The 56651-nt window shown below is 68.0% G+C and carries 54 protein-coding genes, 1 tRNA gene and 2 pseudogenes (2 of these 57 running past the window's edge); 23 read left to right on the plus strand and 34 right to left on the minus strand.

The window, feature by feature from the left end; genetic code table 11:
• Both sigI and ACFXKA_RS25535 read left to right on the plus strand, forming a co-directional pair.
• Positions 1-83: the final stretch of an RNA polymerase sigma factor SigI gene (gene sigI, locus ACFXKA_RS25530; RefSeq protein ID WP_379429189.1), read on the plus strand. The gene continues 784 nt to the left of window position 1, outside the view; the window shows 83 of its 867 coding nt (coding positions 785-867); its start codon lies beyond the left edge, outside the window; it ends in the stop codon at positions 81-83.
• 35 nt (positions 84-118) lie between these two features.
• Positions 119-988, plus strand: coding sequence for a hypothetical protein (locus ACFXKA_RS25535; protein ID WP_379429190.1), 870 nt, complete (start codon positions 119-121; stop codon positions 986-988).
• Between the two features lie 27 nt (positions 989-1015).
• Here the strand turns inward: ACFXKA_RS25535 and bla are convergent, their stop codons facing one another.
• Positions 1016-1930 (minus strand): class A beta-lactamase, encoded by a 915-nt coding sequence (gene bla / locus ACFXKA_RS25540; protein ID WP_379429191.1) that lies wholly within the window; start codon positions 1928-1930, stop codon positions 1016-1018.
• A 75-nt stretch (positions 1931-2005) separates the two neighbouring features.
• A complete protein-coding gene (locus ACFXKA_RS25545; RefSeq protein WP_379429192.1) occupies positions 2006-3784 on the minus strand; it encodes a penicillin-binding transpeptidase domain-containing protein in 1779 nt (592 codons plus the stop codon).
• 154 nt (positions 3785-3938) lie between these two features.
• Here ACFXKA_RS25545 and ACFXKA_RS25550 point away from each other — a divergent pair, with 154 nt between their 5' ends.
• Positions 3939-4844, plus strand: coding sequence for a serine hydrolase (locus ACFXKA_RS25550; RefSeq protein WP_379429193.1), 906 nt, complete (start codon positions 3939-3941; stop codon positions 4842-4844).
• Here the strand turns inward: ACFXKA_RS25550 and ACFXKA_RS25555 are convergent.
• From ACFXKA_RS25555 to ACFXKA_RS25595, 9 genes are all read right to left on the minus strand, one after another.
• A complete protein-coding gene (locus tag ACFXKA_RS25555) occupies positions 4793-5746 on the minus strand; it encodes a LysR family transcriptional regulator (protein WP_379429194.1) in 954 nt (317 codons plus the stop codon). The genes ACFXKA_RS25550 and ACFXKA_RS25555 overlap by 52 nt on opposite strands.
• 33 nt (positions 5747-5779) lie before the next feature.
• Entirely contained in the window at positions 5780-6631 is an 852-nt protein-coding gene (locus tag ACFXKA_RS25560; RefSeq protein ID WP_379429250.1) for a thioesterase family protein, read from the minus strand.
• Between the two features lie 141 nt (positions 6632-6772).
• The gene (locus tag ACFXKA_RS25565; RefSeq protein WP_354834347.1) at positions 6773-7255 is read right to left on the minus strand and encodes an adenosine-specific kinase; all 483 of its coding nucleotides are present in this window, start codon (positions 7253-7255) and stop codon (positions 6773-6775) included.
• Between the two features lie 110 nt (positions 7256-7365).
• Complete coding sequence (locus ACFXKA_RS25570) at positions 7366-8886, minus strand: amino acid permease (RefSeq protein WP_379429195.1); 1521 nt, start codon at positions 8884-8886, stop codon at positions 7366-7368.
• A 34-nt stretch (positions 8887-8920) separates the two neighbouring features.
• Positions 8921-9991, minus strand: coding sequence for a Glu/Leu/Phe/Val dehydrogenase (locus ACFXKA_RS25575; RefSeq protein ID WP_379429251.1), 1071 nt, complete (start codon positions 9989-9991; stop codon positions 8921-8923).
• Between the two features lie 176 nt (positions 9992-10167).
• Positions 10168-13662 carry an indolepyruvate ferredoxin oxidoreductase family protein gene (locus ACFXKA_RS25580; RefSeq protein ID WP_379429196.1) on the minus strand — a complete coding sequence of 1165 codons (3495 nt, stop codon included), beginning with the start codon at positions 13660-13662 and terminating at the stop codon, positions 10168-10170.
• Between the two features lie 214 nt (positions 13663-13876).
• Entirely contained in the window at positions 13877-14359 is a 483-nt protein-coding gene (locus tag ACFXKA_RS25585) for an Lrp/AsnC family transcriptional regulator (protein WP_354834356.1), read from the minus strand.
• A gap of 71 nt (positions 14360-14430) precedes the next feature.
• Positions 14431-15297 carry a metallophosphoesterase family protein gene (locus tag ACFXKA_RS25590; RefSeq protein WP_379429197.1) on the minus strand — a complete coding sequence of 289 codons (867 nt, stop codon included), beginning with the start codon at positions 15295-15297 and terminating at the stop codon, positions 14431-14433.
• A 4-nt stretch (positions 15298-15301) separates the two neighbouring features.
• The gene (locus ACFXKA_RS25595) at positions 15302-16672 is read right to left on the minus strand and encodes an MFS transporter (RefSeq protein WP_379429198.1); all 1371 of its coding nucleotides are present in this window, start codon (positions 16670-16672) and stop codon (positions 15302-15304) included.
• 141 nt (positions 16673-16813) lie between these two features.
• Here ACFXKA_RS25595 and ACFXKA_RS25600 point away from each other — a divergent pair, with 141 nt between their 5' ends.
• From ACFXKA_RS25600 to ACFXKA_RS25625, 6 genes and pseudogenes are all read left to right on the plus strand, one after another.
• Positions 16814-17845: a LacI family DNA-binding transcriptional regulator gene (locus ACFXKA_RS25600; protein WP_379429199.1), complete on the plus strand. Its 1032-nt coding sequence runs from the start codon at positions 16814-16816 to the stop codon at positions 17843-17845.
• Between the two features lie 71 nt (positions 17846-17916).
• Positions 17917-17961, plus strand: a pseudogene (locus ACFXKA_RS25605) (4Fe-4S binding protein); the annotation flags it as partial.
• Positions 17962-18001: 40 nt separating this feature from the next.
• Positions 18002-18157, plus strand: coding sequence for a hypothetical protein (locus tag ACFXKA_RS25610; protein ID WP_379429257.1), 156 nt, complete (start codon positions 18002-18004; stop codon positions 18155-18157).
• A gap of 122 nt (positions 18158-18279) precedes the next feature.
• Positions 18280-18864: an LppP/LprE family lipoprotein gene (locus ACFXKA_RS25615; RefSeq protein ID WP_379429200.1), complete on the plus strand. Its 585-nt coding sequence runs from the start codon at positions 18280-18282 to the stop codon at positions 18862-18864.
• Between the two features lie 29 nt (positions 18865-18893).
• Positions 18894-20309, plus strand: a complete 1416-nt coding sequence (locus ACFXKA_RS25620) for a glycoside hydrolase family 27 protein (RefSeq protein ID WP_379429201.1) — start codon at positions 18894-18896, stop codon at positions 20307-20309.
• A gap of 34 nt (positions 20310-20343) precedes the next feature.
• Positions 20344-21312 carry an SDR family NAD(P)-dependent oxidoreductase gene (locus ACFXKA_RS25625; protein ID WP_379429202.1) on the plus strand — a complete coding sequence of 323 codons (969 nt, stop codon included), beginning with the start codon at positions 20344-20346 and terminating at the stop codon, positions 21310-21312.
• A 13-nt stretch (positions 21313-21325) separates the two neighbouring features.
• On the opposite strand, the gene ACFXKA_RS25630 is transcribed toward ACFXKA_RS25625, so the two are convergent.
• From ACFXKA_RS25630 to ACFXKA_RS25640, 3 genes are all read right to left on the minus strand, one after another.
• Entirely contained in the window at positions 21326-22306 is a 981-nt protein-coding gene (locus tag ACFXKA_RS25630) for an SGNH/GDSL hydrolase family protein (RefSeq protein WP_379429203.1), read from the minus strand.
• Between the two features lie 61 nt (positions 22307-22367).
• Entirely contained in the window at positions 22368-23924 is a 1557-nt protein-coding gene (locus ACFXKA_RS25635) for an ArnT family glycosyltransferase (protein WP_379429204.1), read from the minus strand.
• A 58-nt stretch (positions 23925-23982) separates the two neighbouring features.
• Positions 23983-24951, minus strand: a complete 969-nt coding sequence (locus tag ACFXKA_RS25640; RefSeq protein ID WP_379429205.1) for an SGNH/GDSL hydrolase family protein — start codon at positions 24949-24951, stop codon at positions 23983-23985.
• A gap of 553 nt (positions 24952-25504) precedes the next feature.
• Here ACFXKA_RS25640 and ACFXKA_RS25645 point away from each other — a divergent pair.
• The 4 genes from ACFXKA_RS25645 to ACFXKA_RS25660 all read left to right on the plus strand — a co-directional run bounded on the left by ACFXKA_RS25645 (position 25505) and on the right by ACFXKA_RS25660 (position 29094).
• A complete protein-coding gene (locus ACFXKA_RS25645) occupies positions 25505-25882 on the plus strand; it encodes an undecaprenyl-diphosphate phosphatase (RefSeq protein WP_379429252.1) in 378 nt (125 codons plus the stop codon).
• A gap of 213 nt (positions 25883-26095) precedes the next feature.
• Positions 26096-26731, plus strand: coding sequence for a TetR/AcrR family transcriptional regulator (locus ACFXKA_RS25650; protein ID WP_354834387.1), 636 nt, complete (start codon positions 26096-26098; stop codon positions 26729-26731).
• 87 nt (positions 26732-26818) lie between these two features.
• A complete protein-coding gene (locus tag ACFXKA_RS25655) occupies positions 26819-27952 on the plus strand; it encodes a phosphotransferase family protein (protein ID WP_379429206.1) in 1134 nt (377 codons plus the stop codon).
• Between the two features lie 56 nt (positions 27953-28008).
• Entirely contained in the window at positions 28009-29094 is a 1086-nt protein-coding gene (locus ACFXKA_RS25660; RefSeq protein ID WP_379429253.1) for a TIGR03857 family LLM class F420-dependent oxidoreductase, read from the plus strand.
• Between the two features lie 41 nt (positions 29095-29135).
• Here ACFXKA_RS25660 and ACFXKA_RS25665 read toward each other — a convergent pair whose 3' ends face one another.
• From ACFXKA_RS25665 to orn, 5 genes are all read right to left on the minus strand, one after another.
• Positions 29136-29411, minus strand: coding sequence for a hypothetical protein (locus ACFXKA_RS25665; protein ID WP_379429207.1), 276 nt, complete (start codon positions 29409-29411; stop codon positions 29136-29138).
• Positions 29412-29450: 39 nt separating this feature from the next.
• Positions 29451-29693, minus strand: a complete 243-nt coding sequence (locus ACFXKA_RS25670) for a hypothetical protein (RefSeq protein ID WP_379429208.1) — start codon at positions 29691-29693, stop codon at positions 29451-29453.
• 3 nt (positions 29694-29696) lie between these two features.
• Positions 29697-30167, minus strand: coding sequence for an excisionase family DNA-binding protein (locus tag ACFXKA_RS25675; protein WP_354834393.1), 471 nt, complete (start codon positions 30165-30167; stop codon positions 29697-29699).
• 268 nt (positions 30168-30435) lie between these two features.
• Positions 30436-30511 (minus strand) — tRNA-His (locus ACFXKA_RS25680).
• Between the two features lie 66 nt (positions 30512-30577).
• Positions 30578-31201 carry an oligoribonuclease gene (gene orn, locus ACFXKA_RS25685; protein ID WP_379429209.1) on the minus strand — a complete coding sequence of 208 codons (624 nt, stop codon included), beginning with the start codon at positions 31199-31201 and terminating at the stop codon, positions 30578-30580.
• 190 nt (positions 31202-31391) lie between these two features.
• On the opposite strand from orn, the gene ACFXKA_RS25690 reads away from it, so the two are divergent.
• Positions 31392-33128 carry a helicase HerA-like domain-containing protein gene (locus ACFXKA_RS25690; protein ID WP_379429210.1) on the plus strand — a complete coding sequence of 579 codons (1737 nt, stop codon included), beginning with the start codon at positions 31392-31394 and terminating at the stop codon, positions 33126-33128.
• A gap of 6 nt (positions 33129-33134) precedes the next feature.
• Here ACFXKA_RS25690 and lysA read toward each other — a convergent pair whose 3' ends face one another.
• From lysA to ACFXKA_RS25720, 6 genes are all read right to left on the minus strand, one after another.
• Complete coding sequence (gene lysA, locus ACFXKA_RS25695) at positions 33135-34481, minus strand: diaminopimelate decarboxylase (RefSeq protein WP_354834402.1); 1347 nt, start codon at positions 34479-34481, stop codon at positions 33135-33137.
• Between the two features lie 132 nt (positions 34482-34613).
• Positions 34614-35408, minus strand: coding sequence for a mycolate reductase (cmrA, locus tag ACFXKA_RS25700; protein ID WP_354834405.1), 795 nt, complete (start codon positions 35406-35408; stop codon positions 34614-34616).
• 145 nt (positions 35409-35553) lie between these two features.
• The gene (locus ACFXKA_RS25705; RefSeq protein ID WP_379429211.1) at positions 35554-35976 is read right to left on the minus strand and encodes a DUF4189 domain-containing protein; all 423 of its coding nucleotides are present in this window, start codon (positions 35974-35976) and stop codon (positions 35554-35556) included.
• 131 nt (positions 35977-36107) lie between these two features.
• Positions 36108-36698 carry a VOC family protein gene (locus ACFXKA_RS25710; protein ID WP_379429212.1) on the minus strand — a complete coding sequence of 197 codons (591 nt, stop codon included), beginning with the start codon at positions 36696-36698 and terminating at the stop codon, positions 36108-36110.
• The gene (locus ACFXKA_RS25715) at positions 36698-38725 is read right to left on the minus strand and encodes an FAD-dependent oxidoreductase (protein WP_379429213.1); all 2028 of its coding nucleotides are present in this window, start codon (positions 38723-38725) and stop codon (positions 36698-36700) included. The genes ACFXKA_RS25710 and ACFXKA_RS25715 overlap by 1 nt, the downstream gene beginning before the upstream one ends.
• Positions 38722-39300 carry a PadR family transcriptional regulator gene (locus tag ACFXKA_RS25720; RefSeq protein ID WP_379429214.1) on the minus strand — a complete coding sequence of 193 codons (579 nt, stop codon included), beginning with the start codon at positions 39298-39300 and terminating at the stop codon, positions 38722-38724. Before ACFXKA_RS25720 ends, ACFXKA_RS25715 begins: the two co-directional genes overlap by 4 nt.
• Before the next feature lie 166 nt (positions 39301-39466).
• Here ACFXKA_RS25720 and ACFXKA_RS25725 point away from each other — a divergent pair, with 166 nt between their 5' ends.
• Together ACFXKA_RS25725 and ACFXKA_RS25730 are read left to right on the plus strand one after the other, a co-directional pair.
• A complete protein-coding gene (locus tag ACFXKA_RS25725) occupies positions 39467-40432 on the plus strand; it encodes a hypothetical protein (RefSeq protein WP_379429215.1) in 966 nt (321 codons plus the stop codon).
• 429 nt (positions 40433-40861) lie between these two features.
• Positions 40862-41065, plus strand: a complete 204-nt coding sequence (locus tag ACFXKA_RS25730; protein WP_040813159.1) for a cold-shock protein — start codon at positions 40862-40864, stop codon at positions 41063-41065.
• Between the two features lie 104 nt (positions 41066-41169).
• On the opposite strand, the gene ACFXKA_RS25735 is transcribed toward ACFXKA_RS25730, so the two are convergent.
• Positions 41170-42594: an MFS transporter gene (locus tag ACFXKA_RS25735; protein WP_379429216.1), complete on the minus strand. Its 1425-nt coding sequence runs from the start codon at positions 42592-42594 to the stop codon at positions 41170-41172.
• 102 nt (positions 42595-42696) lie between these two features.
• Between ACFXKA_RS25735 and ACFXKA_RS25740 the strand changes: the two genes are divergently transcribed.
• Positions 42697-43662 carry a helix-turn-helix transcriptional regulator gene (locus tag ACFXKA_RS25740; protein ID WP_379429217.1) on the plus strand — a complete coding sequence of 322 codons (966 nt, stop codon included), beginning with the start codon at positions 42697-42699 and terminating at the stop codon, positions 43660-43662.
• Positions 43663-43903: 241 nt separating this feature from the next.
• A complete protein-coding gene (locus tag ACFXKA_RS25745) occupies positions 43904-45238 on the plus strand; it encodes an MFS transporter (RefSeq protein WP_379429218.1) in 1335 nt (444 codons plus the stop codon).
• Between the two features lie 44 nt (positions 45239-45282).
• Here ACFXKA_RS25745 and ACFXKA_RS25750 read toward each other — a convergent pair whose 3' ends face one another.
• A complete protein-coding gene (locus tag ACFXKA_RS25750) occupies positions 45283-45894 on the minus strand; it encodes a TetR family transcriptional regulator (protein WP_379429219.1) in 612 nt (203 codons plus the stop codon).
• 220 nt (positions 45895-46114) lie between these two features.
• Between ACFXKA_RS25750 and ACFXKA_RS25755 the strand changes: the two genes are divergently transcribed.
• The 3 genes and pseudogenes from ACFXKA_RS25755 to ACFXKA_RS25765 all read left to right on the plus strand — a co-directional run.
• Entirely contained in the window at positions 46115-47305 is a 1191-nt protein-coding gene (locus ACFXKA_RS25755) for a ferredoxin reductase (RefSeq protein WP_379429220.1), read from the plus strand.
• A gap of 30 nt (positions 47306-47335) precedes the next feature.
• Complete coding sequence (locus ACFXKA_RS25760) at positions 47336-48484, plus strand: fatty acid desaturase family protein (protein ID WP_379429221.1); 1149 nt, start codon at positions 47336-47338, stop codon at positions 48482-48484.
• A pseudogene (locus ACFXKA_RS25765) lies at positions 48485-48712 on the plus strand (hypothetical protein); the annotation flags it as partial. It abuts the gene before it with no gap.
• Positions 48713-48841: 129 nt separating this feature from the next.
• Here the strand turns inward: ACFXKA_RS25765 and ACFXKA_RS25770 are convergent.
• Positions 48842-49468: a DUF4254 domain-containing protein gene (locus ACFXKA_RS25770; protein ID WP_379429222.1), complete on the minus strand. Its 627-nt coding sequence runs from the start codon at positions 49466-49468 to the stop codon at positions 48842-48844.
• Between the two features lie 462 nt (positions 49469-49930).
• Between ACFXKA_RS25770 and ACFXKA_RS25775 the strand changes: the two genes are divergently transcribed.
• Positions 49931-50251 carry a hypothetical protein gene (locus ACFXKA_RS25775; protein WP_354834445.1) on the plus strand — a complete coding sequence of 107 codons (321 nt, stop codon included), beginning with the start codon at positions 49931-49933 and terminating at the stop codon, positions 50249-50251.
• Between the two features lie 340 nt (positions 50252-50591).
• On the opposite strand, the gene ACFXKA_RS25780 is transcribed toward ACFXKA_RS25775, so the two are convergent.
• The 4 genes from ACFXKA_RS25780 to ACFXKA_RS25795 are packed head-to-tail and all read right to left on the minus strand — an operon-like array spanning position 50592 to position 54547.
• Complete coding sequence (locus ACFXKA_RS25780) at positions 50592-51152, minus strand: ATP/GTP-binding protein (protein WP_354835302.1); 561 nt, start codon at positions 51150-51152, stop codon at positions 50592-50594.
• A gap of 16 nt (positions 51153-51168) precedes the next feature.
• Positions 51169-51606 carry a DUF742 domain-containing protein gene (locus ACFXKA_RS25785; protein WP_354834447.1) on the minus strand — a complete coding sequence of 146 codons (438 nt, stop codon included), beginning with the start codon at positions 51604-51606 and terminating at the stop codon, positions 51169-51171.
• Positions 51603-52031, minus strand: a complete 429-nt coding sequence (locus tag ACFXKA_RS25790; protein WP_354834451.1) for a roadblock/LC7 domain-containing protein — start codon at positions 52029-52031, stop codon at positions 51603-51605. Before ACFXKA_RS25790 ends, ACFXKA_RS25785 begins: the two co-directional genes overlap by 4 nt.
• A gap of 11 nt (positions 52032-52042) precedes the next feature.
• Positions 52043-54547, minus strand: a complete 2505-nt coding sequence (locus ACFXKA_RS25795; protein WP_379429223.1) for a nitrate- and nitrite sensing domain-containing protein — start codon at positions 54545-54547, stop codon at positions 52043-52045.
• 330 nt (positions 54548-54877) lie between these two features.
• On the opposite strand from ACFXKA_RS25795, the gene ACFXKA_RS25800 reads away from it, so the two are divergent.
• Positions 54878-55519, plus strand: a complete 642-nt coding sequence (locus ACFXKA_RS25800; protein ID WP_379429224.1) for a DUF4389 domain-containing protein — start codon at positions 54878-54880, stop codon at positions 55517-55519.
• On the opposite strand, the gene ACFXKA_RS25805 is transcribed toward ACFXKA_RS25800, so the two are convergent.
• A complete protein-coding gene (locus tag ACFXKA_RS25805; protein ID WP_379429254.1) occupies positions 55483-56364 on the minus strand; it encodes an ATP-binding cassette domain-containing protein in 882 nt (293 codons plus the stop codon). The genes ACFXKA_RS25800 and ACFXKA_RS25805 overlap by 37 nt on opposite strands.
• Before the next feature lie 104 nt (positions 56365-56468).
• Positions 56469-56651, minus strand: the final stretch of a protein-coding gene (locus ACFXKA_RS25810; RefSeq protein ID WP_379429225.1) for an ABC transporter permease. 633 nt of this gene lie beyond the right edge of the window; 183 of the gene's 816 nt are visible here — the last part of the coding sequence; its start codon lies off the right edge, out of view — the gene reads right to left on this strand; it ends in the stop codon at positions 56469-56471.

A 56651-nucleotide genomic window follows, 5' to 3' on the forward strand; every position in this document is an offset into this window, starting at 1 on the left:
GGGATCGGGAGCTGTTCGGTGTGCTGGTGCTGACCATCGCGGGCGATCGGATCGTGAGCGTCGAGGCGACGGTGGACGTGTGAGGTAACTTTCCCGGCGTCCGTCCCGTCTTGAATGCATGACTCACAACAGGATTCGTGCCCGGCATGGAAAATTCGCGGTAGCGGCGCTGCTCGGGATGATGCTGTCCTGGAGCGCGCCGGCCGCCCACGCGGATCGGGCGGACGGCGCGGACCGGTATCTCGGCGTCTGGAACTACGATCAGCCCGACCGCGCGAATGCCACCGATATCGCTACGGTCGGCCAGTACGGCATCAACCCGCTGACCTTTCCTCAGGTCGGGACCGTGGAGTTCGCCCGGGGCACGGACGGCGACATCACCGGCCACACCGATCAGGGCTGTACCTGGCATTTCCGGGTGAACGGTGACGCCCTGGATCTGGCCGGCGCCGATCAGTACTGCTTCAACAACGTGATCGGCTCCGGCTACAACATCTACTACTGGCACGTCACCATCCGCGATGGCCACGAGCAGGAGGTGGTCCGCGCCAACAGCTATCTCCCGTACGGCACTTTCGATTTCGAGCTCGCCAACGGCAAGCGGACCCGCGCCGACGCCGCCGACCCGGGCGACGCGGCCCGCTTGTTCACCGGCTCCTGGGCGTACGACCCCACGAATCCCGCTTACCTGAATAACCTCACCTCGCCGGGGTACAAGCCCAAAACCGGTGTGGTGCACATCGATTCGAGCGACGGACAGCTGATCGCCCATACCGGAGACGGCTGTTCCTGGACCCTGGACGGCCATGGCAATACCGCCGAACTCGCACCCGCGGATCAGACCTGCCGAACGCCCGGCGGCACCGTCGTCATGTCGTTCTGGTCGATGGCCAGCGACGGCACCCACCTGATCTCCGTCATGAACAGCACCGACCCGGAGAACGGCGAGTACTTCGTCGGCAGCGGCAGCTCGACGCGACAGCCCTGACCCGCCCGACTCCGTCCGGCCCGCGGGCTAGCGGACGGCGGCGACGGCTTCCTTGGCGAGGGAGGCGACCAGCGGATTGTCCACTGCGGCAGCCTGATCCGGCTTGGTGGTCAGCACCAGGATCACCAGTGGCGCGGCGCCGCCCGCGGGCCAGGTGACTGCGATGTCGTTGGCGGTGCCGTAGTCGCCGCTGCCGGTCTTGTCGGCGGTCTTCCAGTCTGCCGGGAGCGCGGCGCGAATGCGGGCATCGCCGGTGGTGTTGGCGAGCAGCCACGCGGTCAGCTGTGTCCGTTCGGGTTCGGCCAGGGCGTCGCCGAGTACCAGTTTGCGGTAGTCGTCGGCCAGGGCGGCCGGGGTGCTGGTGTCGCGTTCGTCGCCGGGGATATTGGTGTTGAGCTCGGTTTCCCAGCGATCCATGCGGGTGGTCTGGTCGCCGATCGAGCGCAGGAAGGCGGTGACGGCAGGCGGCCCGCCGAGCAGCTCGAGGATCTGATTGCCCGCAGTGTTGTCACTGTGGGTGATGGCGGCGTGGCAGAGTTCGGCCACGGTCATGCCGGTATCGACGCGGGTGCTGGTGATCGGCGAGTTCGCCACCAGCTTGTCGGGGGTGAAATGGATGACCTGGTCGAAGAATCCGCTGCTGAGCGGATGCGCGTGCAGCAATGCGCCGCAGGCCAGCGGTTTGAAGGTGGAGTCGAAGGCGAACCGTTCGTCCTGCCGATAGCCGATGGTCTTGCCGGTGCCGGTATCGATGGCGACCACGCCCGCCCGGGCCCCGTGCTGCTGTTCGAGCGCGCGCAGCGCCGCGGTGTCGGTGACCGCGCCGGCGGTGGTGGTCGGTCCGCTCACCGCCGCTCCGGTTTTCGAGTCGCTGCCGCAGCCGCCGGCCAGCGGGGCCAGGAGCAGGAGCGAAACCAGTGCACCGTATTTCAGGGTCGACAAAACAAGCCTCTCAATCATTTTCGAGTGCTGAAGGGGTATTCGGCTCGCGCCGTGTGAAATTGGAAATGAAGGAAATCAGTGCGGGGCGCGCAGCATGCGGCCCGCGGCCTGCACGGCCGGCTCGGAACTGCCCGCATCGCTGATGAAGACGGCGAAAGCCAGATCGCCGTCGATGCCGACGAACCAGCCGTGCGCGTGCTTGTCGTCGATGTACTCGGCGGTGCCGGTCTTGCCGAGCAGACCGGGAATATCACGCAGTTCCGTGGCGGTGCCGCCCGTAATCGTTTCCCGCATCATGGATTTCACCTGATCGGCGATCCCCGGCGGCAGCGCGGGCGACTGCCTGTCGGGCTTACCGGGCCGGCCCTGGACGACGGTCGGCGGTCGGACCGTGCCCTGCGCCAGCGCGCCGGCCAGCAGCGCCATGCCGAACGGCGAGGCGGTCACCTTGCCCTGCCCGATGCCCTCCTCCACGCGCAGCGCGGGCGTGTCGGCGATGGGCACCTTGCCGGTGACGGTGGTCAGTCCGGGCGTCACATAGTCGATGCCGAGCCCGAGCTGGGCGGCGGCATTGGCCAGCCCGTCCGGTGCGAGCTGGACCGCCAGCCGGCCCATGGTGGTGTTGCAGGACTTGGCGAAGGCGGTGTGCAGCGGCACCTGGCCGAGGTCGAAGTTGTTGTCATTGGGGATCTCCCGGCCCTCGATGTTCTCCTTGCCGGGGCAGGCGACCATGGAGTCGGGAGTGACCTGGCCGGCCTGCAGCGCGGCGGAGACGGTGACCGTCTTGAAGGTCGAGCCCGGCGGGTACAGCCCGGTCAGCCCGATCGGGCCCTGCGCGTCACCGGCCGCGTTCTGTGCCATGGCCAGCACGTTTCCGGTCGACGGTTGCACCGCGACAATGGCCGCCGGTGTGGTGATCGGGGCCAGTGCGGCCTCGGCGGCCCGCTGCAAACCGATATCGAGGGTGGTGTGAATATCGGTGACCGGCTTGGGATCCGGGCCGCCCACTCGCTGCGTGCCGTCGCTGCCCTGGGCGCGCACGGCCCAGCCGGCGGCGGCGTCGGCCTGCTGCTGCCACAGGTCGGAGAGTCCCGAGAAGGTCGGGGAGGACAGGGCCTTGTCGACGGACAGCAGCCGGGTCTGCTGGGCGGTGGTCACATTCGCGAGGTTCGTGAGGGCGGCTTGGACGGTGGCGTAATCGGATTCGCGCAGGGTGACCGCCGTGATCGGTTTGCCCTGGGCCGCGGCCAGATCCGATTGCAGGCTGGCGACCGTGACATCCGGTGCGACCGGTTGCAGGGCCGCCGCGACGGCCGCCGGGTCGGCTCCGGGCGCGACGTTGACCAGCGTCACCACCTGCTGGGTGAGCAGATCACCGCCGGCGCTGTCGAGGACCTTGGCGGGGTCGGGGTAGACGAGGCTGTAGGACAGCGGGCCGACATCGAGGCCGGGCGCGACGGTCGCGGGATCCCAGTGGATTTTCCAGTCGCCGCCGGACTGCGTGGCCCGGCCCGAGGTGATGTACGTCCACTCGTTCTTGCCGTCCTTGCCCAGCTTCCAGGTAGCGGCCAGCGTGAAGGTGCCGCCCTCGTCGGTCTTCTCGACCTTGCTCGCCGCGAAATGCACCTGCTCGCCCAGGCTCTCGTAGAGCGGGCCGAGCGTGGCGGAGGCCTTGGCCGGGTCGCTGGTGGCGTTGGCGGCCGCCGGTACGTCGTCGCGGTTCAGGGCGTCCGCGAAGCCGTCGACCGTCTTGGACAGCCCGGACGTGGCATCCGATCCGGAGCATGCCGTCGCCGTGACCAGCATGGCCGCGGCGCAGACACCGGTGAGGGCCTTCCTGCTGAACTCTGCCATGACAGCCACCCCAACATGGATCACCGGTGGCTGTCCAAGACCAACACGGATGAGAACCGATATAGCAATCGATATCGTCGCAGCGTGCGGGGTGTCGAACGGCTGCGTCACGGGCGGTTGACGGACCGATCGGGGCACCGGGAATGCTGGGGGAGTGGACGAGATCTTCCGGACGGCCGGTGTCGAGGGCCGGGTGCATGCCCGCTGTTTCGACTGTGACGGCGAATTCGGCTGGGCCGCCGACGAACCGGTGGTGTTGTCCTCGGTGGTGAAGGTGCCGCTGGTGCTGGAGTTCGCGCGGCAGGTGGCGGCGGGGCAGCTCGATCCGGCCGATCGGGTGCGGGCCACGGCGGCGGACCGGCTGGGCGGGGTCGGCACCGCGGGCTGTCACGACGATGTCGAATTCAGCCTGCGCGACGCCGCCTACTTCGCGCTCACCGTGAGCGACAATACCGCCGCCGACCTGCTGTTCGATCGGGTCGGCGTGGAGAACGTGCGGTCGCTGGCGCGGGAGCTCGGGCTCACCGGCACCCGGATCATGGGCTCGCTGCGCGACATCCTCTACAGCATGGCCGAGGACATCGGGGCGCGTGACCTGCACGAATTCGCCCGGCGCTACCCGGAATCCAGCGCGGCGGAGGTGTTCGGCTCGCGTGCGGTGGATCCGCTGCGCACCACGGCCGGGACCGCGCGGGATATGACCCGGCTGCTCTGGCTCATCGGCGAGGATCGCGCGGGTTCGCCCGAGGCGTGCCGGTTCGTGCGGGATCTGATGCGGCAGCAGGTGTACGGGCATCGGCTGCCGTCGGCGTTTCCGCCGGGCACCGACATCTGGTCCAAGACCGGGACGCTGCCCGGGATCCGCAATGAGATCGGGGTGGTCGGGTATCCGGATGGAAGCCGGTACGCGATCGCGGTTTTCACCGTGTCACACAGCCTGGCCGGGCGGCAGCCCGCGGTGGATCGGGCGATCGGCGCGGCGGCGCGGCTGGCCGTCGAGCGCATCGATCACGGCCGGCCCGCGACCACGTCCCACGGCCGGCGCTGCGGCGTGTCTTGAATCGGGGCCGGCCGGGACGCGCCGTCACCCTGCACGACCGTGACGATGAGGTCGGCGAGTTCCCGGACCAGCGGGTGCGGGGCGGCGGTCGGCCAGGTCAGGGCGAGCCGCCAGCTCAGGGTGCCCTCGGGCAGCGGCCGCCACACCACGCGTGGCTCCTTCTGCGCCACCAGGCCCTGGTCGAAGGCGACGCCGCGGCCGGAAAGCACCATGCCGAGCACGAATTCGGGATTGCGGGCGTGCTGCACCGAGGTGGGGCGGAAACCGTGCTCCCAGCAGGTGCGCAGGGTGGCGTCGTAGAGGCCGGGCGCGGCGGCGCGCGGGAAGATCACCAGTCCGTGCCCGGCCAGATCAACCAGGGTGAGGGCGGCTCGCGCGGCGAGCGGGGAATCGCGCGGCAGCACCACGCCCAGCGGGGTCTCCACCGCCGGGCCCGATTCCAGGCCGACGACATCCACCGGGTATTGGAGCAGCCCCGCGTCCAGTTGCCGATCGGCCAGTAGCCGCACCTGCTCGGCGGTGGTCAGCTCCTGCAGGTCCACCCGCACCTGGCGGCTCTCGAACGCGGTGAGGATGGCGGCCAGCACGCGGCCCGCCAGTTCGGGCGGCACGCCCACCCGCAGTGCGTCGATCTCACCCCGATGCGCCTTGCCGACCAGGGATTTCGCCCGCTCCCAGCGCGCGATCAGGTCCCGCGCCTCCACCAGCAGGATCTGCCCCGCCTCGGTGAGCTCCACCCGCCGGCTGTCGCGCTCCAGCAGCCGGGCCCCGATATCGCTCTCCAGCTTGCGGATTCGCTGGCTCAGCGCCGGCTGGGCGATCCGCAGCCGCTCGGCCGCCCGGCCGAAGTGCAACTCCTCGGCCACGGCGATGAAGTAGCGCAACTGACGCAGCGGATCCATCCCACCGACGATATCGGTTTCCTTATCGCCGGGTCAGGCCCGGGCGCGCACCTCGAGGATCTGCAGGCACCGCCCGATCGGCCCGCGCTCGTCGTGCAGCACGGTCGAGCACATCCCGACCCCGTCCGGCCCGATCGACGTCTGCACCGCCAGCCCGATCCACTCGCCCTCCGGCAGCCGGAACAGGTCGATCGTCAGGTCGGTGTTCAGGAACGTCCACTGATGCGGATCCAGCTGCGCCCCAATACCATTGGCCACATCCGCCACCGAGAACACCCGCACCAGCGGTGAGATCTCCTCCCCTTCGACCACCTCGACCAGGGGCCGCACCCACACCCGCCGGGTGACGTCGTCACTCTCCACCGCCCGGATGTCCACCGACTTCACGTACCCGACATCCCACCCGTCCGGCACGCCCCACCCGATCTCGGACGCCTCCGGCACCGCCGGCAGCGGCGCGTCGGCCGTATGCACCACCGACGTACTGTCCGACGTGGCAATCCGCCACGCCGAAGCCTTCGCCACCGCGCGCCGGCTCCCATCCGCCTGCGTCGCCACCAACTCCGCCCCCACCAACTCGACCCGCCTCCCCGGCCGCTCCACCCACGCCCGCACCTCGACGTCCCCCACCGGCACCGGCCCCAAAATCTCCATGGTCAACCGGGCCACCCGCGCCCCCGCCCGAGGCGCACACCGCTCGACCGCCCGAGCCAGCAATGCCGAAGGCGGCGCCCCATGCTGCATGGAAGCCGCCCACACACTCACCGTCGACCCAGTAGCCCCAAACCGCTCGAACCCCTCGTCCCCCACCCCCTGTGCGACGTAATAAGCCTTGGTCCCCGCCTCCTCCAACTCCGCCCGCTCCACCGCTGTCACGTCATGCATCTGCGTCACCCAGCCAACGTATCAGCCCACGTCCAACCCACTAGACGCTGTACGACAAACACTTGATTCCGCTGCGCGGTGAACGCAGCGCGGGCGCAATTGGAACGCGAGGGCGGCGGTCGATTCCCGAGGTCGTGGGGGTCAGAGTTTGTAGCCGATGGCGCGGAGGAGGTGGTGGCGGTCGGTGCGGTCGGTCTCGGTTTCGATCCCTAGGGGTGGTGCACCGTCGACGACGCCGATGATGCCGCGGCCGAGGGAGGTTTCGGCTATGAGGACTTCGACGGGGTTGGCGGTGGCGCAGAAGATGGTGCAGAGCTCGGGGATGTGGCGGATCGCGTTGAGGACGTTCACGGGGTAGCCGTCGCGGAGGAAGACGATGAAGGAGTGGCCGGCGGCCAGGGCTGTCGCGTTCTTGGTGGCGAGGTCGACGAGGTCGTCGTCGTTTCCGGACCACCGGATCAGGCGGGGGCCGGAGGCTTCGCAGAAGGCCAGCCCGAAGCGGAGTTGCGGGCCGGTGCCGACGAGGGCTTCGTGCATGTCCTCGACGGTCTTGATGAAGTGGGATTGCCCGATGATGACATTGAGCTCATCGGGATTCTCGATGGGCACCGCTGTCAGTTCCATCGGGCTATCGTCCCTCGTCACGCGGCCGGGGAACAAGATCAGGGAGCTGTCGGGGTGGGAATTCGGGCGAATTCCCACGGTGACAGCTCCCTGAACTTGTTCGGGCTGGGTCAGGGGACCGGGTCGGGTTCGGCGGCGGGGATCGCCTCGGCGGCAGGGATGGATTCGGGGACCTTTTGCTTGCCGAGGATCGAGTGGCGGCGGCTGTAGGTGAAGTAGATGACGACGCCGAGGACCATCCAGATGACGAAGCGGAGCCAGGTTTCGATGGAGAGGTTCAGCATCAGCCAGAGGCACGCCAGGGCGGCGAGAATGGGGATGACTGGGACGAGCGGTACTCGGAAACCGCGCTTCAGGTCGGGGCGGGTGCGGCGGAGGATCGGGACGCCGAGGGAGACGAGGACGAAGGCCACGAGGGTGCCGATATTGACCATTTCCTCGAGGGTGCCGAAGTCGACGAAACCGGCCAGGAGGGCGCAGACGACGCCGACGATGACGGTCAGGCGGACGGGGGTGCCGTGCTTGCCGGTGTGGGCGAGGCTGCGGGGGAGCAGGCCGTCGCGGGCCATGGCGAACAGGACGCGGGTCTGGCCGAGGAACATGACCATGACGACCGTGGAGAGGCCCGCGAGCGCGCCGATGGAGATGATGTTCTTCACCCAGGTCGCACCGTGCAGGGCGAAAGCGGTTGCCAGGGTGGCGTTTCCGCTCGCGAGCTCGGTGTAGGGGACCATGCCGGTGAGGATCAGCGAGACGGCGACGTAGAGCACTGTCACGATGGCCAGCGAGCCGAAGATGCCGCGCGGGACATCACGCTGCGGGTTGCGGGTCTCCTCGGCGGTGGTGGCGACCACGTCGAAGCCGACGAAGGCGAAGAACACCAGCGAGGCCGCGGCCAGCAGGCCGTACCAGCCGAAACTCGTTCCGCCGGAACCGGTCAGGAAGGAGAACAGCGACTGGTGCACGCCACCGGCCTGAGCGGAGGGCTGCGACGGCGGGATGTAGGGGCTGAGGTTGGACGCCTTGAAGTAGGTGGCGCCGACCACCAGCACGAGCGCGATCACGGCAAGCTTGATGGCCACCGCCACGGCCGAGACCCGCGAGGACAGTTTGGTGCCGGTGGCCAGCAGCACGCCGACGATGGCGATGATGACCACCGCGCCCCAGTCGAACGAGACGGATCCGACGTGCGCGACCGGATTCACCAGGCCGCCGAGCACCTCGCCGAGATACTGCGACCACCCCTTGGCGACCACCGAAACGGCAAGGGCGAACTCGAGAATGAGGTCCCACCCGATGATCCAGGCGATGATCTCGCCGAAAGTGGCGTACGCGAACGTGTACGCACTGCCCGCCACCGGCACGGTCGAGGCGAATTCGGCGTAGCACAACGCCGTCAGCCCGCAGGCGATGGCCGCGAACACGAAGGCCAGCGAGACCGAGGGTCCCGCGACCGTGCCCGCGGTCCGGGCGGTGAGCGTGAAAATGCCCGCCCCGATGACCACCGCGACACCGAAGATGGTGAGATCCCTCGCCGTCAGATCCTTGCGTAGCTTGGAATCCGGTTCATCGGTATCCCGGATCGACTGCTCGACCGATTTGGTGCGGAACACTCCGCTCGCGAACGCCACTTGTCGTCTCCTCTCTGAAACTACGGTGCGGCGATCAGAGGGCCCGCGGGATGGCGTCGAGACGCCGCTCCGCGAACCTGTTGGCCGCCGCTCCGGTGCCGATTCCCTCGGCCTTGGATTCCGCGATGATGTCGCGGCAGCGGTCGAAGATGCCCCTCACCGCATCTTCGACCTCGGCCGGCGCTGCCTGGCGCAGCTCACCGGCCACCTGAACGAGCCCACCGCCATTGGCCACGAAATCCGGGACCCAGGTGATGCCTCGCTCGTTCAGGGCGTATTCCACTGCGGGCGTGGCCAACTGGTTGTTGGCGGCGCCGCAGACGAGTTTCGCCTCGATGGCCTCGGCGCTGGACGCGGTGAGCGTGCCGCCGAGGGCGCAGGGGGCGTAGACGTCGACCGGAGCGGTGGATACGTTGCTCAACAGTCGGACCGACGGATTGTCCTTCGAAATGCGTTCCAGCGCCGCCTCGTTCACGTCGGTCGCGCAGACCTCCGCACCGTCGGCGAGCAGCAGCTGGATGAGTTCGCGGCCGACCTTGCCGACACCCTCGACGCCGACGGTGCGACCCGCCAGTGTGGGTGCGCCCCATACGGATTCGGCGCCGGCGCGCATGGCGTTGAACACGCCGAGCGCGGTGAGCCGGGCACTGTCGCCGGAACCGCCCGCCGCGATGCTGCGGCCGGTGACATGGCTGGTGTAGCGGCCGATGGAGTCCAGATCATCGGTGTTGGTGCCCACATCGCCCGCGGTGATGTAGCGCCCGCCGAGGGATTCGACGAACCGCGCGTAGGCCGCGAACAGCTCCTCGCTCTTGTCGAGGGCCGGATCGCCGATGATGACGGCCTTGCCGCCGCCCAGGTTCAGCCCGGCGGCCGCCGCCTTGTAGGTCATGCCCCACGACAGTCGCAGCACATCGTCCAGTGCCGCCGCCTCCGAGGCGTAGGGGTACATCCGGGTGCCGCCGAGCGCCGGGCCCAGCGTGGTCGAGTGAATCGCGATGATCGCCTTGAGTCCGCTCTTGTCGTCCTCGCAGAACACCACCTGCTCGTGGCGCCGGGCGCTCAACTCGTGCGAGCGGCCGAAAACCCCTGCGTCGGTGTGCATTGCGGTCACAATCGATTCCTTTCGTGGACGCCGCTTGTGGCGGCTGGGTGGTGGCCGCGTGGTGGGCGGCCGGGTGTCGTGCCCGGATTCCGGGCACAGGTCACCGCGGTACGGCGGCGGGAACGATGCCGCCGTACCGCGTCGGGGATGGAGTTGGGAAGGGTGAGCGGCCCGGGTCAGCCGTCGAGGCCGAGCTCGCGCAGGCGGGCGCGGTAGAGCTCGACATTGCCGAGCTTCACGTCCTCGTAGCCGCGGACCAGGTCGGGCAGGGCCGCCGCCTCGGTGGCGGTGGCGTAGCCGTCGGTGGTGAGCCCGTCCGCGAGGCGGCGGACCAGGTCGGTGTAGTGGGACAGCAACTCCCGCTCCACCTTTCGGACATGGGCGTAGCCGAAGGGGTCGAGCTTGGTGCCGCGCAGGGACTTGCCCTTGGCGAGCAGTTTCAGGGCCACATGGGATTTGGGGGTGAGGCCGATCTTCTTCTTGCGGCCGAGGGCGCGGAGCACCGGGGGATGCAGCTTGTAGGTGAGGTTCTCGCCGCCGGGGACCTGGGCCCGCACCTCGTCGAGGAAGGCCGGGTCGACCAGCAGGCGGGCTACTTCGTACTCGTCCTTGTAGGCGGTGAACTTGTACAGCCCGCGCGCCACGGCCTCGCTGAACTCGGTGCGCTCGGTGACCGCGCGCTCGGCGCTCCAGGCGGCCTGAACGGTGTCGATGTAGCGGCGGGCGACCTTGGCGTTCTGGTAGCCGATCAGCTCGGCGGCCCGCAGCTCCACCAGTCGCCGGACCTCGCCCTCGAAGCTGGTGCCCGCCAGCAGCTCGGCGGGGGCGACGCGCGGAGTGCGCTGTGCCGCAGCGGTATCGGTGGCAGCCGCGAAGGCGGCCGGATCCGCGATGGCCACGCGACCCCAGCGGAATGCCGCGATATTGGCCGATACCGCGACCCCGTTGATGGTGATCGCCTCTTCGATCGCCGCGGCGGGCAGCCGCAGGCCGCCGGTCTGGAAGGCCGCGCCGACCATCAGGAAGTTGGCGGCGGCGGTATTCCCGAACAGCTGCTGCGCGGCCGCCAGGGCATCGAAGCCGAACTGCGAATCCGACACCGCCGCAAGCCGATCCAGTAGCGGACCGGTCTCCGGGTAGGTGACCGACTTGTCGTAGACCATGTCACCGGTCGGGGTCTGGCTGGTCGAGGCGACCACGACCGTCGCAGCCGGATTGCCGTACTGCAGGTTCTTGGGATCGGCGGCGGTCAGCAGATCGATGGCCATGATGCAGTCCGCGCTGCCCGGGGTGAGCCGGTTGGACGGCTCCAATTCCGTTGTGGAGAACCGCAGGTGGGACAGCACCGGCCCGGCCTTCTGGCTGAGCCCGATCTGGTCCAGGCTCTCGACCGCGTACCCGGCCCGCAGCGCGGCGGTGGCCAGCACCTGGTTCACCGTCACGATGCCGGTGCCGCCGATGCCCGCGATGAGCACGTTCTGCGTGCCCAGCGGAGCGCCGAGTCCCGGATCGGCCACCGTGGGCGGCTCGGCCGCCTTCCGGCGCTTCGGAGCGGCCGACTTGGAGCCCTTGCGCCCCTTGGCATCCGGGGTCAACTCCACCGTCACGAACGACGGGCAGTCGCCGTCCAGGCAGCTGTAGTCGGTATTGCAGGAGGTCTGGTCGATGCGCGTCTTGCGCCCGAACTCGGTCTCCACCGGCTGCACCGACAGGCAGTTCGACTTGGTGCCGCAGTCGCCGCAGCCCTCGCACACCGCCTCGTTGATCACCACGCGGGTATTGCGCACCGGCAGCGTGCCGCGCTTGCGCTGGCGGCGGGCGTCGGCGGCGCAGTGCTGGTCGTAGATCAGGACGGTGACGCCCTCGATCTCGCGCAGCATCTTCTGCGCCTCGTCGAGCCGGTCGCGATGCCACAGCAGCGTGCCCTTGGCCAGGGCTTTCCTGTTGTGCCGCTTGGGATCGTCGGCGCAGATGACGATCTGCTTCACGCCCTCGACGGTCAGCTTGTGGGTCAGCTTCGCGACCGTCAGCCCGCCCTCCACATCCTGCGCGCCGGTCATGGCGACGACCTCGTTGTAGAGCAGCTTGTAGGTGATGTTCACCCCCGCCGCCACGCACGCCTGGATGGCCAGCTGCCCGGAGTGGAAGAACGTCCCGTCGCCGATGTTCTGGAACAGGTGCGGCACATCGGTGAACGGCGCCTGCCCGATCCACTGGCTGCCCTCACCACCCATCTGGGTCAGGCCGGTGACCGCGCTGTCGCTGCGCCCGGACAGGGTGACCAGGGTGTGGCAGCCGATGCCGCCACCGCCGATCGAGCCCTCGGGCAGGGCGGTGGAGCGGTTGTGCGGGCAGCCGCTGCAGAAGTACGGGGTGCGCTTGGCGGACAGCACCTCCAGCGAAAGCGCCGGCGGCGGAGCCTTCTTCAGCTCGACCCGCTCGCGCAGCACCCGCCGCAGCGGGGCCAGCAGCCGGCCCGCGGTGAGCTCGCCGTCGAACGGCATGAGCGGCAGGCCGTTTCCATCCAGCTTGCCGAGGATCCGCGGGGCACCGGCGGTGCCGTACAGGATTTCGCGGATCTGGGTCTCGATGAACGCGGTCTTGTCCTCGACCACGATCACCTGCTCCAGCCCCCGCGCGAACTCGGTGACCCGCTGTGCCCCAACCGGATACGGCATCCCGATGCGCAGCAGGCGAATGCCCGCGCGGTGCATGGCCGGCTCGTCCACACCCAGATCGACCAGCGCCTGACGCACCGCGTCGAAGGTGGTGCCGGTGGCCGCGATGCCGACCCGCGCGTGCGCCGGATCCACCTCGATGACGTCGAGATCATTGGCCGTCCCGAAGGCGCGCACGGTGGCCCAGCGCGGCCCGTACAGGTCGGCCTCGGCCAGCACACTGTCCGCGGGCGCCGCCATCGGCCGCTGCCGGTAGGCGAAAGTCTTTCCCTCCCACTGCACTTCGGGTACCGCGATGGGGAGCTCGGCGACCGAGGAATCCACCGTCCACGCGCCGTCGGCGACATCCGCCACGATCTTCAGGGCCACGATGCAGCCCGAGGCCCGCGACAGCGCCACCCCCTGCATGCCCATGGTGATGATCTCGCGGGCATTGCGCGGGAACAGCACCGGCACACCCATGGCCGCCAGCGACCGCTCGCTCACCGCGGGCACGGTCGAGGACTTCGAGGCCGGATCGTCGCCCACCAGCAGCAGCACGCCGCCGCGCGGATTCACCCCGTACATATTGGCGTGCCGGATGGCGTCGGTGGCCCGGTCGACGCCGGGCCCCTTGCCGTACCACACACCGACGACGCCGTCGTGCGTCGCCGTCCCGGCGGGCAGATCCGCCTGGCTACCCCACACCGAGGTGGCGGCGAGCTCCTCGTTGAAGCCCGGCACGAAGGCGATGTCGTGTTCGGACAGCACATTCGGCATGCCCAGCAGCATCTTGTCGACCCCGCCCAGCGGGCTGCCCTGATACCCGGACACGAAGGTCGCGACCCGGTGGCCGGCGCGCATATCGCGGACATGCTGTTCCACCAGCAGGCGGGCGATGGCCTGCACACCGGTGAGAAGGACCGGGCCTGCGCCGGACCGGTAGCGGTCGGCGAGGTCGTAGGGCGTAGCCGGTTCGGCCTGTCGGGCAGGCGCGCAGGCAACGTCGGTCATGAACAGTCACCACACTCTCCACAGCCCAGATCGTGAGCTGCAAACCAAGGGACCAAAGCGATCGGTGCAGCGAAATCTGCCGTGATGTGTGATCTGTGTCAACAGATGCGCGAAAAGTTGATCAGACTGCTCAAAAGTGATCTGGAACACTGTGACGTACGTAGCATTTTGCTCGAGCGTCCACGCGGAAGTCCGCTCGAGTGTCCTCGGTTCGTCATTCGGCGGGCTGGCTCGTCAGATGCTCGACGAGCGGCAGCGACCGGTACTCGACCGGAGTCGCGAGGGCCAGCATGGTTTCGGTGTGCTTCACGCCGGGAATCGCGTGCACGCGCTGGATGATGGACAGCAGATCCGGCTGGGACCGGGCCGCGATCCGCACCAGCAGATCTCCGCGCCCGGTCGTCGCGTGCACCTCGAGCACGTTCGGGAACTCCCGCAATGCCTCGACGATGTCGTTCATCTTGTTCTGGTTCAGCTCGATGCCCAGGAACGCGTGCACCGCGAACCCGATGGCCTGCAGATCCACGTCCGGCGGATACCCCCGCACCGCGCCGGACGCCTCGAGCCGCTTCATCCGCGCCTGCACGGTGTTGCGCGCGATCCCCAGCCGCTGCGCCAACTCCAGAATCGGCACCCGCGGATCGGCCGCCAACTCCGCGAGCAGCGCGGAATCGAGACCGTCGATCTTGATGCTCATGCCGCATTGTCGCACAGCGGCAGGCCGGGGCCGGCGGACCGGAACCATCGCTTCGACCCGCCGGCCGTGGCTCAGTTCGGGCCCAGGACCACGGCATTGCCGTCGCGATCCCCCGTCGAGGGCCGTTCGCTACGTGCCATTGCACCGCGCAGGGAGGCGAGCAGTGCGGGGGATACGGGGACGATCAGGTCCACGGTGCGATCGGCCGGGGTGCCCGCGGAGTGCGGTCCGCCGACCCGGGTGGGCTCGTTGAACGACAGCTCGCGATGCAGGGACGCGAGGTTGAGCAGCTCCAGGGCCTGGCCCGGGCGTTCGGGGGCCGAGTGGTCGATCATGGTGGAGCGGATGATCAGATGACTCGAATCCTGCTGGGGGAGGACCAGTTCCAGCAGGCGGGTCTGGCAGGGCCATTCGCACAGGCCGGAGGTGAGTACGTGCCAGAATCCGCCCGCGGGGTCCTCCTGCGGATCGGGGGGACGGCGGCGCAGGGTCACCTCGTTGCGGTGCTCGTGCCCGGCGATCCACAGCACCACATTGCCGAAGCGGTGCAGCAGCGCCTCCAGATAGGCTGCGAGGTAGCGGGTTTCGCCGTCCGGGTCGGGTGTCGAGTTGGTCAGCATGCCCAGACCGTGGTGGGAGGCGATGATCATGGCGCGGTCCCGGTTCCCGGTCCGGACGATCGCGCCGTCCTCGCCGCGATACGACGAGTGCGCCGCGATCAGCTGATCGACCAGCCAATCCCATTGGCGTGCACCGATACTGCCGGTGACGTGCCCGGCGGGGTGGGTGGAGTCCAGCACGATCATCCGCACACCGGGGACGGCATCGTAGCTGTAGTAGGTGGTGCCCTCGATCAGGTTCTGCTCGGTGAAGCCGTGGCCGCGCGGCTCGGTGGGGCTGTCCAGATGGGCGCGCACGTATTCGGCGGGAAAGGTCACCGGTTCAGCCCACGGATTCCGGTGCGGCCGAACCGGATTGTGCCCGGCCGGAGATCTCCGCCGAGAGCTCTTCCAACGTGCGGCCCTTGGTCTCCGGGGCCAGCGTGGCCGCGATTGCCAGGCCGATGACACTCGCGCCCACGAACAGCCACAGCACGTGGTGCAGACCCCACGACTTGATCAGCGTGGGCAGCCACAGGGCGCCGATGATCGCGCCGATCCGCGACACCGCGGTGCCCAGGCCATTGGCGGTGGCGCGCACGGCGGTCGGGAAGACCTCGCTCGGATAGACCAGGTTCACGATGCCGGGGCCGGAATTGGCGAACAGCACCGCCGCGCCGAGTAGTACCACCAGGCCGGTCAGTCCCGGGTTCTGCCAGAGCGCCAGCACCGTCAGGGCGAGGAACATGCCTATGAAGCCGACGATCAGCAGCGGACGGCGGCCCACCCGGTCCACCAGGGCGACACCGGTGAACGCGCCCGCGACGCCGACCAGGACGATGATCAGCGAACCGGTGTAGGTACCGGTCGTGCTGGTCGTGACCTGCTCGAGGATGGTCGGCGTGTACAGCGTGATGCCGTAGTACGACAGCGTGTACATGAACCAGAACCCGCAGCAGAAGAACGCATAGCGCAGCAGCGGCATGGTCAGCAGCGTGCGCCACGGCGAATCATGCTGCGGCGCAGCGGGTCCGGACAGTCGTGCGGTGGCGTCGCCGAGTCCGGTGAGCACGGCGTTCGCCTCTTCGGCGCGGCCCTGGGCGGCCAGCCAGCGCGGGGATTCCGGGATGCTGCGCCGCATCCACAGCACGATCAGCGCGAACACCGCGCCCAGGACCAGCATGACGCGCCACATGGCGTCGCCGAGCGGGAGCAGGGCCAGCGCGAAGGCGTAGGTGGTCGCCGCACCCACGAACCAGGTGGCGCCGAGTCGGCACATGAGGCTGCCGCGGCGTTGGGCGGGCGCGTATTCCGCGAGCAGCGAGGTGGAGATGGTGTAGTCCGCGCCCAGGGCCAGGCCCAGCAGGAAGCGGCAGACCAGCAACTGCCAGGCGTCCTGGGCCAGCGCGGCGACCAAAGCGAAGAAGACGAACCCGATGAGGTTCACCAGGTACATCTTCTTGCGGCCCAGCCGGTCGGTGAGGCGGCCGAAGACCAACGCGCCCACGAACATTCCGACCACCGCGGCCGCGGAGAGCGCACCGGCCATGAAGGTGGACAGGTGCCACTGCTTGGTGACGGTCGGCAGCGCGACCGCGATCACCGTGATGTCGAAGCCGTCGAGGAACATGCCGGCGGCCGAGAGCACGGTCACCTTGCGGTGGAAGGTGGTCAGCTTGGTGGAGTCGAGGACTGAAAAGGCATCGCTGGACACGATGGTCCTTCCTGGAAGATCGAATTGCTCAATCGTTTTAGCAAAGGTAGAGGCGTCGAAGCGAGCACTCGCACCGGACGTTGTCGAGAGTTCAGAGCGCGGTCATCCGAGTTCAGCCTCCGTTCGCTAGTGTTTCTCTCCGTGGTAGCCGGGAGCGAACCGATCACGCAGCGCGATGTGGCGATATCGCTCGGAGTCTCCATTTCGGCGGTCAGCCTGGCACTCGCCGGGCGGCCCGGCGTCAGCGACCAGCTGCGAGAACGCATTCTGCAACGCGCCACCGAACTCGGCTACCGGCCCAATGCCTCCGCGGTCGCCCTGCGTACCCGGCGCACCCGGGTACTGGGACTGCTCATCCGCAACCTGCGCAACCCGCACTTCCTGGATGTGATCGACGGCTTCGACGAAACCTGTTCCGCCGCGGGCTACGACGTCATGGTCGGCTCCTCGCGCTACGACGCCGGCCGGGAGCGGCAGCTGCTCGACGCTTTCCAGCATCGGGCCGTGGACGGGCTGGCCATCGCGCCCATCGGCACGAGTCCGTATGCGCGGGAATGGCATTCGGTCACCCGGCGGCCGGTGGTGCTGCTCGACACCGCCGATCGCGAGCAGCCCGGGCTCACCATGAGCGTGCGCTCGGACCAGGAGATCTCGGTCGATCTCGCGGTGCGGCATCTGCTCGGACTGGGACACCGGCGGCTGGCCATGGTGGTGGCGCCGCCGGAGAAGTCCCCGGATCCCGAACGGCTGGAACGCTTCCGGCAACTCGGCGCCGAACTCGGCTTCACTGCCCTCCCGGTGACCACCGAACTCTCCGCCGACGCGGCCCGCCCCGCCGTCACCGCGGCCCTGCGGGCGCACCCGGACGAGCGGCCCACCGCATTCATCACCAACAGCGACTACATCGCCCACACCGTCTACCTGTCCGCCGCCGACTGCGGGCTCCGTGTGCCCGAGGACGTTTCGGTCATCGGCCACGACGACCTCCCCACCTCCCCCTCCCTGTCCCCGGCCCTGACCACCCTGGCCGTGGACCGCCACGCCATCGGCTGCCGCGCCGCCACCCTCCTGATCGACGCCCTCCACTCCCGCCCGATCGACCAGCCCAACATCGTCGTCCCGGTCCACCTCGAGATCCGATCCTCAACCGCCCCACCACCCCGAACCACCTAGATCGCACCGCGCCCCGGCCCGGCCGGCAACCGCCGCTGACCCGGATCGGATCGGTCTGCATCGGCGACCGCATGGCCTACATCAACCCCGACGAATGCACCGACTGCGGCGCCTGTGAACCGGGCTGCCCGGTCGAGGCCATTTACTACGAGGGCTATGCCGGATGGGCAGGAGGAGTTCATCGCCGAGAATCGGCGGTTCTTCGACGAGCCACTGCCCGGCCGCACCGAGGCGCTCGGAGCGCCCGGCGGGGCCTTCCGATCCGGCAAGGCGGGCGTCGACACGCCGTTCGTGGCGGCGTATCGGAGGTAGGGCTGGGGGCAGTCCGGCGAATCCCTTGTGGCAGAACGCGGTACCCGCCGACGGCATGCCGGTGACCCCCGTATCGGGACCCTGCCGCTAACGCGAGTTCCCGGGACCCCGATGATCTAGAGGTGACACGTGCGCGGCGGGATGCCATGAAGACCAGGTCAGTGGCGATTCTCGCGATGGGCGCTGCCCTCGCGGCGGTGGCCACCGGGTGCGGGACCACCACTACCTCCGCGGGCCCCAGTTCCACGGCCCCCACCTCGGCTCCCGCCGCCGCCCAGCAGTCCGACGCCCCGGCGGGCAGCGGCCACGGGCTCTGCCTCGACATCAATTCCGACCTCGCCCGTGAGGCCATCGCGCGGCTGTCGCCGCCGCCGGTCGGCGGGTGGAAGACGGGTCAGGCCGCCGATGATCAGATCTCCGCGGGTTGTGCCGGGGTGCTGTCCTGGATGACGGTGAATTCCGACACCAACCACCCGTACACCCACGTTCTGTTCTTCACCAACGGCACATATCTGGGGACGGCCACCCCCAACCCGTACATGTACACGATGGTGACCGGCAAGACCCGCACCTCGCTGTCGCTCACCTACCACTGGCTCAACGGCAACGACCCCATGTGCTGCCCCCAGGGCGGACCCAGCGTGGTCACCTTTACTCTCACCGGCACTACTGTGAAGGCCGACGGCCAGCTCCCGCCGCACAATTGAGCCGTCCGTCACCCGAGGAGACGTCCCGCGTGCGAGTTGGAATCCTGTCCTTCGCGCTGGTCGTCGCCACCGCCCTGCTGACCGCCGACACCGCGGCCGCGCCGCCGCGTCCCGCCCCCATCGCGGCGGTCGGCGGCCGGCTCACCCCGCCCATGGGCTGGAATTCGTGGAATTCCGGAATTCCGCTGACCGAGCAGAACATCCACGAGGTCATCGACACCATGGTCGGCTCCGGCATGCGCGACGCCGGATACCGCTACGTGAATCTGGATGCCGGATGGGCGGCGCCGAAACGCGACGCCGCCGGGAACCTGCGGGCCGATCCGCAGCGGTTCCCGCACGGCATGGCCGCGCTCGCCGACTACGCGCACGCGCGCGGCATGTATCTGGGCCTGTACTCGAGCCCCTACAACGAGACCTGCGGGCAGACGCCCGGCAATGCCGGGCGCGGGCACGAGACCGCGGATGCGCGGACCTTCGCGGCCTGGGGCGTCGACTTCCTCAAATACGACTGGTGCCGGGCCGACACCGACCTCGCCGAGCAGGTGCCCGCCTTCGCCGCCATGCGGGATGCCCTGCGCGCCAGCGGGCGGCGGATCGTCTACAGCATCAACCCGAACAGTTCCGGCAACCTGCACGCGGGCGGGGACTACGACTGGTCGGCCATCTCGGATATGACCCGCAATACCGCGGATCTGATTCCGCTGTGGCACAACGGGTCGCCGGATCAGCATCTGGCCACCCGATCCGGGCGCGGCCTGATCGGTGTCACCGACGAGCTGGGGGCCGCCGAACCGCTGGCCACCCGCTCCCGCCCCGGCTACTGGAACGATCCCGACATGATGGTGGTCGGGCTGCCGCTGACCGAGTTCATCGGCGCGCATCTGGCGGGCTATCCCGCCGATGTCCTGGCCGGGCCGTTGACCACCCGCCAGATTCTGGAACTCGAGACGTCGTTCGATCTGTCGCCCGAGGTGGTCGGCCGCCTGCGTGATCCGCAATTCAGCCTCGATCCCGAGGAGCAGCGCGCGCACTTCTCGCTGTGGGCCATGCTCGCCGCGCCGCTGATCGCCGGCAACGATGTGCGTGCGATGTCCGAGCAGACCCGCGCCCTGCTGACGAATGCCGATGTCATTGCCGTGGACCAGGATTCGCGGGTGGCGCAGGCGACGCCGCTGCCGGGGGACGGGCGGATTCTGGTCAAGCCGCTCGCCGGCGGCGCGGTGGCGGTGGCCGTGTTCAATCCCGGCGATCGGGCGGCGACCATCGAAACCGGGCTGGCCGCAACCGGATTGCGGCAGGCGGAGTGTTACTCGGTGCGCAATCTGTGGACGCACACCGACACCACGACCACCCGTGCGCTGCACGCCGCCGATATTCCGGCGCACGGTGTGGCCATGTTCGAGGTCGGTTCCGGCTGCGCGGCAATTCCATCCGGAGAGTAGACAGTAGAACTATCCGATAGTTACGCTATCCATTATGGATGCCAGCACTGAGCCCGAATCCGCCGCCGAACCCGGCCCCGCCTCGGGGGTCAGCAGGCGACGGCTCCTCACCACCACCGGAGTCGCCGCGACCCTCACCGCGGCGGCGGGCGCGGCCGGCGGCATCGCCCTCGTTCAGGGCGGGGCGCCGACTCCCGTGGTAAAGCCTTCCGGCGCACGGCGTTTCGACCGGAAGGTAGTGCTGATCACCGGCGCCACCTCCGGAATCGGCCGCTCGGCCGCCCTGATGTTCGCTGCCGAGGGCGGGCACGTCGGATTCTGCGGCCGCAGGGAACAACTCGGCCGCCAGGTCGAGCAGCAAATCCGGGCCGTGGGCGGGGAAGCCACCTACATCCGGGCCGATGTCCGGGTGGAATCCGATGTGCGCCAGTTCGTGGACACGGTCGCCGACAAGTACGGCGGGCTCGACGTCTGCTTCAACAATGCGGGCATCACGCTGCAGAAAGCCTTGCACGAGTACAGCTCCGCCGAATGGGACGACGTCGTCGATACCGACCTGCGCGGCAACTTCCTGGCCTTGAAATACGAGATCCCGCACCTGATCGCCCGCGGCGGCGGGGTCGTGGTCGTCACCTCCTCGTCCAACGCCATCGCCACCACCGAGGGCCGGGCCGCCTACACCGCCGCCAAACGCGGGCTGGTCGGCATGGTCCAAGCGGCGGCCTACGACTACGCGGACAAGAACATTCGCATCAACACCCTCATCCCCGGCACCACCGACACCGAACTGGTCCGGCGCGCGGCAGGAGCGATGAACCTGCCCGACGAGGTATGGAAGACCATGACCGAGGTCTACGGCAAACAGCACGTCCCCGGCCTGCGCCGCATGGCCACCCCCGACGAGATAGCCGCCTTCGCCCTGGCCCTGGCCTCCGACGACTTCCCGTACATGACCGCCGCCCAGATGGTGATCGACGGCGGCAAAACCGCCTACGCGGGATAGCGGTGACTTCGGATCAACGGGTCTGCGTGATGCGGCTGTGGACCTCGGCGGCTACCGCGGCGTCGCCGCGGGGGGTGGGGTGGAAGGGGAGGCCGACCAGGTTCACCTTGGGGTCCAGGACGGAGAGGAGCCAGGGGTCGGGGGAGCAGAGGCCGTGGCCGGCGGTGGGGGTCCGGGCGTCGACGAAGTCGATGGAAAGGGCTTGGGCGGCATCGCGTTCGGCGTCGTCCAGGCGGTTCCAGAATTCGTTGATGGCAGTGGCTCGGGGCTGGACGTAGCGGAAGACGCCCAGGACGTCGAGACACCAGGCGGTCGAGTTCGCCGGGGCCAGTTCGGGATAGCCGACCAGTTCGATCTTGGCGTTGGGGGCGTAGTACTTCACATACTCGACGACTTTGCGGATGCGGTCGGCGTAGGCCGGTCCGTTGACCGTTTCGAGGTCGGGCCATCGGCCCTGGGACACCGCGTCGGCGTCGCAACCCTGAGAGATGTTGAACGCGCAGGTCAATTGGGCGGGGGCATCGGCGGTGGTCGCCGAATCATGCGGCCACTCGTCGTTGGCTCCCAGCTGGATCGCCACCACCTGGGTGCGTGGCCCGAACGCCCCGTTCTTGGCGGCCTTGATCGCCAGCTGCGCCAGGGTGTAGCCGTCGCGGCCCGGAACCTGCTGCCCGCTCGAGGTCACGGGGCCGCTGTCGATCGACGCGTTGGTGCAGGTGGCGTTCTCGAAGTCCGAGGTTCCGGCGACGCCCATGAGCGCGCTCAGCTGGACGGGCCAGGACGTGTCGCGGTGCAGGCATTCGTGTGCAGCGACGTCGTTGTTGCCGTCGCATTTCACCAGGACCCCATCGCACGGCGGGTTCGCGGCGAACGAATCACCCATGACCACAAGCGTTTTGCCCTCGACCGGAGCCGGTTCGTCGGCGGCGGCGGTGCCTATCGAGCCGGCCGCGGCGAGCACGGCGACGGCGGCGGCCAGTCTGAGTGGAAGCACGGCCCCGCTGCTGGTCCTGAAACTGATCAATGCAAATCCTCGATGACGTCGGCACTCTCGCTCAAGAGGCCGGTGGGACAACCATATAGGTCAACTTCGGCCAGGCGACGGACATGGGAACCAGGGGCTCGCGGCAGATCCACACGGTCACGTGGTGATTCTGTCCGGCGATGCCGAGCGGGTTGTCCATCTGCAGAGCCGGTGTGGTGTGGGCGAAATTGGCCAGGAAGGCCCGCAGCTCCGGTCCGTCGTTGTAGCCGACGTACATGACGGTCGTGGCCGAGTCCGGCGGCGGACCCCATTCGGCGAAGCCACGATTGGGACTGTAGACCGGCGGAATCCATTGGGACCGACCGTAATGGTCGAGCGCTCCGGCCTCGTTGTAGGCCTCGGTGACGACGACGGCACCGGCCCGTTCCTCGGCCGGCAGGCCGCCCGCCACCTTGTGCACCGCGTCGGCCAGGTCCTCCCAGTTGTCGTTGCCGTAGTGCTGCAGAAAGCCCCAGTAGCCGGTGTCCGGCACGTCGATCCAGCTCTTGGGGTAGGGGAGCACCGCCAGGCAGGCGGTCAGCACCGCCGAGAGGACGGTGAGGCCGGTGAACAACCGCCGCAGCAGCAGGGCGCGGGTACCCGCGATGTCCAGGAAGCCGGACAGGATCGACGCGCCCGCGCCGAAGATCGCGGGAACGATCCCGGCGACGTAATAGGACCGGCCGTGCCCGGTGACGACCAGCACCACCATCAGCAAGGCGGCGATCAGCACGAACCGATACGGCCGCAGCTTCGGCTCCCGAGCCAGGCCGTACAGGCCCAGCACGCCCAGCCCGCCGCCGAGGAATCCGGTGACCACCATGATCGCCACGACCGTTCCCAGCTGTCCGCCGTCGCTCCCCGCCGTTTCCTGGGCGATGGCGCTGTTGGTCGCCAGCTGTGGCCAATGGTGGGAGGCCTGCCACAGCAGGGCGGGCGTCATGGCGGCCGCGAAGATCAACAGCCCCGCCCACAGTGCGGGGCGGCGCAAGACCTCGCGGGGTCCGACGGCGAGAACGCCGAGGGCGACACAGGCCCCCAGCATCAGCACCAGCCATTTGTCCTGCACGTCGATCGCCGCCGCCACACCCGCGGCGATGAGCAAGCGGTCCTGGCGGGTGCGCGCCCAGCGAACCAGCAGCCAGATGATCAACGCCTGGCACGCCACGTCGAATGCGACGCTGTCCAGCACGGTGTAGGCGACGACGAACGGTGAGACGGCGTACCCCGCCGCGGCGAGCATCTGGTAGCGCGGCCGCGCACCACATTCGCGGGCCACCGCCGCCGCGAGGACGGACACCGCGATCAGCAGCAGCAACCCCGGGATCCGCAGCGCGAGAACCGATCCGGGGGCGATCACGTCGGCTGCCCGCGCGATCAGCGGTATCACCGGTCCGTTGTCGACGTAATCGACCGCCAGGCGCCGGCCGCACGCGAGGTAGTACAGCTCGTCACCGGCGAGCTGGAACCGGGCCGCGGAGACGGACCAGACGAGCGTGATCAACCCCGAGACCAGCAGGACGCCCCGCCACGCGAATTCGGGTGGCGCCGAGGTCGATTCGGATTCTGGGGTGTACGTGAGCGTCATTGCTTCTCCGATGGATGCGCCACGGCGGTACTCGTCCGGCTGGCAGGGCGAGGCCGTGTCAGTGCGCGACGTGGCTGTAGACGGCGGCGGCCACGGCGGCGTCCCCGCGGGGTGAGGGATGGAACGGCAAGCCGGCCAGGTTGATCTGCGGATCGAGGAAGCCGTTGAACCATGGATCGGCGGAACACAATCCGTGCCCGGCGGTCGCCTGCTGCACGTCGACGAAGTCGATCTGGAGCATCCGGGCCGCGTCGCGTTCGGCGACCTGCAGGCGGTTCCAGAACTCGACCATGGCCCGAGCCCGCGGCTGGACCCAGTGCACGAGCCCGAAAATGTCGAAACACCAGTCCGCAGCGCCCTCCGGCGCCACCTCGGGATAGCCGACCAGTTCGATCTTGGCGTTGGGCGCGTAGTACTTCACGTACTCGACGACCTTGCGCATGCGGTCGGCGTAGGCCGCGCCGGTGATCGCGTCGAGGGTCGGCCACCGCCCTTCGGCCACCGCGTTCTCGTCGCAGCCCTCGAGGATGTTGAACACGCAGGTGAACACCCGGGTCGCGTCCGCGGTGACCGCGCTGTCCTTCGGCCACGCGTCGTTGAAGCCCAGCTGGATCGCCACCACCTGGGTCCGCGGCCCGAACGACCCGTCCCGAGCGGCTTGGAGCGCCTCCTGCGTCAGGGTGTATCCGTCCCGGCCGGGAACCTTCTCCCCGGTCGATGTCACCGGACCGGTATCGATGGTCGCGCTGGAGCACGAGTTGTTCTCGAAGTCCTCGGCGGCGATGCCCATCAGCCCACTCAGTTGAACGGGCCACGAGGTTGGGCCGTGTAAACAGGCCTGCAGACCGGTGCTGTTCTCGTCCGCGCATTTCACCAGCACCGCATCGCACGGTGGGTTCGCGGTGTACGAGTCACCGAGCACGACGAGCGCGCGGCCCGGTGCCGGTGCGGGTTCGGCGTCGGCCGTGCTCACCGACACGGCCGCGGCGAGCACGCCGACGGCGGCGCCCAGCCGGAGCCGGAGCACGGCCCGGCCTGTAGTCCAGGAACTGGTCAATGCAAATCCTCATCGGGCCACGGCCAGCCCGCATAGGGTGTCGACCATGACGCAGGTCACAGCGTCTGACAGATAAAGCAAAATATCTCCTTTTCACTTTCTCGGCAAGCAAGTGGTTGGTGGACTGCCGGACTCGCCGGGTGGTTACTCCGGCTCACAAGGTCGGATGACTCGAAATTCACTCAGTCGACGCCTGATTCGGGTTTCGGGCGGCGAATCTGGCGTCCTCATACTGCTTTTCGCCTCGTGGTGGCCATCTGAACGGGCCGGGTGGTGTCTGCGGCGTCCGGTGCTCACGCCTCGTAAATGGTTGGTGGAGAGGTGAATTCGGACAATTTGCCCATCGATAGGGGTCTCAGGGTCGCGGCGGAACACCCGTGCGAAACTCGAGCCGATGATCACCTACTTGCAAGCCGCTGTCATCGGCGCCGTACGCGGAATGCGGTCGCCGGTTCGGCCGCCGTGAGGCCCACCGGTCCGTTCACCCCGCCGGACCGAAGCACCCCACCAGACCGACCGCCCACTGGCCGCCCTGAGCCCCCTGGACGCCATCGGTGTCGGTTTCGCCCAAGCCGGCGCACTGCTGACCGGCTTCAGCCGCGCGGGACTCACCATGGTCGGCGGCCTGTGGCGCGGTCTGGAACACGAGCACGCCGCCAAATTCGCCTTCCTGCTCGCCACTCCGACGATTCCGGGCGCCGGCCTGGTCGAGCTGCCGGAGCTCGCCGAACCGAGGATCGCCGCCATCCGCGGCCCGGTACTCCTCGGCGCCTTCGTCTCCGGAACCTGCTCGTGGCTGGCGGTGCGCTACCTGGAGCGCCACTTCCGCACCCGCACCCTCCTCCCGTTCGCGTCCTACTGCATCATCGCGGGCACGCTGTCGATCATCCGATTCGTGTGAGACGGAATCGAATCCCCTGGAATGGGGTTGCGTTCTGCGACAAGCTCCTCGAGGCCGTACCCGAGCTTCCGGTCGAATACTTCGCCCGATGCCGAGCCGGATCTCGCCGATCGTGATGGCGCTCGAGTAGAGCTGGTTGAACAAGCGCACCGCTATCGTCGGGACGACAATCGGAGAGTCCGAGATCTCGGGATGTGCGGAACGGAAGTATCGATGACCGGAGCGAGTTCGACAATGCAGTCCGCGGCCGGAACTCGCCTCAATCGGCGGGGCCGGGAGACCCGGCAACGGCTGCTCGACGTCGCCATCAGCTGTCTCGCGGAGGGGTCGGGCGAACCGCTCTCGGCGAATCGGGTCGCCCGTGAGGCCGGGGTCAGTTGGGGCACCTTGAAACATCAGTTCGGCGACATCGACGGACTGTGGGCCGCGGTGCTCATCGAGTTGACCGATCGCAGTGGAGCGAACAGTCCCGAGACCTGGCCGCAGGTCACCGGCTCGATCCGGGAGCGGGTGTGGCAGGTGGTCGATGCCATCTGGACCATCCTGGATGCCCCCGAGGGGCGCGCGGTCGAGGCGCTGCGCGCCGGTTTGCCCAATGGTCAGGCGGAACGGCTCGAGGTCTTCCCGCGGACCGCGGCGGCCATGGCTGGGTACGAAGACGCCTGGCTCAGGGCTTTCGAGTACTTCCTTGCGGATCTGCCCGTCGATTCGGACAAGGTGCGCGGGGTCCGGACCCTGATTCCGATGGCTATGCGTGGCATCAATAACGAGCGTCGGCTGTCTTCTCCTGCCGAGCTGGCGGCCGCGCGCCACTGTCTGGTCGACGCGATAGCGGTCTACCTGCAGTAACCGAGATTCTTTGAGAACCCTCGTTGACAATTGCGAGTGGGGGGTCCACTGTTACCCCCAGCTTTCGCAATCCAGTCAGGAGTGACCATGTCTCCGTCTCCCGATGACCAGGGCATGCGCCTGCAACGCAGCAGCCGCGACACCGCCGCCCTGATCCCGCGCCTGACCGAATGGCTGGCCACACAGCTGCCCGAGCAAGCCGACCCGGTGCTCACATTGGGATCCGGCATCGACAGCAACGGCATGTCGGCGGAGACCCTGACCCTGACACTGACCTGGCGTGAAGGCGGCGACACGCAGGTCGCCGATCTGATCGCCCGGGTGGTGCCGGCCCCCGGCGATTTCCCCGTCTACGAGCACTACAACCTGCGCGACCAGTTCGACGTCATGCGCATCGTGGCCGAAGTGAGCGACGTCCGCGTTCCCCGGGTGCGGTTCCTCGAGCCGACCGGTGACGTGCTGGGTACGCCCTTTCTACTGATGGACCGTGTCGACGGCCTGGTGCCGCCCGACGTCATGCCCTACACCTTCGGCGACAACTGGCTCTTCGACGCGGGCCCCGAGCAGCAGCGCCGACTTCAGGACTCCACGATCGAGGCGCTCGCCAAACTGCACGCAATCCCGGACGCGTCCACCACTTTCGCGTTTCTCGACCCGCGGCAGCCCGGTTCCAGCCTGCTCGAACGAAACCTCAATCGAGCCCAGGCGTGGTACCGGTTCGCGGCTCGCGACATCGGCGCATCGCCGTTGGTGGAGCGAATCCTGAAGTGGCTTACGGCCAATCTTCCGGAGCCGGCGTCCGGTGAGACCGTGCTGTCCTGGGGTGATGCGCGGCTCGGCAACTGCATGTACCGCGACTTCGCGCCGGTCGCGGTGCTCGACTGGGAAATGGCGACGATCGGCCCCCGGGAGCTCGACGTGGCCTGGGTCGTGTTCGGGCACCGCGTCTTTCATGCCATCGCCAACAACTTCGGCCTGCCCGGCATGCCGGACTTCATGCGTGAGGAAGACGTACGGGCAACCTACGCCGAGCACTCGGGCGTGCAGCTCGCCGATCTCACCTGGTACACGATGTTCGCCGCCCTGAACTACTGCGTCGTTTTCTTGCGCGCGGGCGGTCGGCAGATCCATTTCGGCGAGATGGAACGGCCCGATGACATCGAGCTGCTGCTCCACCACAGGTCGCTCGTCGAAGAACTGCTCGCCGAGCTCGGCGCCTGATACCTGGCATCACCCTTCATCGTTCCGAAAACCATTGGGGAAGTAAAACTCTCGTGATCGAACAACTGAACGAACTGGCCTACTACTGCATCACCAGACATCCCGCCGACGCTCGTGTCCTGCTCCCGGAGGCCCGCGACGCGGAGCGGCTCGGCCTCGGCTCGTGCATGATCGGTGAACGGATGACCGTCAAAGACTCCGCCGTCCTGTCCGGCGGCCTGGCCGGGTGCACGACCGATCTCGGAATCGCCGCGGCGGCAACGAATCACCACACCCGGCACCCGATGGTGACGGCGACGATCGGTTCGACCATGCAGGCCATGACCGAAGGCCGATATGCCATGGCATTCGGCCGCGGCATGGCGGCGAACTGGAAGGCGATCGGCCTGCCCGCCGTCACCGAAGCGCAACTGCGGGATTTCGTCGGAATCCTGCGTCGCCTCTGGGCCGGGGAGACCATCCTCGACCACGACGGGCCCGCCGGTAAGTGGCCAGTCCTGTACCACCAGAACGGCCTCGAGGACTCGCCCCCGATCGGCTTCGTCGCGGTGGGCCCGAAGACCATGGAGCTCGCCGGTGCGATCGGCGACTTCGTCGTGCTGCACACCTTCTTCTCTGACGAGGCCACCGCGAATTCCGTTGCGGCAGTGCGCCGTGGCGCTGAACGGGCGGGCAAGGATCCCGACAGCGTCCGCATCTGGTCGTGCCTGGCGACCGCGAGCGACGCGCTCACTCCGGAGGATCAGCTACGTCGCCGCACCGGCCGCCTGGTGACCTACCTGCAGGCGTACGCCGACATCCTGATCAGCGCCAATGGTTGGGATCCGCAGGTCTGGGACCGGATCCGCACCACGCAGCTGTACATGGACGCCGCGGCGGCGGGCCCGATCGACGCATCCGCCTCCGCCGAGGTCCTGGAGCAGCTCGACGCCCTCATCCCGGACGAATGGCTCGCCTCGGCCGCATACGGTACGCCCGAGCAGTGCGTGAAGAAGATTTCACGCGAATACGACCTCGGCTGCCACTCGGTGATCATGCACGGCGCGAGCCCGCACGAGCTGGCATCGGTGGTGTCCGCCTACCGCGCCAACCGACCCACGCTGCGCCGGGCTGTGGCGGCGAACCCGGGAAAGTTCGCCTGAGGCAGGATCAACGCCGGTGCCGGATGGAGCGAAGCCTTCGTTCAGTCCAGGTGCCGGCGTACTTCGGCGGCGAAGCCCGATACCCCGGATCGGTCGAGGACATCGAGCAGGACCTGGAGGTGTTTCGGGGGTCGCTTGTGCTCGGCGACCTGCGTTCGGAGCATTCGAAGGACCTGCCCTGGGGCTGGATCCAGCATGTCCAGCAGAAAGTCGTCCGGATGCATCAGTTCGGGGAACCCGTCGCCGATGGGTCTGACCTTGAAGTCCTTGATATTGAAGGTCAGCAGCACGTCGGCATTCCTGTAGCGCGGCCGCAAGAACGTATCTCTCCTTGGGGTGGTTCTCCATCCGCTCGGTCAGCTCTTCATAGCCCTCGACCATTGCGTCGGGAAGAACGTCCGCAATGTGTCGATCAAGCGGTCGACCTGTACGGTCCGGTGGGCGTCATCGCCGTGCGCGGCTGCGCGATTGCGTTGCAACTCGGCCAGGATCTCGGCTGACCATAACGGTTGGATGAGAGCTGCTTCGGCCAGGCGCAGCACCGTATCGCGCAGATGTGCCGGATACAGGACGCAGGTATCGAGAAAGACTCGCTGCACGGCTCAGTGCCGTTTCAGTGGCTCCGGGGGAGTCTCGTCGTACAGTCCTAGATCCTCGGAGATCCTGGTGAGTTCGGACAGTCCTGCCGTGCGCTCGGCACGTCGGTATTCGCGAAACGCCAGGACATCGGTGAGACGTACTCTGCGGTGCCGACCCGGCCGGGTGAACGGAATCGCACCGGAGTCCAGCAGCTTCACGAACGTCGGCCTGCTCATGCCCAGCAATTCGGCCGCCTCCTGTGTGGTCAGCGTGGTGTGCAGTGGTGCGACGGTCACGGCTTTGCCCTCGGACAGGGCGTGGGCTACCAGGCGCAATGCTTCGAGGACCTCTGCCGGTAGCGCCACGACCGCGCCTTCGGGGGAACGCAGGATCGCCGCCTCGATCGCGGGCGACGTGTCCAGGAATCTGCGCAGCTCCGCGATCTGATCCGGATGCTCCGGCAGCAGCGTGCGCTCGTTCAGTGTCTCGGTCATCGTGTCGGCCTCCGGCGGTCGGCCTCCATTATGCCGATCTTTCGAATAATTCGAAAGGAGTTGGCCGGCCAGAGCGAATGGTTCGACTACCCATGGACGCATCGGCTTGATCTTTGCGAGCTGGAATGCGAAGCGTCCGAACGACTTCGACCGGCCGCGTGTCGGAGCTACGTTGGCAGAACTGCGTCCGGAACCTGGTCAGAAGTTGGAAATACTCGAGTAAAAGAGTTCGGCCCAGGTCAGAAAGGATTCTCCGACCTGGGCCGATTGGGGTGGCTGACGGGACTCGAACCCGCGACACCCAGGATCACAACCTGGTGCTCTACCAGCTGAACTACAGCCACCATTGCCGGTAACTTCCGGCGCGGTAGAGCTTAACCGGTCCGCGCCGTGAGTACCTAATCGGCTGTTCAGGATGGGTTTGCGGGGGGTTCGGCCGGGGTGGAGAGTTCGGCGGCGACGGCGGCGATCTCGGCGGTGGAGGGGCCGGGGGCGGGGACGAAGGCGGTGCGGCGGTAGTACTCGAGCTCGCGGATGGATTCCTTGATGTCGGCGAGGGCGCGGTGGGCGAGGCCCTTCTCGGGCTGGCCGAAGTAGATGCGCGGGTACCAGCGCCGGGCCAGTTCCTTGATGGAGCTGACGTCGATCATGCGGTAGTGCAGGTGGGCGTCGAGGGCCGGCATGTCGCGGGCGATGAAGCCCCGGTCGGTGGCGATGGAGTTGCCGGCCAGCGGGACCGTGCGCGCGGTGGGGACGTACTGCTTGATGTAGTCGAGGATCTGCTGCTCGGCCTCGGCGACGGAGACGGTGGAGCGGCGGACCTCCTCGGTCAGCCCGGAGCGGGCGTGCATCTCGGCCACCACCGGCGGCATGGCGGCCAGCGCGTCGTCGTCGGCGTGGATCACGATGTCCACGCCCTCGCCGAGGATATTGAGGTCACTGTCGGTCACGAGTGCGGCCACCTCGATCAGCTTGTCGCTGTCGAGCTGTAGGCCGGTCATCTCGCAGTCCATCCACACCACGTACTTGTCCACCCGCCAAACACTAACGCTTCGCCGTTCGGCGACCCGGAGGCCCGGCCGCGTCGAGCCCGCTCGGCCGCCCGACCGGGCAGTATCGTTCACACCAGTCCCGCATAACGAGCGGTCGGCATGTTGGTTGGGCATTCCCAGGGCAGTAGTTCACAGGGCAGTCGCAGTTGGCAGAGCAGACGGAGGATGCGCGATGACCACCCCGCAGGAGAAGGCAGCGGCGGCACGGAAGGCGGCGGAGGAGGCGGCGCGGATCGCGGCGGAGGCGGCGGCCGCCGCCGAGGCCGCGGAAAAGGAAGCTGCCGATCAGGAGGCGGCGGCCAAGTCCGCTGAGACGGCTCCGGGGGGCAACGGAATGCCGAAAACCGCTGCCGCGGAATCTGATCAGGCCGCCGAGGACGAGGCCGCCGCACAGGAGATCGCGGCGGGATACGCCATGGAGGGCCTGGCGTTGGAGCTGGGCACTGTGATCGTCGGCGACACCGTGCATCCCGATGCGCGGGTACGGATTCCGATGAAGACCATGAACCGCCACGGCCTGGTCGCGGGCGCCACCGGTACCGGAAAGACCAAGACCGTGCAGGGCATCGCCGAGCAGCTCTCGGCGGCGGGCGTGCCGGTGGTGCTGGCCGATATCAAGGGCGACCTGTCGGGTCTGGCGCAGCCGGGGCAGGCGAACGACAGGCTGCTGGCCCGCGCCCGGGAGACCGGCGATCCGGACTGGAAGCCGCAGGGCTTCCCGTGTGAGTTCGTCTCCCTCGGCACCGGGGGGATCGGTGTGCCGATTCGCGCCACCATCACCTCGTTCGGCCCGATCCTGCTCAGTAAGGCGCTGGGGCTCAACGAAACCCAGGAATCCACCCTCGGCCTGATCTTCCACTGGTCGGACCAGAACGGCTTGGCGCTGCTGGATCTGAAGGATCTGCGCGCGGTCATCCAATACCTCACCAGCCCGGAGGGTAAGGAAGATCTCAAGGGCATCGGCGGCGTCTCCGCGCAGACCGCGGGTGTGATCCTGCGCGCACTGGTGAATCTGGAGGCCGACGGCGGCGACACCTTCTTCGGCGAACCCGAGCTCGAGCCCGCCGATCTCATGCGCACCGCGGGCGGGCAGGGCGTCATCACCCTGTTCGAGCTGGGCGCGCAGGCCGCGCGGCCGCAGATGTTCTCCACCTTCCTGATGTGGGTGCTGGCCAACCTGTTCCAGACGCTGCCCGAGGTCGGCGATATGGACAAGCCCAAGCTGGTGTTCATCTTCGACGAGGCGCACCTGCTGTTCACCGGCGCCTCCAAGGCGTTCCTGAACCAGGTGGAGCAGACGGTGAAGCTGATCCGCTCCAAGGGCGTCGGCGTCTTCTTCTGCACCCAGCTGCCCACCGACATCCCGAATCCGGTGCTGTCCCAGCTGGGTGCGCGCATCCAGCACGCGCTGCGCGCCTTCACGCCGGAAGATCAAGCGGCACTGTCGAAGACGGTGCGCACCTATCCCAAGACCGCCACCTACGATCTCGAAAAGGCGCTCACCTCACTGGGTACCGGCGAGGCCGTGGTGACGGTGCTGTCGGAGAAGGGAGCGCCGACACCGGTCGCCTGGGCGCGCATGCAGCCGCCGCGCTCGCTCATGGACACCATCGGAGACGACGGAATCCGTTCCCGCGCACAGCAGTCCGCGCTGTACGGCAAGTACGGGACCACCATCGACGCGGAATCGGCCTACGAGATCCTGACCGCGAAGATTCAGGCGACCGCGCAGCGGCAGGCCGACGAGGCGGCGGCCAAGGGCTCGCGCTCGGCCAAGCCTGCCCCGCCGGAGGATTCGATGGCCGAGAAGATCATCAGCAACCCGGCCTTCAAGAACTTCCTGCGATCGGCGGCCACCGTCGCCGGGCGCGAGATCAGCCGCAGCATCTTCGGCACCCGGAAGCGGTAGCTCGGCTCAGCGCCCGATATCGCGGCTGAGCAGATCGTCGATGGTTTCGCGCCGGACCAGTTCCCGGCACCCGCCGTCGCGGACCGCGACGATCGGCGGGCGGCCGACGCCGTTGTAGGACGAGGCCAGGCTGTGGTGGTACGCCCCGGTGCAGGGCATGGCCAGCACCTCGCCGGGCCGCAGGTCGGCCGGCAGCCGGACGTCGCGGGCCAGGATGTCGCCCGCCTCGCAGTAGCGTCCGGCGATGGTGGCGGTCATGTGCGGGCCGGTGGGATGCCGGTTGGCGACCACGGCGTCGTAGCGCGCGCCGTAGAGGGCGACCCGCGGGTTGTCGCTCATACCGCCGTCCACGGTCACGTACGTGTGGCCGTGCTCGACGTGTTTGACCGACAGCACGCGGTACAGCGTGACGCCCGCCCGCGCCACGATGGCGCGGCCGGGTTCCAGGGCGATGCGGGGCCGCGGGAAGCCGTGCCGGGCGCAGGCGGCGTCCAGCGAATCCTCGATGATGTCGGCCAGTTCGGCCAGGTTCATCTCGGCGTCGCCGCTGCGGTAGGCCACCGCGTGCCCGCCGCCGAGGTCCAGGTCGGTCAGGGTGAGGCCGAATTCATCGCGGATGCGGGCCATTTCGGCGATCATGCGCCGCACCGCCTCGCCGTAGGGGAAGGTGTTGTAGATCTGCGACCCGATATGGCAGTGCAGCCCGGCCAGGGTCAGATTTGGTTGCCGCACAATGCGATCCACCGCCTCCGTCACCGCCCGCCCGCCGATCGGGAAACCGAACTTCTGATCGGTGACGCCGGTGCGGACCGCCGGATGTCCGTCGATGTCGATATCGGGGGTGACGCGCAGCAGCACCCGCTGCGGCCGCTCGGCCAGCGCCGAGAGCAGCGTGATCTCGGTGAGCGAGTCGATCACGATGCGCCCGACCCGGCAGTTCACGGCCGTCTCCAGTTCGGCGAAGGGTTTCCCGTTGCCGTGCAGCACGATCCGCTCCGGGTCGGCCCAGCTGGACAGGGCCACCGCCAGCTCCCCGGCCGAGCACACGTCCAGCGACAGCCCCTCGTCGGTGATCCATTCGGCGACCGCGCGGGTGAGCAGTGCCTTGCCCGCGTAGATGATCTCGGCGTCGGGGAACCGAGTGCGGTAGGCCTGACAGCGGGTGCGCACCTCGCCCTCGTCGAGCACATACGTCGGCGTGCCGTATTGATCGGCGATGTCGGCCAGCGCCACGCCGCCGACGGTGATGCGCCCGTCGGCGTCGTAGTGGGTTTCGCGTGGCCAGACCGCCGGATCGAGCCGGGGGACCATGCCCCCGTCACGCAGCGACGGGAAGATCTCGAGCAGCGTCAAGACGTCTCCTGGTGAGAGCTCCCCGCTTTCTCTCATGCGGGGCCGACACCAGGACTACGCCCGATTGCGCGGTCCGGAATGTCCGGCAACGTCCCCTTTACGAGCGTCCCGCCGATCTTGACGGTTTGCTGATCAGCTGCCGAGCTTCTTGTAGGCGGCGCCAGCCACCACCGAGGTGATCGAGCGCGGCCCGAACTGCCCGGCCAGGCTCATACCCTTGCTGATCAGGCCCGGGACCACGCGCATCTTGTTGCGGGCGAGCGCGTCGATGGTGATCTTGGCGGTGTGGGCGGCGGTGACCCAGATGAACTCCGGGATCTTGTTGCCCATCTCCTCCTGGTCCGGGTTGTCGGTGCGGACCGGGCCGGGAGCCAGCAGGGTGACATTGATGCCGGTGCCCTTGAGCTCACCGCGCAACGACTCGGAGAAGGTGTTCACGAACGCCTTGCTCGCGGAGTAGGTGGTGTTGTTCGGAATCGGCATATTGCCCGCCGCCGACCCGGTGACGAGGATGCCGCCCGCCCGGCGCTCCAGCATGCCCGGCAGCACGGCCAGCGTGAGATCGTGCACGGCAACGGCATTCAGTTCCATGATGTCGCGCTCGTAGTCCAGGTCCAGCTTGGCCAGCGGGCCGAAGGTGGAGACACCGGCGTTGTTGCAGAGGATGGCGATGTCCCGCGCGGCCAGCTCCTTGGCCAGCGGCGCGCGCTGATCGCGGTCGGACAGGTCCACCGCGCGCACCTCGGCGGTGATGCCGTACCGCTCGGTCAGCCGCTGTGCCAGCTCGGCCAGCAGGTCGCCGCGGCGGGCGACGAGGATCAGCGAGTAGCCCCGCGAGGCAAGCTCTTCGGCGAGGGCGGTGCCGATCCCGGAGGAGGCTCCGGTGACGACGGCACGATTGTCGGCGGTGGGTACAGGCAGGCTCACGGGACCCGAGCCTACCGATGTTCGCGCGGATGGGGCGCTCGGCGTGCGGGTGGAGTGGACGAAAGGGAAACCACCCCACCCGCACGTCCGTGTTCCCGCCGTTCAGCGCGTGTCCGGTGGGCGGATCAGGAGGTGCCGGCCGAGATCAGGCGGTGCACTTCGAGATGAGGACGCTGGCCTGGGATGGATCCGCGCTGCCCAGGCTCACCATCAGGGGGTTCGGGTCCGGGCCGCTGGCCGCGAGGGCATTGCGCTCGGCGGCGGCCAGGTTGTTGCCCAGGCCGGTGTACAGGCGGCCGTCGCGGTCCACGAGGGCGGCGCAGCCGTTGCTCCAGCGCAGCGCCACCGCACAGTTGGAGAAGCCGCACTCGTCCATGGCGTCGGCATCGGCGCGGCCCTGGTCGGGCGCGTTGTAGGCGTAGCCGATGGACCACTGGTCGCCCCGGTCGGCGACGGCGAAGGAGCCGTAGTAGTCGTAGTCGGCGTGCGCGGTTCCCATGCCGGCGCTCATCAGCGCGGCGGCGGCGGAGGCCACCGCACCGGCGGCGGTCTTACGAGACAGATGCATAGAGAATTTCTCCCCCAGGATCGTTGAAGCAAGTGCTCCGCGATCATGGCAGGGTGGTACGACATTCCCGACCATCTGAATCGGTTGGTGTATCGGTCATCTCGGATTGCGGCCGGAAATGTCGTAACCGGTCAATTGCGGGGCTTGGGCTCCATGAAGGCGATGCCCCAGTTCAGGTGACCGTGCCACACGCTGGCTATGCGGCCGCCCTGGACGGCGGGTTTGGGGTCGCCGATGGGGCCGCCCGCGGCGCGGACGGCGGCGACGGTGGCGTCCAGGTCGGGGGACAGGAAGGCGACACCGGTCAGAGCGGGCGCGCGGCCGGACGACACGGCCTCGATGAACGGTTCGCCGACCCGGTAGAAGGCCATTTCGGGCCCTTCCGGGCCGCGTGGGAAGAAGCGCCGGCGCGGCGGGACGCCCAGGACGGCGGTCAGATCGGCGACGGCGTCGTCCAGATCGGGCACCCAGTAGACGACGTGATCGACGGTGGTCACGCCGTTCGGATGCGCCGGCATGGAATCAGCTTCGGGCGTCGTCGATTCCAAGTACGGGATGCCGAGTGATTCGGGGGCGGCATGGGTTTCGTCGAATCCCCAGGCGGGCTCGCCCAGGGTGCAGGCGACGCGGCCGATCTGCACTCGGCCGCCGCCGACGGTGAAACCCAGTGCCGCCCAGGACTGCTCGTCTCCGGGCAGTCCCAGGCGGGTGAGGTTCGGCATTACAGGGCCGCCGCCAGCCGGGTGCCCTGGTTGATGGCACGCTTGGCGTCGAGTTCGGCGGCCAGGTCGGCGCCGCCGATGAGGTGCACCTTCACGCCCGCGTTCTGCAGCGGATCGTGCAGGTCGCGCACGGATTCCTGGCCCGCGCACAGGATCACGTTGTCGCACTCGATGATCTGCGGGCGCTGGCGCTTCTCGCCGAAGCTGATGTGCAGGCCGCGGTCGTCGATGCGCTCGTAGTTGACGCCGCCGATCTGCTCGACGCCCTTGGCCTTGACCGCCGCCCGGTGCACCCAGCCGGTGGTCTTGCCCAGTCCCTTGCCGAAGGAGGACGACTTGCGCTGCAGCAGCACGACTTCCCGGGCGGCCGGAGAGGGCCTGGGGGTGGTGACGAAGCCGGGGACGGTGGGATCGTCGGACACGCCCCACTCTTCCTTCCACTCGTCGAGCTTGAGGCTGGGATGTCCTTCGACGGTGAGGAATTCGCTCACGTCGAAGCCGATGCCGCCGGCGCCGATGACCGCCACCTTCTTGCCCACCGGTTTGCCGTCGCGCACCAGCTCGGCGTAGGTGAGCACCTTCGGGTGGTCGATGCCCGGGATATTGGGGATGCGCGGCTTCACGCCGGTGGCCAGGATGACCTCGTCGTAACCGCCCGCGATGAGCTGCTCGGCGGTGGCCCGGGTCTCGAGATGCACACGCACACCGGTGATTTCGAGCTGCCTGGTGTAGTAGCGCAGGGTCTCGTTGAACTCTTCCTTGCCCGGGATCCGGCGGGCGATGTCGAACTGCCCGCCGATCTTGTCGTCGGACTCGAACAGGTCCACGTGATGCCCGCGCTGGGCCAGGCTGACCGCGGCCGAGAGTCCGGCCGGGCCCGCGCCCACGACGGCGAACTTCCGGGTCCGGCGGGTGGGCAGCAGCTTCAGCTCGGTCTCGTGCCCGGCGCGCGGATTCAGCAGGCAAGATACGGTTTTGGCCTGAAAGGCGTGGTCCAGGCAGGCCTGATTGCAGGCGATGCAGGTATTGATCTCGTCCCCCCGCGCGTCCTGGGCCTTGCGTGCCCAATCCGGGTCGGCGAGCAGCGGGCGGGCCAGCGACACCAGGTCGGAGTCGCCGCGGATGAGGATCTCCTCGGCGGTCTCCGGCATATTGATGCGGTTGGACGCGCACACCGGAATGCTCACCAGGTCCTTGACCTTCGCGGTCCACTCCACGAACGCCGCACGCGGCACCGAGGTGACGATGGTGGGCACCCGGGCCTCGTGCCAGCCGATGTCGGTATTGATGATGGTGGCGCCGGCGGCCTCCACATCCCGTGCGACGGAGGCGATTTCGTCCCAGGTCTGGCCCTTCTCCACGAAGTCGGCCATGGACAGCCGGAAGACGATGATGAAGTCCGGTCCGACCGCCTTGCGCACCCGGCGTACGATCTCGCCCGCGATGCGGCGGCGGTTCTCCGGCGAGCCGCCCCACTTGTCCTTGCGCTTGTTGGTGCGCTCTGCCAGGAACTGGTTGATGAAATAGCCTTCACCACCCATGATTTCGACGCCGTCGTACCCGGCGAACTTGGCCAGGTAGGCGCAGCGCGCGTAGTCGTCGATGGTCTCCTCGACGCCCTTGGACGAGAGCGCGCGGGGCTTGAACGGGTTGATGGGGGCCTTGATGGCGGAGGCGGACACGCTGGTGGGCATGTAGGAGTAGCGGCCCGCGTGCAGGATCTGCAGCGCGATCTTGCCGCCCTCGGCGTGCACCGCCTTGGTGATGGCGCGGTGCCGGTAGGCCTCGGTCTTGTTGGTCAGCTTGGCGCCGAACGGCAGCAGCCAGCCGGTGCGGTTGGGAGCGTAGCCGCCCGTGATGATCAGTCCGACACCGCCTTTGGCCCGCTCGGCGAAGTAGGCGGCCAGCCGGTTGATGTGCCACGCCCGATCCTCGAGGCCGGTGTGCATGGAACCCATGACCACGCGATTGCGCAGCGTGGTGAATCCCAGGTCCAGGGGTTCGAACAGGTGCGGGTACGCGCTCATCGCTGAGAGCCTTTCGGTTCGGACGCCTGCGACCGGGCTGAGTCGCGCTTCAGGGCGTCGAGTACTTCCTGGCACCAGTCGACGATTCCCTCCTCGACGCGGATGCCGCCGCGCAGGACGAGGTACTGGTGCAGCTTGGGGCCGGTGAGCCGATCCGGCGCGGGGTAGTCCTTCTTCTCGAAGGTGCGGTACAGGTCGAGCCGGTGCGCGTGCTGGTCGCGGTGGCGCTGCACCTCGCCGGTGAGCGCGCCGACATCGCCGAGGGAGGCGGCTCGCAGCTTCACGCCGAGTTCATTGCGCATGGGTTCCAGATCGGCGGGTTCGGCGATCCAGCGGATCAGTTCGGCCCGGCCGGCGTCGGAGACGGTGTAGACCTTCTTGTCCGGGCGGCCCGCCTGGGGCACGGTCTCCGCGATGACCCAGCCCTGCTCGTCCATGCGCTTGAGCACGCGATAGATCTGCTGGTGGGTAGCGTTCCAGAAGAATCCGATGGATTTGTCGAAACGGCGCGCGAGGTCGTATCCCGAGCTGGCACGTTCGGTCAGCGATACCAGCAGCGCGTGTTCGAGGGCCATGCCGCCAGGGTAACTGAGACGAGACGTACTATGCAATTCAGTGCATAAAAAGTCGGCGTGGTGTGGGCTCGTCGGTGTGTCGGTTAACGCGGCCGGTCGCGAACCTGATTTCAGAGCGAATCACCCGCCCGGGGTGCTGGGCGGGGATGGACTCAGGGGAGGAAATATGCGTTCGGCATTCACATCGGTGGGGGCCGCGATGCTCATCGCGACATCCGCGGTTCTGATGACGGCCTGCAATGACAAGAACACCACCGCGGCGACGCCGGCCTCGGTGAGCGCCGCGGCACCGGGCGCCGGGCAGCCGGGTGACACTGCCACTCCGGGTGGCACCGTCAAGCCCGGTGGCACGAACTCACAGGCGACCGTGCGCACTATCGGCAAGACCGGCTGGTACGAGGGCTTCGAGATCACCGTCGACAAGGCCACCGTCACGCCGGACGAATTCGGCGGCGCGAAGGTGCGGGTGGACATCACCTACAAGAACACCACCACGAAGGACCAGACGCTCAGCATCGTCCCCGGCGTGCAGATCGACGGCGCACTCGATCCCGGGGCCGGATTCGACAATCCGGACGTGCCCGGAAAGGGCTCGGCAGCAGGCGATGTCACCACCTCGGTGAAGAAGCTGGACAATGCCGAGCACCTGCTCGACACCATCACGATCGTCTACGGCACCTCCGCGGACAACCAGACCCTGATCCCGCTGAAGACCGACGCGAAGGCCGACAGCGTCGCTCCCAAGACGCTGAACGTCTCGGGCAAGCTGGCGCAGGACCAGACCACCGTCGAAATCACCGGCGGCACCTTGACACCCAGCTACACCAAGGGCGAGCGCAACAAGATGGATCTCGCCCTGCACATCAAGCTGGTCGGCGGCTCCGGCATCGCGGCGGGCGGGCTGAACGTCTTCTACGAGTACTTCAGCATCAAGACGCCGGACGGCCAGAACGTGGTGGCCGATATCCGCGGCCCCATCGACGAATTGCTCAACCGCAACCAAACCATCGACAAGGCGGACAATGTCGTCGTGTTCGTGGTCCCTGCGCCGGCGACCGGCTCCTATGTGATCAGCTACGACGCGACCAAGGGGGCGAGCACCGCACCGACCTTCTCTTTCACGATCAGCTGAAAAGCCCTGCGCACCCGGGTCTTTCAGGGCCTTCATCACAACGCTCCTTCGCTACCTGGATCGATCGGACATGCCCGGAGACACCACCCGCGTCTCGACCGTGACGTCGAAGCAGTGTGTCGGCCGTCATAGGCTCGCACTGTCGCACCGGGGTGGGTGTGGCGATGGCCAATTCTGGTGGTCATGGTTCCGTCGATCACTTTGGAACTATGGCATTTCATATATGTTGGGATGCTGATTCGGAGCAGACCGCAGGTCGAGTGCACTGTCATGTTGCTTCCCGTGCCGGGTGCGGAGGCCGACGCAGAGGACATGCGGGACGCCGCTGATCGGGGCGTTGCCGACCGGCTTGCGGGAGTGTGACATGCTGGTAGCGAGCACGGGTTGTTGATGTGATCGCTCGGCTCGCAACAGGGAGATTTAAAAAGAATGTCGCAAGGCAGTGTGAAGTGGTTTAACGGCGAAAAGGGCTTCGGGTTCATTGCGCAGGACGGCGGCGGCCCCGACGTTTTCGTCCACTACTCCGAGATTGCCGGCTCGGGCTTCAAGTCCCTCGACGAGGGCCAGCGGGTCGAGTTCGAGATCGGCCAGGGCCAGAAGGGCCCGCAGGCGCAGAACGTCCGCGCCATCTAGGAGCCGACACAACACCTAACCCGCGCCGATCGGCGCGGGTTTCGTGCTTTTCACACCCTTTCACTCAGCGCCGCGAACTCCTTGGCGTAGTCCATCCACAGTTCTCAGCGGGCGGCCTTGACGGCGAGGGCTCCGGCGATGAGGACGGTGATCCCTTCTGCGATGGCGGCGGCGCCGACAGCGTGCGCGGCCGAGAGCGCGGAAGTGCCTGCGAGGGTGAGGAATACGGTGCCGAAGCCGGCTACGCCGATGACGACGCCCAGTTGCACGCAGGTGACCAGGATGCCGCTGGCGTCGGCGGCGAGGGCGAGGGGGATCTTGCTGGTGGCGCGAGCCATGAGGGGGCTGAAGGCGAGGCCGTAGCCGATGCCCATCACGCCGAAGACGGTCAGTTCGAGCGGGCCGATGTCGCGGCCGCCGCGCATCTGCAGGCCCATGACGACGGTGGTCAGGGCGGCGATCAGCAGGCCGGTGGGGATCATCGCGCGGTGGAAGCGGGCGGGGATGCGCGTCCAATTCAGGCTCACCAGGCCGAAAGTCACGCCATTGGGGAGGAACAGGAGTCCGGCGTGCAGAGCGCTGTAGCCGAGGGTGGACTGGAGATGGATGGTGAGGACGAAGACCCAGCCGCCGAAGGTGCACATGACCAAGAACAGGGTGGCCGCGGTGAGCACCAGGCCGGGGGCCCGTAGTACGCGGTCGGCGAAGAGCGGTTCCCCGCCGCGGCGGTGCACCCAGCGCTCGACCAGGGCGAAGGCGGCGAAGCCGAAAGCCGACGCGCCCAGGGTGATTCGGGTCCACAGCGGCCAATCCTGTTCGTGCCCGAGCACCAGCGGCACGACCAGCGCCAGTACCGAGGCGGTCAGAACGGCCAGACCGGCCAGGTCGAGTTTGCGGTCCACGCCGGTCGTGACGGCCGGCAGGATGCGCGGGGCGGCGGCGAGCAGTGCCAGCCCGATCGGCACGTTCACCAGAAACACGCCACGCCAGCCGGTTCCGGCGATATCGCTGCTCACGATGATGCCGCCGAGGATCTGGCCGACGACCATGCCGCCGGAGATGACGGTCGCGTAGGCCGACAGCGCGCGGGCGCGGGCAGGTCCGGTGAAAACCCGCTGCAGGATGGTCATCACCTGCGGCACCATGGCCGCCGATCCGACGCCCTGCAGGAACCGGAAGACGATGAGCGAGCCGGAGTTCCAGGCCAGCCCGCAGGTCAGCGAGGCGAGGGTGAACAGCGCCAGGCCGGTGACGAAGACGGTGCGCTGCCCGAACCGGTCACCCAGCCGCGCGCCGGTGACCAGGAGCACCGCGTACGCGATCACATATCCGGAGACGATGAGCTGCAGCCCGGAACCGGTGGCGTGCAGGGAGGTTCGGATCGAGGGGATGGCGACGTTCACGATCGAGGCGTCCAGCACCGCCATGAACTGGCCGAGCAGGATGACGGTCAGGACCGCGAGGGGACGTCGGACGGCTACCGGGGCGGGAGCCGCCGCGGGTGGAGACTGGGCCAGGCTCTGTGTCATGGGAATCAGCGTGCGCGGCGGCCGAATCGGCGGACAGGAGTCTGTTTATACGGGTACTGGCACCACCTGGATACCCCTAGCGATTACCGCCACCATGGAGGCATGGTGTCAGGAGCGGGATGCGGCGATCTCATCGAGTCGAGCGTCACCGAAGCGTCCGTGCGCAACGGTGATTCGCGGTCGGTGCGCAAGGTGCGCCGGGTGGAGCTGTCGACGTTCCTCAAGTCGCGGCGGGCCCGGATCCGGCCGGAGGAAGTCGGCCTGCCCGCGGGCGCGCGCCGGCGCACCCCGGGGCTGCGGCGCGAGGAGGTGGCGCAGCTGGCCGGGGTGGGGATCACCTGGTACACCTGGCTCGAGCAGGGGCGCGACATCAATTGCAGTGTCCAGGTGCTGGATGCGATCGCCCGGGCGCTGTGCCTGGACGGCGCCGAGCACGCGCATCTGTACCGGCTCGCCGACGTCCCGACCGCGCCGGCGCCGATCACCGAGGAGCTGGTGCCCGAGGAGGTGCAGATCATCCTCGACCACATGCATCCGCTGCCCGCCGCCCTGTTCAGCGCCAAATACGATGTGCTGGCCTGCAATACCGCCTACGCGACGATGTATCCGACGTTCATGAGCGGCTCCCGGAACGTGCTGCGCAAGGTCTTCCTGGCCGACGAGTGCTGCACGCCCTACCCGCCCCACTCGGAGCCGGACCACCTGGCCCGCATGGTCGGCTACCTGCGCGCCGCGTACGCGCGCAACCTCGGTGACCCCGAATGGGTGGCGTTCATCGACGACATGGTCTCGGCGAGCCCGCATTTCGCGGAACTCTGGGCACGCAACGACGTCGCCCTCCCGCTGGGTCGCACCCGCATCATCCGCAATCTCGCCATCGGCGAACTCGAGATGTACATGACCAGCATGTCGCTACCGTCCATCGCAGGCGCGTGGATGCAGGTCTGGACGCCATCCGGCGCCGCGGCCTGGGACAAACTCCACGCCTTGCTGGCCATGACCCCCGAAGACCGCCGCCTCCCCTGGGCCGACCACGTCGAGCGAGTCCACAACCGCGTTCTGATCTGACCGAGCCGCATTCTCAGCCGACAGGGCTGCCCGACCCCATCGGCCGGCACGCACCGGCTGGAAGCCCTTCGGGCCGGGGCGAACCCGGGCCTGGCCGCCGGTCCGCACTGATTCCGGCCGCAAGGTCCGGTCCTCCTGGAGCGTGGTCGATGCTGCGCGCGGCCCGGGGTCGCTGCGGGCGGCCGGACCACGCACGTGAATGTTGCGCCGAATTCCGGTTCGGTCGCTTAGTCTGCGCTGCATGACCGAGCGCGCGGGCGATATCACCGTCGGGCAGGCAACCGGGCGGGCGACGGTGCTCGCGTGGGGGTTCTGGGACTGGGCGGGTGCGGCGTTCAACGCGGTGATCCTGACCTTCGTGTTCTCGGTGTATCTGACCGACAAGGTGGGCGAGGATCTGCCGGGCGGGATCTCGCCCAGTGCCTGGCTCGGGTGGGCGCTGGGAGCGGCGGGGCTGGTGGTGGCGGTGACCGCGCCGGTGGCCGGGCAGTGGTTCGACGCCACCGCCAGACGCAAGCTGGCGCTGGGACTGCTGACCTCGCTGACGGTGCTGGTGATGGCGGCCATGTTCTTCGTGCACGCCGACTACCACTACCTGTGGCTGGGATTGGCCCTGCTGGGCGTGGGTTCGGCGACGTTCGAGCTCTCGCATGTGCCGTACTTCGCCATGCTGCGGCAGGTGTCCACGCCCGCCAATGTCGGGCGAGTGTCCGGGTTCGGCTGGGCCATGGGCTATTTCGGCGGGATCATCCTGCTGCTGATCAGCTATGCCGGCTTCATCGCGGGCAAGGGCGACTATCGCGGACTGCTCGGCGTGCCGATCGAGGACGGGCTGAACATCCGCCTGGTCGCGGTGCTGGCGGCGGTCTGGTTCGCCGGATTCGCGGTGCCGCTGTTCCTGTTCGTTCCCGAGGTGCCGCGGACCACGGCCGATCCCGGTGCGGCGGTGCGGGGCCGATCGTTCCTGCGCTCGTACGGGGTGCTCTTCCGCGACATCCGGGAACTGTGGCGCGTCGATCGGCGCACCGTGGCGTTCCTGCTGGCCAGCGCGGTATTCCGGGACGGCTTGGCCGGGGTGTTCACCTTCGGCGCGATCCTGGCGGTGCGGGTGTACGGCATCGCGGACTCGGATGTGCTGCTGTTCGGCATTGCCGCGAATGTGGTTGCGGCCCTGGGCGCGCTGGTCGGCGGCCGGTTCGACGACCGCACCGGCCCGAAGGCGGTGATCGTCACCTCGCTGGCGGGCATGATCGTGTGCGGAGCGTTCCTGCTGGTGTTGTCCGGTCCGCTCATGTTCTGGATCTTCGGGCTGGCGCTGACCGTATTCGTCGGCCCCGCACAGGCTTCCGCGCGCTCGTTCCTGGCCCGGGTGTCTCCGCCCGGCCGCGAGGGTCAGATGTTCGGGCTCTATGCCACCACTGGTCGGGCCGTATCCTTCCTGGCACCAACCCTTTTCGGCTTCTTCGTCTGGGCGTTCGACGCCGAGCGGGCGGGAATCGTTGGCCTGCTACTCGTCCTGATCGTCGGCCTGATGCTCTTGCTGCCTGTGCGCGGAGATGATGTGCGCGGCCGCTGATTTCAGGGGCGGCCCATCGCTGTGCGGGCCGCCACGCGCCATCCCTATGCGGGCCGCCACGCGCCCATGCCGAGCGCGATGAGCCGGACCTGCAGCACCGCGCGCTCCACTGTCCGCACGCTCTCCCGGGATTCGGCCATCAGGTAGTCGGCGATCCGGTCGGCGACCGTGGACACGATGAGATCCGCGGCGAGCTCCAGATCATCGGGCGACCATGCGTCCAGCGCCCGCACCCGGGACAGGTCGACCACCAATTCCCGTTCGATGAGCTGCATTTCGACCGCGATGGCCCCGCGCAGCGCGGCCGAGCCGCCGTGGCGTTCGCGAATCAGGAAGCCCCACAGGTCGCGCTTCCCTTCGACCTGATCGAAGACGAAGCGCACGGTCTGTGCCAGCGTCGCGTGCGGGGTGCGCCGCATTTCCCGTAGTGCCAGGCGCAATTGGCGCACACCCTCCTCGACCAGGGTGGTGCCGAGTTCGTCGAGCGAGGTGAAGTGCCGGTAGAAGGCGGTGGGCACGATGCCGGCCGAGCGTGCGATCTCACGCAGGGACAGCGCCGCGAAGCCGCGGTCCGCGGCCAGGGCGAGGGTGCCATCGAGTAGCGCCGCGCGGGTGCGCTCCTTGCGCTCGACTCGGGTAGCTGCCTGCTCGCTCATCTCGATCACCATACATGCGTTCACATTCGTTCCATTCGCAAGATGTCGTGTGGGTCACACGAGCTGCCGGTTGAACTGGAGTGGCCTCACCCGGCACACTATCTCAGTGTACAGATGTGCACCGAAATGACTCGGGTTCGGTATGACATCGAGGTCACACCGGAGGCGCATCGACTGCGAAGAGGCGTCGCTCAGCTCGGCGACGCGACAGGAGGCTCACATGGTCGGACTACTCGACCTGGTGCAGAAGACAATGACCACCCCGCACCCGCTGGATCGCTACCTCGAGCTGGTGCGCCCGACCCTGACCCGGCGCTCGATGCGCGCGGAGATCACCCACGTGCGGCGCAGCGCGGTCGGCTCGGTCACTCTCACCCTCAAGCCCGCCCGGCAGTGGTCCGGGCACGTGGCGGGACAATACGTGCAGATCGGCGTCGTGATCGACGGCGTCCGCCACACCCGCTGCTATTCACCGGTCAATGCCGAGGGGCGCCGCGACCGGCACATCGAACTCACCGTCAAGGCCCATCCGCACGGCCTGGTCTCGAACCACCTGCACGAGAACGCGATTCCCGGCATGGTGGTGGACCTGGAGCCCGCCGCCGGCGTGTTCCACCTGCCCGAGCCGCGGCCCGAGCGGATCGTGCTGATCAGCGGCGGCAGCGGCATCACGCCGGTGCTGTCCATGCTGCGTACCCTCGCCAACGAGGGCTACCGCGGCCGCATCCTGTTCCTGCATTACAACCGTTCTCCGGAATGGGTGCCGCATCGCCAGGAACTCGAGGCGATCGCCATGCAGCACGGCAATGTCCGCATCGAATTCCGCTACCCGGAGACCGTTCGCGGCCGTCTCGATTCTGGACCGAGTGGAGCGGGAGAGCGAAGCGGAGGAGCGGAGGGAGGGAAGAATCGAGACTTCGGGGGCGTGAACCCGCCCGGAGCGAACCGTAGGGCAAATCAGGCAGAGCGCGACGCCCACTTCGGCTACGACGAGCTGGAGTCCCTCGCGCCCTGGTTCCCGTCCGCGCAGACCTACCTGTGCGGACCGCCCGGCCTGATGGCCGCGGTGCGCACCGTCTACGAGGCCGAACAGCTCGGCGATCGGCTGCACAGCGAGGAGTTCACCCTCACCACCGCGGTCGTGGACCCGGCCGACGCCGAGGGCAAGGTGACCTTCTCCGGCAGCGGCGTGGTCGCCGAGAACACCGGTGCGAGCCTGCTCGAGCAGGCCGAATCCGCGGGCCTGAGCCCGGAGTACGGCTGCCGCATGGGCATCTGCTTCTCCTGCACGGCCGTCAAGCGCAGCGGCTGCACCCGCAACCTGCGAACCGGGGAGCTCGACAGCGACCCGGACCAGCCCATCCAGATCTGCATCAACGCCCCCGTCGGGGACGTCGACCTCGCTCTCTGACTCATTTCTGCCATCTGAACAGGAGGGATCATGGCGATCCTCACCGAAACCACCGAGGGCCCGCTGGTGCTCAGCGTCGATCAGGTCGAGGAGATCGGCCGCGAGCTCGACGCGCTGCGCGCTCGTATCACCGCGGACCTGGGCGACCGGGACCGCGAGTACATCTACCAGGTGATCAAGGTCCAGCGCGGCCTGGAGATCGCTGGCCGCGGCCTGCTCTACCTGGGCTTCCTGCCGCCGTTCTGGCTGGCCGGCGTGGCCGCGCTGAGCGCGTCGAAGATTCTCGACAATATGGAGATCGGCCACAACGTCATGCACGGCCAGTGGGACTGGATGCGTGAGCCGACCCTGAATTCCCGTGTCTTCGAATGGGATACGGTCTGCCCGGGCGACCAGTGGCGGCACTCGCACAACTACATGCACCACACCTACACCAACATCCTCGACATGGACCGCGACATCGGTTACGGCATCCTGCGCGTGGACGAGGCGCAGAGCTGGAACGTGCTGCGGCTGGGCAACCCGCTCTACGCCTTCGCGCTGATGGTCGCGTTCGAGTGGGGCGTGATGGGCCACGACCTCGAGGTCGAGAACATCGTCCGGGGCAAGAAGCCCTGGCAGGAGGTCAAGACGCTGGTCAAGGGCCAGTGGCGCAAGGCCGGCCGGCAGGTGCTCAAGGACTACGTGGTCTTCCCGGCGCTGACCGGACCGCTGTTCCTGTCCACGCTGGCGGCCAACTTCACCGCCAATATCGTGCGCAACCTGTGGACGTTCTCGATCATCTTCTGCGGCCATTTCCCGACCGGCGTACAGACGTTCACCCAGGAGGAGTGCGCCGAGGAGACCCAGGGCGAGTGGTACGTGCGCCAGATGCTGGGCTCGGCCAATATCAAGGGCGGCAAGCTCTTCCACATCATGTCCGGCAACCTGTCGCACCAGATCGAGCACCACCTGTTCCCGGATCTGCCGGCCAACCGGTACCCGGAAATCGCCCCCGAGGTGAAGGCGCTGTGCGAAAAGCACGGCCTGCCCTACAACACCGGACGCTTCTCCCGGCAGATCGGTTCGGTGTGGTTGAAGCTGTTCAAGCTGGCGCTGCCGCCGTTCCTGGTCAAGAATTCAGCACAGGCCGGTGTTATCGTGATGCGCCGGGGGCAGGCGAGCGAAGTGGGCGTGTAAATGATTTCTAAATTCGAGAGCAACAAGGATCTGATCCAGGAATTGACGTCGTCGGGAGCACGACACGTCGGCAATATCGCCTCGATCATCACCGGCACCGTCGCCGAGGTGACCCGCGAGATCGGTGACTGGATCACCGATGCCATCGAGATGCGTGAGGCCGCCGCCGCTGCCGCGCAGGACGCGGCCGCCCAGCGTGCCGCGAACCTGACCGACGACCTCGACGACGAGGTCGACGAAGCCCCGGAACCCGCACCCGCGCAGGACAATTCGGCGACGAAGCCGGTCCATGGCGAGCGCGTGACCGATTCCGAGGTCATCGACGCAGAGGTCATCGACCCGCGTTAGTCGGGCTCCTCACCAGCTCGGCAGTCGTCGGCGATGCTGGGCGACCTCCGTGATCAGATCCCGATAGCCGTCGGCGAGCTCGGCGAGCCGGTACCACTGCAGGTGGGCCTCCGTGTCCACCCCGCGGCGGGGCCGGTCCTCGCTGATGCGGTGCGCCACCGCGCGGTGTGTCTCCTTCTCCGCCCCGTGGTGGGGCCGCGCTCGCCCGTCGCCTGCTTTCGAAGCCCGCGCCGGCTCGGACTCGGCATTGCCCAGAGCCCGTTGTGCGGCAACCCATTTCGCGGCCATCCGGTCGATGACGGCGCCGAGGGTCTCGGTGTGCAACGAGGCCCCGGCGCGGTGCGGGATGTTCACCGCCACCCAGTCGTCGATGCGGGCCACCAGTTCGGCCCGGCGCTCGTCGATCCGGTCGACGCGGCGGGTGCTGTCGGCGACATCGTCGGGGGTGGCGTCGGCGGCATGCGCCGTGTCCAGGGCGCGATATCGATGCTCATGCCATCGCACCAGTTCGTGGGCTGATTCGAGGACGTCGCGATCGCGACGATCGGAGCTGACCGGTTCCCGGAAGGCGCGCAACAGCGTTGATGGCGATGGGAGCTCGGCCCCGAAACCCGCTCCGGTGTAGTCGATTGCCATGATTCCCACCCTCGGCGTCGCATGCGTGGATGCGCCAGGGCCGAGGGGGTTTCGGGGAGGGGCTCCCCTCGGCTCCGGCGCAGCCCCGCACCCGGAACGCAACAGCCCACCACCAGCGACACGGTGAAGTAACCGGGAAATCCGCGACGATGCGATGAGAAGACTGTCCGATAATGCGGGACATATTCAGGAAAGCGCGATAGCCGGAGAGGCGCAACCATCCGGCGCGTGATCGGCGAAGCTGCCTGAAAATCGTTATACAGCATTACAAGACGGTCACATGGCCGCGGCGGTTGAAGGCCGATCGACACCTCTGCGGGCGGTGTGTGAGACAGGTTCGAGGGCTGGGCTCGACCGGGGCGAGGCCTCCCGCCGGCGGGTACGGTTACCAAGGCTTATGAATAGCTATCTGTGCGGCGTGCCGAGGGCGCGACGCGCCGTAGTCCGTTAGCCTCGATATTCGTGCCCGCCTATGCGTCGTCGCCGGAACTGCGATTCGGTTTCATGTTCGCGTTGGAAGACCCCGAGCGAATTGCCGAAGTCGTCCGTAATCTGATTGTTCGCCGGACGGTGTCGGTGTTCCGTCTCGCGCATCTCTCCAGCGACAACGGACCGCCCGATCGGTTTGTCGTGAACTGGGGCGCGCTGCCGCAGGTCTCCGTCACGATCGCCGCGCCGGACCCCGACGAATTACGTTCCAGCGGAACGATGCTGGTCAACGCGTTTCTGGGGGAGGACGGCGAGGTGAGCCTGTATTCGGCGGGCGCGGCGCCGCCGCAGTAGGGAACTGGACGGTCCTCTCCCTGTGACGGGTCGCACAACCCGTCTCAGCGATCTCTCAGCTACTGGCAAGGTTCGCCTCAGTGTCCGTCGGCAGTGTGGGTCCGGTCGCCGATCGGAGATCCCGGACGGCGGCGTCACTAGAGAGAGGTTGAAACATGATCCCGGTTATCATCCAGACTGGTTCCGCTGCGCTGAACGGCGTGCTGAACACCGGTAGTGCGGCCCTGGGTGGTCTGCTCAACACCCTGTGGACGGGATCCTTCGGCCGTTAATTCGCAATAGAGCGAAGGGTTTTCGGGCAATCGCCCCGGGTGCGTTCGCATCCGGGGCGATTTTTTTGTCAGACGGCCAGGGCGGGAGCCCGGCGGGCCTGGAGGATCTGCTCGAGCAGGGCCACCAGGACGAGTTTCACCGATTCCCGGTCGCGGGCATCGCAATCCATGAGGTGGATGGTGGGCGAGAGGTCCAGCGCCTCGCGGACCTCGTCGAGCGCGAAGCGCGGTCCGGCCTCGAATCGGTTGACCGCCACCACGAACGGGGTGCCGCGCTGCTCGAAGAAGTCCAGCACGGGGTAGCAGTCCTCGACGCGGCCGGTGTCGACCAGGATGACGCCGCCGAGCGCGCCGTCGAGCAGGTCGTCCCAGAGGAATTCGAACCGCTCCTGGCCGGGGGTGCCGAACAGATAGAGCACCAGGCTGGGGTCGAGGGTGATGCGGCCGAAGTCGAGGGCCACGGTGGTGGTGGTCTTGCCGGTGGCCAGGCCCGGATCGTCCAGTCCCACCGACACTTCGGTCATGGCGGCTTCGGTGGCGAGCGGCTCGATCTCCGAGATCGCGCCGATGAATGTGGTCTTGCCGACGCCGAATCCACCGCTGGTCACGATTTTCACCGAAGAGGCCAGCGGTACGTCGGCGGGGTCAGAGGTTCCGAACAAGGTCCCGGATCCTTTCCAGAGCAGCGGTGGAGAGTTCATCGGTCCGGCCGACCGAGACGTGTCCTTCGGATACCAGATCGCTCACCAGCACTCGCGCCACCCCAATCGGAACCCGCAGGGCCGCACCGATTTCGGCGATGGAGTGCGGGCGCTGGCACAGTCGCACCACCCGTTCCAGCTCGAATCGCAGCGGCGCGGACAGTGCCGCGGGGGTGGCGCGCACCAGGGTTTCGATGCGCAGGCCGTCGACTACGGGCGTGGTGCGCCCCGAGGTCATCATGAACGGTCGCACCACCTGTTCCTCATCGTCGGCCAATCTCGTATCTCGCGTGGGTTCTTCGGACGCGGCGGCACCGGACCAGCCGCGCGGGCGGCCGGGCGCGATCATGCGCGCGTCCGGCAGCCGATGCGAATCATTCATCGGCTCAAGGACTCCCGCAATTCGGTGATCAGGGCCGGGGTCAGCAGCGCGCCGGCGCGGTCGGCCAGCACGGCCATCTGATAGCCGACCAGGCCCACATCGGCGCCGTTGTCGGCGATCACGCCGATGCAGCTGCCATTGCTCATGGCCGAGACGAGCAGGAATCCGCGCCCCATCTCGATCATGATCAGCCGCAGTCCATCGAAATCGTAACTGCGCGAGGCGCTTCGGCCCAGGCTCGTGAGCCCGGAGACGATGGCGGCGAGCCGGTCGCCCGCGGTCCGGTCCAGGCCCTGGGACATGGCCATGAGTAGCCCGTCGGAGGACACCGCCACGGCGTCGCGCACCCCGTCGGTGGTACGCACGAAGTCGGCCAGCAGCCAGTTGAAAGTGTGCGGATCGGTGTCGGTGTAGTGGGTCGTCACCCGGTGTCCTCCTATGCTGTCGATCCGGGCCGCGGCGGTTCGCCGGTCTGCCCGCGCTGATGGCCGGACCGGAATCCGGCGAGCATGCTGCGTATCTCGTCGGGGGAGCGGTCCGCGACCGGCGGGGCGGCCGGCCGTGCGGCCGCCGGTTGGGCGCCGCCCGGTGTGACGCCCGGATTCTCGCGAGTCTTCCGGTTCCGCTTGACGAGACCGTTTCGCGTACGTTGCACCTCCGGGACAGCTCCCGAAACCTCGGTCGCCGGTCCCGGTGAGCTCGCCGGAACCGGGCCCGCCGAGGGCCCCGCCGCCGGTGGCTGAATGGCGAACGAACCCGTGGCCGGCCCGCCGAAGAGACGCTCGGCGGCGGTGGCGTGCGGTGGGGCCGCCGGGGTGTGCGGCGGAGCGGTCACGGTAGGGGTGGGCAGCGGAACGAGTTTGATCGAGTTCGGGCTCGCGGGTGCGCCATTGGTGATGTCGTCGTGCACGGGTGTCGTACGCTGCGGGCGTTCCGTGTCGCCGGAGCCGGGGGTGTGTCCCGAGCTGTGGCGGCCCGGTTTCGGGTCCGGCATGGTGTCGGCGACCGTCGGAGGCTGCGCGCCCGCAGCGTGTTTCGAATCCTCGGGCGGGGCGGGAAGTTCCGCGCCGGGGTCGCCGAGCAGGTCGCCCGGCAGCTGCAGCCGGGCCACCACGCCACTGGTGGGGGACACGGTGAGCTCGACTTCGATGCCCAGGCGCTGGGCCAGCCGGCCGACCACGTAGTGGCCCAGGAAGCGGGTGGGCGCGACGAGGAAGTCGGCTTCGCCGCGCAGGCGGGCATTGGCGGTACTGAGCTGTTCGGGCGGCATGCCGACGCCGTGGTCGACGATGGCGAGCATGTAGCGCGAGCCGAGCCGGCGGCCGTAGATCTCCACCTCCAGATCGGGCGGGGAGAAGGACAACCCGTTCTCGATGAGTTCGGCCAGCATGTGCGCGACCTCGCTGACATGCGCGCCCGCGATGGAGGCCTCGTCCACCCGGCGCAGCACCACCCGCCGGTAGTCGTCGACCTCGGACAGGCCGGCGCGGATGACGTCGGTCAGCGGAATGGGTTTCGACCACCGGCGCGGGCTGGACTCGCCGACCAGCACCAGCAGGCTCTCGGCATTGCGCCGCATGCGGGTGGCCAGGTGGTCGAGCTCGAAGAGGTTGGCCAGCGTGCTGGGGTCGAGCTCCTCCCGCTCGAACTCGCTGATCAGCCCGAGCTGGCGGCGCACCAGGTTCTGATTGCGCCGCGCCAGGTTGGCCATGGATTCGGTGCTGTTGCGGCGCAGCCGCGCCTGCGCGGAGGCGAGTTCGTAGGCGGTGGTCTGCACCCGGTCCAAAGCCCGTGCCACGGACACGATCTCGGTGCCGGCGCTCTCGTCGGCGCGCACCGGTTCGGGCGGGTCCGGGTCCGCGCCCTCGGAGGTCTGCCAGGCTTCGATGAGCTGCGGCAGTCGTTTACCGGCCACCCGGTCGGCCTCCTCGGCCAGCTCGGCCAGCGGCCGCACGATCGCCCGCACGGTGGCGACCACCAGCGCCACCTCGGCGGCGATGGCCAGCAGGGCGGCCAGCACGTAGAGGGACAGGCGCAGGGCGGCGTCGCGGCGCAGTTCGCTTGCCCGGGAGGTGATCTCGCCGCCGATATTGCGCTGGACGGTGCGTTCGCCGTCGATGATGGAACTCATCTGGCGCCACCAGTCGGCGGGGTTGACCGATTCAGTGATCGGACCGCGGTCGGAGGCGAGGGCGATGGTCTCCGCGTCGCCCGCCCGCGCCGACTCGTCGGTTCGCATCGCGGTGTAGAGCTGCGAACGTTGCGCGGGTGTGGCATCGCGTTCGAAGGCAGTCACCGCGGCCTGTTTGGCGGCTCGGATATCGAGGAACTTCACGTACTCGCCCGGTGCGAACGCGCCCGCGGCGAAGACACCGTTGAGGAAGCCGCGTTCCTGACCGGTGAACTCCTTGACGTCGCCGAGCGCGTAGAGGCTCTGCAGCCCCCGCCACAGCCGGCTGTCGAGAGCGTGATCGAGGCCGGGCCGCGCCTGGTTCAGCGTGCCGATCGCGTTGGTATAGAAGGTGAACGAGGCCGACCGGTCGGCGCGACCGGCGTCCACATCGGCGCGCGTGGCGGTTACTCCGGAGAACTGCTGGAGCGCGGTGCGCACCAGATCGGCGCCCGGTGGCTGCTGGTTCAGCGTGGAGTTGAGCTCCTGCAATGCGCTGTCGGTGGCCAGGCGCTGATTGCCGAGCGCCGTGCGGGACGCGGTGTCGCCGCCGAGCAGTCCATTGGTGAGACCGCGCTCGCGCTGCACCTCGTGGACCAGGTCCTGGACCGCCAGCGCGAGATGGACCGACTGAGCCGTGTTCCCGGTGTCGCGGTAGTCGTTCATCTCGCGGGTGATGACGATCGTCAGCAGCGCCAGCACCAGCGCCACCGACACGATCAGAATGCGCCGCAGGCGAGCCCGGATAGTGCGTGGCCGGATCAATTCCATTGGCGGCGTGAGCTTTACGTTACCCGATGGCAACAGTTTCGCCGAACGCACTCTCACTCGGTCTCCCGTAAATCAGCTTCGTGCCGACCCGGGCCGGGCACATGGAGAATAGTCAGCAACGTCGCACACCCGACTCCCGGCCGCAATTCGAAACAAGTCGATGTGGTGTGCGGAACTCGCTGTCGCGCGCGCTATTACAAATCTGGTCACAATGTGTGAGAAGCAGATGTGATCTTCGCGTCGCCGGGGAAACATTGGGGTGAACAACGGCTCACCGCTGTTCCGGCGGCGGTCGGAAGGAGGCCGCCGCGCTCGAGAGGAGTGACGGACATGCAGCCCAGTCCCGCTTATCCGGTGCGTGTGCGGGGAGACCTCGACCCGGGGTTGTCCCGCTGGATGTGGATAGTCAAGTGGATACTCGCCATTCCACACTATGTAGTGCTGATCTTCCTGGGCATCGCGTATCTCGTGGTGAGCATCATCGCTTTCTTCGCGATCCTCATCACCGGCTCGTATCCGAGAGGGCTCTTCGATTTCAATGTCGGCGTGCTGCGTTGGAGCTGGCGAGTGCGTTTCTACGCGCTCTCGCAACTGGGAACCGACCGCTACCCGCCGTTCAGCCTGCAACCCGATCCGGACTACCCGGCTGATCTGGAAGTCGACTATCCCGAGCAACTGAATCGCTGGATGGTCTTGATCAAGTGGTGGCTGCTGGCGATTCCGCAGTATCTGATCGTCGCCGCGTTCATGGGCGGCGGCCGCAATCAGCTGTCGCTGCTGCCGATCCTGTTGATCGTCGCCGTCATCGGCCTGCTGTTCACCGGCGCGTATCCGCGGGGTCTGTACGACTTCGCCATGGGCGTCAACCGCTGGACGTTGCGGGTGCGCGCCTACGCGTCCCTGATGACCGACGCCTACCCACCGTTCCGGCTCGATCAGGGCGCGAGGGAGCCCGACGCCGCGGCCTCGTAGAGGCGCCGCACCACGTCCTCGATATCGGGTTCCTCGATGGACAGGTCGCGGACCTCGGCGCGTGCCGAAACGGCCGTGAGCAGCTGTGCGGCAGTGGTGATCTCGGTGTCGAAGGCCAGCCGCTGCCGCATGCCCGCGCCCTGGCTGTCGAGCAGTTTGGCGCCGGGCAGGTCGGCCAGGTCGGGGGTGGGCTCGGCGAGATCGACGGTGAGCACCCGTTGCGCACCGACCGTCGCGCCGAGGCCGGTCAGCGAGCCGTCGTAGACCAGCCGGCCGTGGTCCACCACCAGCACCCGCTCGCAGAGCCGCTCGATATCGCCCATGTCGTGGGTGGTGAGCAGCAGGGTGGTGCCGCGCTGGGTACGCTCGCAGCGCAGGAATTCGCGTAGCCGCTGCTTGGACAGCACATCCAGGCCGATGGTCGGTTCGTCGAGAATGACCAGTTCGGGCGAATGCAGCAGGGCCGCCGCGACTTCCGCGCGCATGCGCTGGCCCAGCGACAGCTGCCGGACGGGGGTGTCGAGGGTGTCGCCCATCTCCAGCTGCTCGACGAGCTCGGCGGTGCGGGTGCGCGCCGCCGCCGGGGTGAGCCGGTGGATGGCGGCCAGGATCGAGAACGATTCGCGCAGTGGCAGATCCCACCACAGCTGCGAGCGCTGCCCGAACACCACGCCGATTCGCCCGGCCAGCTCGCGGCGCTGCCGCACCGGGTCCAGCCCGCAGGTGCGCAGCCGCCCGGCCGAGGGCACCAGGATGCCGGTGATCATCTTGATGGTGGTGGACTTGCCCGCCCCGTTCGCACCGATGTAGCCGACCGCCGCGCCCGGCTCGACCCGGAAGCTCATATCGTCCACCGCGATGAGCACCTCGCGCCGGCGCCGCCAGCGGCCCTCCTTCTTGCTCAGCACGAAAGTCCTTATCAGGCCCTCGATATCGATGATGGCACCGTTCACCCGCCGCCTCCTTGATAGTGCCTGGTCCCGAGTCGCCACAGGAACAGCGCGGCCGCCCACACCCACGCCGCCGCCACCGGCGCCGCCCAGGCCAGCCAGCTCGGCAGCAGGGCGGGCCCGGGCAGCCCGAGCAGCGCGATGGCGGGCAGATACGAGGTGAAGGCGACCGGAACCAGAAA

The sequence above is a fragment of the Nocardia sp. NPDC059228 genome, assembly GCF_042754245.1.
Taxonomy (GTDB): domain Bacteria; phylum Actinomycetota; class Actinomycetes; order Mycobacteriales; family Mycobacteriaceae; genus Nocardia.

Excerpts from the sequence above, each read along its gene's own strand:
- ACFXKA_RS25535 (WP_379429190.1), top strand. The coding sequence starts at position 119 with ATGACTCACAACAGGATTCGTGCCCGGCATGGAAAATTCGCGGTAGCG.
- ACFXKA_RS25545 (WP_379429192.1), bottom strand. The coding sequence starts at position 3,784 with ATGGCAGAGTTCAGCAGGAAGGCCCTCACCGGTGTCTGCGCCGCGGCC.
- ACFXKA_RS25555 (WP_379429194.1), bottom strand. The coding sequence starts at position 5,746 with ATGGATCCGCTGCGTCAGTTGCGCTACTTCATCGCCGTGGCCGAGGAG.
- ACFXKA_RS25560 (WP_379429250.1), bottom strand. The coding sequence starts at position 6,631 with ATGCATGACGTGACAGCGGTGGAGCGGGCGGAGTTGGAGGAGGCGGGG.
- ACFXKA_RS25565 (WP_354834347.1), bottom strand. The coding sequence starts at position 7,255 with ATGGAACTGACAGCGGTGCCCATCGAGAATCCCGATGAGCTCAATGTC.
- ACFXKA_RS25575 (WP_379429251.1), bottom strand. The coding sequence starts at position 9,991 with ATGCACACCGACGCAGGGGTTTTCGGCCGCTCGCACGAGTTGAGCGCC.
- ACFXKA_RS25580 (WP_379429196.1), bottom strand. The coding sequence starts at position 13,662 with ATGACCGACGTTGCCTGCGCGCCTGCCCGACAGGCCGAACCGGCTACG.
- ACFXKA_RS25585 (WP_354834356.1), bottom strand. The coding sequence starts at position 14,359 with ATGAGCATCAAGATCGACGGTCTCGATTCCGCGCTGCTCGCGGAGTTG.
- ACFXKA_RS25610 (WP_379429257.1), top strand. The coding sequence starts at position 18,002 with ATGCCGGATGGGCAGGAGGAGTTCATCGCCGAGAATCGGCGGTTCTTC.
- ACFXKA_RS25625 (WP_379429202.1), top strand. The coding sequence starts at position 20,344 with ATGGATGCCAGCACTGAGCCCGAATCCGCCGCCGAACCCGGCCCCGCC.
- ACFXKA_RS25635 (WP_379429204.1), bottom strand. The coding sequence starts at position 23,924 with ATGACGCTCACGTACACCCCAGAATCCGAATCGACCTCGGCGCCACCC.
- ACFXKA_RS25650 (WP_354834387.1), top strand. The coding sequence starts at position 26,096 with ATGACCGGAGCGAGTTCGACAATGCAGTCCGCGGCCGGAACTCGCCTC.
- ACFXKA_RS25655 (WP_379429206.1), top strand. The coding sequence starts at position 26,819 with ATGTCTCCGTCTCCCGATGACCAGGGCATGCGCCTGCAACGCAGCAGC.
- ACFXKA_RS25675 (WP_354834393.1), bottom strand. The coding sequence starts at position 30,167 with ATGACCGAGACACTGAACGAGCGCACGCTGCTGCCGGAGCATCCGGAT.
- ACFXKA_RS25690 (WP_379429210.1), top strand. The coding sequence starts at position 31,392 with ATGACCACCCCGCAGGAGAAGGCAGCGGCGGCACGGAAGGCGGCGGAG.
- ACFXKA_RS25705 (WP_379429211.1), bottom strand. The coding sequence starts at position 35,976 with ATGCATCTGTCTCGTAAGACCGCCGCCGGTGCGGTGGCCTCCGCCGCC.
- ACFXKA_RS25710 (WP_379429212.1), bottom strand. The coding sequence starts at position 36,698 with ATGCCGAACCTCACCCGCCTGGGACTGCCCGGAGACGAGCAGTCCTGG.
- ACFXKA_RS25715 (WP_379429213.1), bottom strand. The coding sequence starts at position 38,725 with ATGAGCGCGTACCCGCACCTGTTCGAACCCCTGGACCTGGGATTCACC.
- ACFXKA_RS25720 (WP_379429214.1), bottom strand. The coding sequence starts at position 39,300 with ATGGCCCTCGAACACGCGCTGCTGGTATCGCTGACCGAACGTGCCAGC.
- ACFXKA_RS25725 (WP_379429215.1), top strand. The coding sequence starts at position 39,467 with ATGCGTTCGGCATTCACATCGGTGGGGGCCGCGATGCTCATCGCGACA.
- ACFXKA_RS25730 (WP_040813159.1), top strand. The coding sequence starts at position 40,862 with ATGTCGCAAGGCAGTGTGAAGTGGTTTAACGGCGAAAAGGGCTTCGGG.
- ACFXKA_RS25735 (WP_379429216.1), bottom strand. The coding sequence starts at position 42,594 with ATGACACAGAGCCTGGCCCAGTCTCCACCCGCGGCGGCTCCCGCCCCG.
- ACFXKA_RS25740 (WP_379429217.1), top strand. The coding sequence starts at position 42,697 with ATGGTGTCAGGAGCGGGATGCGGCGATCTCATCGAGTCGAGCGTCACC.
- ACFXKA_RS25745 (WP_379429218.1), top strand. The coding sequence starts at position 43,904 with ATGACCGAGCGCGCGGGCGATATCACCGTCGGGCAGGCAACCGGGCGG.
- ACFXKA_RS25750 (WP_379429219.1), bottom strand. The coding sequence starts at position 45,894 with ATGAGCGAGCAGGCAGCTACCCGAGTCGAGCGCAAGGAGCGCACCCGC.
- ACFXKA_RS25755 (WP_379429220.1), top strand. The coding sequence starts at position 46,115 with ATGGTCGGACTACTCGACCTGGTGCAGAAGACAATGACCACCCCGCAC.
- ACFXKA_RS25760 (WP_379429221.1), top strand. The coding sequence starts at position 47,336 with ATGGCGATCCTCACCGAAACCACCGAGGGCCCGCTGGTGCTCAGCGTC.
- ACFXKA_RS25770 (WP_379429222.1), bottom strand. The coding sequence starts at position 49,468 with ATGGCAATCGACTACACCGGAGCGGGTTTCGGGGCCGAGCTCCCATCG.
- ACFXKA_RS25785 (WP_354834447.1), bottom strand. The coding sequence starts at position 51,606 with ATGAATGATTCGCATCGGCTGCCGGACGCGCGCATGATCGCGCCCGGC.
- ACFXKA_RS25795 (WP_379429223.1), bottom strand. The coding sequence starts at position 54,547 with ATGGAATTGATCCGGCCACGCACTATCCGGGCTCGCCTGCGGCGCATT.
- ACFXKA_RS25800 (WP_379429224.1), top strand. The coding sequence starts at position 54,878 with ATGCAGCCCAGTCCCGCTTATCCGGTGCGTGTGCGGGGAGACCTCGAC.
- ACFXKA_RS25805 (WP_379429254.1), bottom strand. The coding sequence starts at position 56,364 with ATGAGCTTCCGGGTCGAGCCGGGCGCGGCGGTCGGCTACATCGGTGCG.